This is a genomic window from Hoeflea sp. BAL378, from assembly GCF_000759435.1.
Lineage (GTDB): Bacteria > Pseudomonadota > Alphaproteobacteria > Rhizobiales > Rhizobiaceae > Hoeflea.
Map to the genome: position 1 here is coordinate 1 of NZ_JRJG01000014.1, position 55,655 is coordinate 55,655.

General features: G+C 66.5%; 54 protein-coding genes, 1 tRNA gene and 1 pseudogene (1 of these 56 running past the window's edge). 30 read left to right on the forward strand and 26 right to left on the reverse strand.

The annotated features are described in order from the left end of the window. A pseudogene (locus LL06_RS04340) lies at positions 1–436 on the reverse strand (hypothetical protein); the annotation flags it as partial. Between the two features lie 258 nt (positions 437–694). On the opposite strand from LL06_RS04340, the gene LL06_RS04345 reads away from it, so the two are divergent. Further along, entirely contained in the window at positions 695–1,654 is a 960-nt protein-coding gene (locus LL06_RS04345) for a nitronate monooxygenase family protein (RefSeq protein ID WP_035522739.1), read from the forward strand. Between the two features lie 113 nt (positions 1,655–1,767). Continuing rightward, a tRNA-Thr gene (locus LL06_RS04350) sits at positions 1,768–1,843 on the forward strand. A 144-nt stretch (positions 1,844–1,987) separates the two neighbouring features. Here LL06_RS04350 and LL06_RS04355 read toward each other — a convergent pair. The 6 genes from LL06_RS04355 to LL06_RS04380 form a co-directional block, all read right to left on the reverse strand. Next, entirely contained in the window at positions 1,988–3,709 is a 1,722-nt protein-coding gene (locus tag LL06_RS04355) for an ABC transporter substrate-binding protein (protein WP_035522741.1), read from the reverse strand. Positions 3,710–3,772: 63 nt separating this feature from the next. Further along, positions 3,773–4,054, reverse strand: coding sequence for a DUF2160 domain-containing protein (locus LL06_RS04360; protein ID WP_035522743.1), 282 nt, complete (start codon positions 4,052–4,054; stop codon positions 3,773–3,775). A gap of 11 nt (positions 4,055–4,065) precedes the next feature. Beyond that, positions 4,066–4,896, reverse strand: coding sequence for a carbohydrate ABC transporter permease (locus LL06_RS04365; protein WP_035522886.1), 831 nt, complete (start codon positions 4,894–4,896; stop codon positions 4,066–4,068). A 69-nt stretch (positions 4,897–4,965) separates the two neighbouring features. Then, positions 4,966–5,832 (reverse strand): sugar ABC transporter permease, encoded by an 867-nt coding sequence (locus tag LL06_RS04370; protein ID WP_035522746.1) that lies wholly within the window; start codon positions 5,830–5,832, stop codon positions 4,966–4,968. Position 5,833: 1 nt separating this feature from the next. Continuing rightward, complete coding sequence (locus tag LL06_RS04375) at positions 5,834–6,904, reverse strand: ABC transporter ATP-binding protein (RefSeq protein WP_035522749.1); 1,071 nt, start codon at positions 6,902–6,904, stop codon at positions 5,834–5,836. A gap of 9 nt (positions 6,905–6,913) precedes the next feature. Continuing rightward, on the reverse strand, positions 6,914–7,990 hold the full coding sequence (locus LL06_RS04380) for an ABC transporter ATP-binding protein (RefSeq protein WP_035522752.1): 1,077 nt from the start codon (positions 7,988–7,990) through the stop codon (positions 6,914–6,916). Positions 7,991–8,412: 422 nt separating this feature from the next. Here LL06_RS04380 and LL06_RS04385 point away from each other — a divergent pair, with 422 nt between their 5' ends. After that, a complete protein-coding gene (locus LL06_RS04385) occupies positions 8,413–8,757 on the forward strand; it encodes a DUF423 domain-containing protein (RefSeq protein ID WP_035522755.1) in 345 nt (114 codons plus the stop codon). 164 nt (positions 8,758–8,921) lie between these two features. Here LL06_RS04385 and LL06_RS04390 read toward each other — a convergent pair whose 3' ends face one another. The 3 genes from LL06_RS04390 to LL06_RS04400 all read right to left on the reverse strand — a co-directional run bounded on the left by LL06_RS04390 (position 8,922) and on the right by LL06_RS04400 (position 12,417). After that, complete coding sequence (locus LL06_RS04390) at positions 8,922–10,292, reverse strand: aspartate aminotransferase family protein (protein WP_035522758.1); 1,371 nt, start codon at positions 10,290–10,292, stop codon at positions 8,922–8,924. 24 nt (positions 10,293–10,316) lie between these two features. After that, positions 10,317–11,828 carry an NAD-dependent succinate-semialdehyde dehydrogenase gene (locus tag LL06_RS04395; RefSeq protein WP_081963650.1) on the reverse strand — a complete coding sequence of 504 codons (1,512 nt, stop codon included), beginning with the start codon at positions 11,826–11,828 and terminating at the stop codon, positions 10,317–10,319. Between the two features lie 88 nt (positions 11,829–11,916). Beyond that, on the reverse strand, positions 11,917–12,417 hold the full coding sequence (locus LL06_RS04400) for an Lrp/AsnC family transcriptional regulator (RefSeq protein ID WP_035522761.1): 501 nt from the start codon (positions 12,415–12,417) through the stop codon (positions 11,917–11,919). Positions 12,418–12,482: 65 nt separating this feature from the next. On the opposite strand from LL06_RS04400, the gene LL06_RS04405 reads away from it, so the two are divergent. The 15 genes from LL06_RS04405 (at position 12,483) to LL06_RS04475 (ending at position 26,424) form a co-directional block, all read left to right on the forward strand. Beyond that, a complete protein-coding gene (locus LL06_RS04405; protein ID WP_035522764.1) occupies positions 12,483–13,871 on the forward strand; it encodes a PLP-dependent aminotransferase family protein in 1,389 nt (462 codons plus the stop codon). 346 nt (positions 13,872–14,217) lie between these two features. Next, complete coding sequence (gene dctP / locus LL06_RS04410) at positions 14,218–15,237, forward strand: TRAP transporter substrate-binding protein DctP (RefSeq protein WP_035522767.1); 1,020 nt, start codon at positions 14,218–14,220, stop codon at positions 15,235–15,237. Positions 15,238–15,324: 87 nt separating this feature from the next. Beyond that, positions 15,325–15,903 (forward strand): TRAP transporter small permease, encoded by a 579-nt coding sequence (locus LL06_RS04415; protein WP_244447049.1) that lies wholly within the window; start codon positions 15,325–15,327, stop codon positions 15,901–15,903. A 12-nt stretch (positions 15,904–15,915) separates the two neighbouring features. Next, positions 15,916–17,199, forward strand: coding sequence for a TRAP transporter large permease (locus tag LL06_RS04420; protein ID WP_035522770.1), 1,284 nt, complete (start codon positions 15,916–15,918; stop codon positions 17,197–17,199). A 12-nt stretch (positions 17,200–17,211) separates the two neighbouring features. Then, positions 17,212–17,649: a universal stress protein gene (locus tag LL06_RS04425; protein WP_035522772.1), complete on the forward strand. Its 438-nt coding sequence runs from the start codon at positions 17,212–17,214 to the stop codon at positions 17,647–17,649. Between the two features lie 53 nt (positions 17,650–17,702). Next, positions 17,703–18,500 (forward strand): aspartate/glutamate racemase family protein, encoded by a 798-nt coding sequence (locus tag LL06_RS04430; protein ID WP_052161206.1) that lies wholly within the window; start codon positions 17,703–17,705, stop codon positions 18,498–18,500. Continuing rightward, positions 18,497–19,501, forward strand: a complete 1,005-nt coding sequence (gene eutB, locus LL06_RS04435) for a hydroxyectoine utilization dehydratase EutB (RefSeq protein ID WP_035522775.1) — start codon at positions 18,497–18,499, stop codon at positions 19,499–19,501. Before LL06_RS04430 ends, eutB begins: the two co-directional genes overlap by 4 nt. Position 19,502: 1 nt before the next feature. Continuing rightward, complete coding sequence (gene eutC / locus LL06_RS04440; protein WP_035522778.1) at positions 19,503–20,495, forward strand: ectoine utilization protein EutC; 993 nt, start codon at positions 19,503–19,505, stop codon at positions 20,493–20,495. Positions 20,496–20,525: 30 nt separating this feature from the next. Beyond that, positions 20,526–21,713 (forward strand): ectoine hydrolase DoeA, encoded by a 1,188-nt coding sequence (gene doeA / locus LL06_RS04445; protein WP_035522781.1) that lies wholly within the window; start codon positions 20,526–20,528, stop codon positions 21,711–21,713. A gap of 7 nt (positions 21,714–21,720) precedes the next feature. Then, positions 21,721–22,710, forward strand: a complete 990-nt coding sequence (doeB, locus tag LL06_RS04450) for a N(2)-acetyl-L-2,4-diaminobutanoate deacetylase DoeB (RefSeq protein ID WP_035522785.1) — start codon at positions 21,721–21,723, stop codon at positions 22,708–22,710. Positions 22,711–22,868: 158 nt separating this feature from the next. Continuing rightward, positions 22,869–23,459, forward strand: a complete 591-nt coding sequence (locus tag LL06_RS04455; protein ID WP_035522788.1) for a TetR/AcrR family transcriptional regulator — start codon at positions 22,869–22,871, stop codon at positions 23,457–23,459. After that, entirely contained in the window at positions 23,456–24,238 is a 783-nt protein-coding gene (locus LL06_RS04460; protein ID WP_052161207.1) for an enoyl-CoA hydratase/isomerase family protein, read from the forward strand. Before LL06_RS04455 ends, LL06_RS04460 begins: the two co-directional genes overlap by 4 nt. Further along, on the forward strand, positions 24,231–25,715 hold the full coding sequence (locus LL06_RS04465; protein WP_035522793.1) for an AMP-binding protein: 1,485 nt from the start codon (positions 24,231–24,233) through the stop codon (positions 25,713–25,715). The genes LL06_RS04460 and LL06_RS04465 overlap by 8 nt, the downstream gene beginning before the upstream one ends. Then, positions 25,712–26,068, forward strand: coding sequence for a MaoC/PaaZ C-terminal domain-containing protein (locus tag LL06_RS04470; protein WP_035522795.1), 357 nt, complete (start codon positions 25,712–25,714; stop codon positions 26,066–26,068). Before LL06_RS04465 ends, LL06_RS04470 begins: the two co-directional genes overlap by 4 nt. Then, positions 26,068–26,424 (forward strand): phosphate acetyltransferase, encoded by a 357-nt coding sequence (locus tag LL06_RS04475; protein WP_035522797.1) that lies wholly within the window; start codon positions 26,068–26,070, stop codon positions 26,422–26,424. Before LL06_RS04470 ends, LL06_RS04475 begins: the two co-directional genes overlap by 1 nt. A gap of 33 nt (positions 26,425–26,457) precedes the next feature. On the opposite strand, the gene LL06_RS04480 is transcribed toward LL06_RS04475, so the two are convergent. The 7 genes from LL06_RS04480 to LL06_RS04510 form a co-directional block, all read right to left on the reverse strand. After that, entirely contained in the window at positions 26,458–27,219 is a 762-nt protein-coding gene (locus tag LL06_RS04480; protein WP_152599493.1) for an alpha/beta fold hydrolase, read from the reverse strand. 14 nt (positions 27,220–27,233) lie between these two features. Continuing rightward, entirely contained in the window at positions 27,234–28,298 is a 1,065-nt protein-coding gene (locus LL06_RS04485) for a branched-chain amino acid ABC transporter permease (protein ID WP_035522799.1), read from the reverse strand. Position 28,299: 1 nt separating this feature from the next. Then, positions 28,300–29,286 carry a branched-chain amino acid ABC transporter permease gene (locus tag LL06_RS04490; protein WP_201772311.1) on the reverse strand — a complete coding sequence of 329 codons (987 nt, stop codon included), beginning with the start codon at positions 29,284–29,286 and terminating at the stop codon, positions 28,300–28,302. 46 nt (positions 29,287–29,332) lie between these two features. Beyond that, complete coding sequence (locus LL06_RS04495; protein WP_035522804.1) at positions 29,333–30,055, reverse strand: ABC transporter ATP-binding protein; 723 nt, start codon at positions 30,053–30,055, stop codon at positions 29,333–29,335. Then, positions 30,048–30,812, reverse strand: coding sequence for an ABC transporter ATP-binding protein (locus tag LL06_RS04500; RefSeq protein WP_035522806.1), 765 nt, complete (start codon positions 30,810–30,812; stop codon positions 30,048–30,050). The genes LL06_RS04495 and LL06_RS04500 overlap by 8 nt, the downstream gene beginning before the upstream one ends. A gap of 66 nt (positions 30,813–30,878) precedes the next feature. Further along, on the reverse strand, positions 30,879–32,048 hold the full coding sequence (locus LL06_RS04505) for a substrate-binding domain-containing protein (protein WP_201772312.1): 1,170 nt from the start codon (positions 32,046–32,048) through the stop codon (positions 30,879–30,881). 256 nt (positions 32,049–32,304) lie between these two features. After that, on the reverse strand, positions 32,305–33,189 hold the full coding sequence (locus LL06_RS04510; protein WP_035522813.1) for a DMT family transporter: 885 nt from the start codon (positions 33,187–33,189) through the stop codon (positions 32,305–32,307). A 294-nt stretch (positions 33,190–33,483) separates the two neighbouring features. Between LL06_RS04510 and denD the strand changes: the two genes are divergently transcribed. Then, positions 33,484–34,473 (forward strand): D-erythronate dehydrogenase, encoded by a 990-nt coding sequence (gene denD, locus LL06_RS04515; RefSeq protein WP_035522816.1) that lies wholly within the window; start codon positions 33,484–33,486, stop codon positions 34,471–34,473. Positions 34,474–34,485: 12 nt separating this feature from the next. On the opposite strand, the gene LL06_RS04520 is transcribed toward denD, so the two are convergent. Together LL06_RS04520 and LL06_RS04525 are read right to left on the reverse strand one after the other, a co-directional pair. Next, on the reverse strand, positions 34,486–34,878 hold the full coding sequence (locus tag LL06_RS04520; protein WP_035522819.1) for a RidA family protein: 393 nt from the start codon (positions 34,876–34,878) through the stop codon (positions 34,486–34,488). A gap of 24 nt (positions 34,879–34,902) precedes the next feature. Further along, on the reverse strand, positions 34,903–35,769 hold the full coding sequence (locus tag LL06_RS04525; RefSeq protein ID WP_035522821.1) for a branched-chain amino acid aminotransferase: 867 nt from the start codon (positions 35,767–35,769) through the stop codon (positions 34,903–34,905). A 264-nt stretch (positions 35,770–36,033) separates the two neighbouring features. On the opposite strand from LL06_RS04525, the gene LL06_RS04530 reads away from it, so the two are divergent. The 3 genes from LL06_RS04530 (at position 36,034) to LL06_RS04540 (ending at position 38,388) form a co-directional block, all read left to right on the forward strand. Continuing rightward, a complete protein-coding gene (locus tag LL06_RS04530; RefSeq protein ID WP_035522900.1) occupies positions 36,034–36,687 on the forward strand; it encodes a haloacid dehalogenase type II in 654 nt (217 codons plus the stop codon). A gap of 205 nt (positions 36,688–36,892) precedes the next feature. After that, positions 36,893–37,660 (forward strand): L,D-transpeptidase, encoded by a 768-nt coding sequence (locus LL06_RS04535; RefSeq protein ID WP_052161209.1) that lies wholly within the window; start codon positions 36,893–36,895, stop codon positions 37,658–37,660. 179 nt (positions 37,661–37,839) lie between these two features. Beyond that, positions 37,840–38,388 carry a M23 family metallopeptidase gene (locus tag LL06_RS04540; RefSeq protein ID WP_052161210.1) on the forward strand — a complete coding sequence of 183 codons (549 nt, stop codon included), beginning with the start codon at positions 37,840–37,842 and terminating at the stop codon, positions 38,386–38,388. A gap of 47 nt (positions 38,389–38,435) precedes the next feature. Here LL06_RS04540 and LL06_RS26280 read toward each other — a convergent pair whose 3' ends face one another. Further along, entirely contained in the window at positions 38,436–38,918 is a 483-nt protein-coding gene (locus LL06_RS26280; RefSeq protein WP_052161211.1) for a hypothetical protein, read from the reverse strand. 265 nt (positions 38,919–39,183) lie between these two features. Then, positions 39,184–40,767 (reverse strand): helicase HerA-like C-terminal domain-containing protein, encoded by a 1,584-nt coding sequence (locus LL06_RS04550; protein ID WP_035522826.1) that lies wholly within the window; start codon positions 40,765–40,767, stop codon positions 39,184–39,186. Positions 40,768–41,076: 309 nt separating this feature from the next. Here LL06_RS04550 and rfbF point away from each other — a divergent pair, with 309 nt between their 5' ends. The 4 genes from rfbF to LL06_RS04570 are packed head-to-tail and all read left to right on the forward strand — an operon-like array spanning position 41,077 to position 44,724. Then, positions 41,077–41,847, forward strand: a complete 771-nt coding sequence (rfbF, locus tag LL06_RS04555) for a glucose-1-phosphate cytidylyltransferase (protein ID WP_035522828.1) — start codon at positions 41,077–41,079, stop codon at positions 41,845–41,847. Further along, complete coding sequence (gene rfbG, locus LL06_RS04560) at positions 41,832–42,935, forward strand: CDP-glucose 4,6-dehydratase (RefSeq protein WP_035522831.1); 1,104 nt, start codon at positions 41,832–41,834, stop codon at positions 42,933–42,935. Before rfbF ends, rfbG begins: the two co-directional genes overlap by 16 nt. Next, complete coding sequence (gene rfbC, locus LL06_RS04565) at positions 42,932–43,495, forward strand: dTDP-4-dehydrorhamnose 3,5-epimerase (protein ID WP_244447050.1); 564 nt, start codon at positions 42,932–42,934, stop codon at positions 43,493–43,495. Before rfbG ends, rfbC begins: the two co-directional genes overlap by 4 nt. Next, positions 43,495–44,724 carry a class I SAM-dependent methyltransferase gene (locus tag LL06_RS04570; protein ID WP_035522908.1) on the forward strand — a complete coding sequence of 410 codons (1,230 nt, stop codon included), beginning with the start codon at positions 43,495–43,497 and terminating at the stop codon, positions 44,722–44,724. The genes rfbC and LL06_RS04570 overlap by 1 nt, the downstream gene beginning before the upstream one ends. 97 nt (positions 44,725–44,821) lie before the next feature. Here LL06_RS04570 and LL06_RS04575 read toward each other — a convergent pair whose 3' ends face one another. Further along, positions 44,822–45,931, reverse strand: a complete 1,110-nt coding sequence (locus LL06_RS04575) for a DegT/DnrJ/EryC1/StrS family aminotransferase (protein WP_035522834.1) — start codon at positions 45,929–45,931, stop codon at positions 44,822–44,824. A gap of 139 nt (positions 45,932–46,070) precedes the next feature. On the opposite strand from LL06_RS04575, the gene LL06_RS04580 reads away from it, so the two are divergent. Continuing rightward, entirely contained in the window at positions 46,071–46,925 is an 855-nt protein-coding gene (locus LL06_RS04580) for a D-amino-acid transaminase (protein WP_035522837.1), read from the forward strand. 471 nt (positions 46,926–47,396) lie between these two features. Here LL06_RS04580 and LL06_RS04585 read toward each other — a convergent pair whose 3' ends face one another. Further along, on the reverse strand, positions 47,397–48,185 hold the full coding sequence (locus tag LL06_RS04585) for an SDR family oxidoreductase (RefSeq protein WP_035522839.1): 789 nt from the start codon (positions 48,183–48,185) through the stop codon (positions 47,397–47,399). 115 nt (positions 48,186–48,300) lie between these two features. On the opposite strand from LL06_RS04585, the gene pyrC reads away from it, so the two are divergent. The 3 genes from pyrC to LL06_RS04600 all read left to right on the forward strand — a co-directional run bounded on the left by pyrC (position 48,301) and on the right by LL06_RS04600 (position 51,099). Beyond that, positions 48,301–49,338, forward strand: coding sequence for a dihydroorotase (gene pyrC / locus LL06_RS04590; RefSeq protein ID WP_035522841.1), 1,038 nt, complete (start codon positions 48,301–48,303; stop codon positions 49,336–49,338). Between the two features lie 100 nt (positions 49,339–49,438). Further along, positions 49,439–50,137, forward strand: a complete 699-nt coding sequence (locus tag LL06_RS04595) for an orotate phosphoribosyltransferase (protein ID WP_035522844.1) — start codon at positions 49,439–49,441, stop codon at positions 50,135–50,137. Between the two features lie 38 nt (positions 50,138–50,175). Next, positions 50,176–51,099 carry a carbohydrate kinase gene (locus LL06_RS04600; RefSeq protein WP_035522847.1) on the forward strand — a complete coding sequence of 308 codons (924 nt, stop codon included), beginning with the start codon at positions 50,176–50,178 and terminating at the stop codon, positions 51,097–51,099. Here the strand turns inward: LL06_RS04600 and pgi are convergent, their stop codons facing one another. From pgi to ppk2, 3 genes are all read right to left on the reverse strand, one after another. Next, on the reverse strand, positions 51,100–52,758 hold the full coding sequence (gene pgi / locus LL06_RS04605; protein ID WP_035522850.1) for a glucose-6-phosphate isomerase: 1,659 nt from the start codon (positions 52,756–52,758) through the stop codon (positions 51,100–51,102). It abuts the gene before it with no gap. A gap of 109 nt (positions 52,759–52,867) precedes the next feature. Then, positions 52,868–54,553: a long-chain fatty acid--CoA ligase gene (locus LL06_RS04610; protein WP_035522852.1), complete on the reverse strand. Its 1,686-nt coding sequence runs from the start codon at positions 54,551–54,553 to the stop codon at positions 52,868–52,870. Between the two features lie 246 nt (positions 54,554–54,799). Then, positions 54,800–55,655 carry the 3' portion of a polyphosphate kinase 2 gene (ppk2, locus tag LL06_RS04615; protein WP_035522855.1) on the reverse strand. It continues 29 nt past the right edge of the window, so the window shows 856 of its 885 coding nt (coding positions 30–885); its start codon lies off the right edge, out of view; its stop codon occupies positions 54,800–54,802.

A 55,655-nucleotide genomic window follows, 5' to 3' on the forward strand; every position in this document is an offset into this window, starting at 1 on the left:
GCGGCGCAGCCGCGTGGGGGTCCACCGAAGGAGCGGCCATGCCGGCGGCGCGCGCGCGGGGCGCCGCTTCGGGCCAGGCCGGTTCGGACCAGGAGGGGTCGGCTGGGCCGCGGGCGGCGACCGGTCCGGGCCCGCGCGGCTCCGGATCGACCGAGGGAGGGGCAACCACCGGAGCGGCTGGAGAGGGATCGGGTCGCTCTGCCGGGGACACCGCGTCGGCCTCATCCGGCGGCGTCCATTCCGCCTCGATGCCGGCGATCAGCACCTCCAGCCGGCGCCGGTGCTCGGCGATCTGCTGGGCATCGGCGATGCCCTGGCGCTCGAGGCTGCGGTCGAGCGCGCCGCGGGCCGAATCATAGATCCGTCGCCGCGCCTGCGCGCCGGGAATCCCCGCCTTCTCCAGTGCCCCGCGAATAGCCGCTTCCATGCCGGTCAAATGTCTGTCTCCATGCCCGCGCGGTCGGGCCCACGCCAACGGGCCAATCTCGCGCTCCGGCGGTCGGGCGCCGCCGGCCGCGGGTCGCCGCGGTTTTCATCTGCGTATCCGCTAACCCGGCAAAACTCAAGCACACAGCGCAGGCAGGCCCCAGGGCGGAGGCCGCCGGCGGCGCAGGACGCAGCCTTTTCAGCGCCGGCCGGCTCTGCTATGGGGATTGACGTTTGCGTAAACGTCATCCGAGACCTGCGAGGCCCCATGACCCTTCCCGCCATCCTCAAGGACAATTTCCGGCTTCCCGTGGTGGCCGCGCCCCTGTTCATCATCTCGCATCCGCCGCTGGTCCTGGCCCAGTGCAAGGCGGGCGTGATGGGCTCGTTCCCGGCGCTCAACGCACGGCCCGAGGCGCAGCTCGACGAATGGCTGGCGGAGATCACCGAAGGCCTCGCCGACCACAACGCCAAGAACCCGGACCGCCCGGCCGCCCCCTTCGCCGTCAACCAGATCGTCCACCGCTCCAACACGCGGCTCGAGCACGATCTCACCATGTGCGTCAAATACAAGGTGCCGGTGGTGATCTCCTCGCTCGGCGCGGTGCCCGAGGTCAATGCGGCGATCCATTCCTATGGCGGCATCGTGCTGCACGACATCATCAACAACCGCCACGCCCATTCGGCCATCAACAAGGGCGCCGACGGGCTGATCGCGGTCGCCGCCGGCGCCGGCGGCCATGCCGGCCCGCTCTCGCCCTTTGCGCTCATCCAGGAAATCCGCGAATGGTTCGACGGCCCGCTGCTCCTGTCCGGCTCGATCTCCACCGGCGGCGCGGTGCTGGCGGCCGAGGCGATGGGCGCCGATATGGCCTATATCGGCTCGCCCTTCATCGCCACCAATGAAGCCCGCGCGGTCGACGCCTACAAGCAGATGATCGTCGATTCGACCGCCAAGGACATCGTCTATTCGAACTATTTCACCGGCATTCCCGGCAATTACCTCAAGCCCTCGATCGCCGCCTCCGGCCTCGACCCCGACAATCTGCCCGAAGCCGATCCGTCGAAGATGAACTTCGACGGCGCCACCTCGGGCGCCAAGGCCTGGAAAGACATCTGGGGCTGCGGCCAGGGCATCGGCGCGGTCAAGAAGATCGGCCCGGTCTCCGATCTCGTCGATCGGCTGGAGAGCGAATACAAGGCGGCGCGGGCGCGTCTGGCGCTGTAGACCCAAAAAAACCGGGCGCGCGCGCATGGTCGCTTGAAATCGGCCGGCAATCAGGCTAATTGCCAGCATCCCGTGCGTGCGGCCTGGCTTTGAGCCCCCGCGCGAAACGGTACGCCGCTTTAGCTCAGGTGGTAGAGCACATCATTCGTAATGATGGGGTCGCAGGTTCGAGTCCTGCAAGCGGCACCACTTTTCCCTTCGAGAATTCCGGTTGAACCGGTGATCTGCGCCTCCGGGCGTGGGCCCGGTCGCGCCAATGCAGCCGTCGCCCAAACAGATCGGGGCCCGAAGGCCCCGATCCGTGTCGTGTTGTCGCGTGCGAACGGGGCAGGCCTACTGCCAGCTCTTGACCAGTTCGTCGTAGTTGACGGTCATCGGCTGCTCTTTCTCGTTCTCGATCTTGAGCTGCGGGGCGAGGTTGCCCTTGGCGACGGCGTCGGCGTTCCAGTATTCCAGATCGTGCTCTTCGGCCAGCTTCGGGCCGATGTCGCCCTGCACGCCGGCGCGTTCGAGCCGCTCGAGAACCTTTTCCTGCTCCTCGCAGAGCGAGTCCATGGCTTCCTGGGCGGTCTTGGCGCCCGAGGAGGCGTCGCCGATTGCCTGCCACCAGAGCTGCGCCAGCTTCGGATAGTCAGGCACGTTGGTGCCGGTCGGCGACCACTGGACGCGAGCCGGCGAGCGGTAGAACTCGATCAGGCCGCCGAGCTGGGGAGCCCGCTCGGTGAACGAATCGTGCTGGATCGAGCTTTCGCGGATCAGCGTCAGGCCGACATGGCTCTTCTTCACGTCCACGGTCTTCGAGGTGACGAACTGCGCGTAGAGCCAGGCGGCCTTGGCGCGGTCGTCGGGCGTCGACTTGAGCAGCGTCCAGGATCCCACGTCCTGGTAGCCGAGCTTCATGCCGTCCTTCCAGTAGACGCCGTGCGGGCTCGGGGCGAAGCGCCATTTCGGCGTCCCGTCCTCGTTCATCACCGGCAGGCCGGGCTTGACCATGTCGGCGGTGAACGCGGTGTACATGAACATCTGCTGGGCGATCTCGCCCTGCGCCGGCACCGGGCCGGATTCGCCGAAGGTCATGCCCTGGGCCGCGGCCGGGGCATAGGCGTTGAGCCAGTCGAGATATTTCTGGATAGAATAGACGGCGGCGGGGCCGTTGGTGTCGCCGCCGCGGGCCACGCAGGAGCCGACCGGACGCGAGTTCTCGTCGACCTTGATGCCCCATTCGTCGACCGGAAGGCCGTTGGGCAGGCCCTTGTCGCCATTGCCGGCCATCGACAGCCAGGCGTCGGTGAAGCGCCAGCCCAGCGACGGATCCTTCTTGCCGTAGTCCATGTGGCCATAGACCTTCTTGCCGTCGATCTCGCGGCCGGTGAAGAACTCGGCGATATCCTCGTAGGCCGACCAGTTCACCGGCACGCCAAGATCGTAGCCGTATTTGGCCTTGAAATCGGCCTTGTTGGTCTCGTCGTTGAACCAGTCGTACCGGAACCAGTAGAGATTGGCGAACTGCTGGTCGGGAAGCTGGTAGAGCTTGCCGTCGGGCGCGGTGGTGAATTTCAGGCCGATGAAGTCCTCGAGGTCGAGGCCCGGATTGGTGACGTCCTTGCCTTCATTGGCCATCCAGTCGGTCAGCGAGCGCGCCTGCTGGTAGCGCCAGTGGGTGCCGATCAGGTCGGAATCGTTGACATAGGCGTCATAGATGTTCTCGCCCGACTGCATCTGCGTCTGCAGCTTCTCGACCACGTCGCCTTCGCCGATCAGGTCGTGGGTGATCTTGATGCCGGTGATCGCGGTGAACGCCGGCGCCAGCACCTTGGATTCGTATTCATGCGTGGTGATGGTTTCCGATACCACCTTGATGTCCATGCCGGCGAACGGCTTGGCGGCGTCGACGAACCATTGCATTTCGGCCTCCTGGGCCGCCCGGTCGAGCACCGACATGTCGCCGATTTCGGCGTCGAGGAAGCTCTTGGCCTCGTCCATGCCGGCATGCGCGGCGCCCGCGCTGAAGACAAGCGCCAGTGCCGCCGTTGAGAGCAGTAGATGTTTCCGCATTGCAGTTTCCTCCCGACTTGCGAAAACGGTCGCGGCGGTATTGCCGCGGCCGGTAGTCAAGCCCTAGACGAAGCGGAACACGCCGATGGCGTAGACCACGGACAGGGCAAGAGCCCACCACAGGTTCGGACCGACAAGTCCGAGCCAGGCGAGATGGATGAACGCCGAACCGAGCAGCGAGACGAACAGACGGTCGCCGCGCGTGGTTTCAAAGCGCAGGATGCCGACCCGCGGCGAACCGCCGGGCGAAAAATACTCCCAGACCCCCATGCCGACGAGCAGCAGGAAGATGACGAGGAAGAAGATGGCGGTCGGGCCGGTCCAGGCCATCCAGGAAAGATCCATCACGCGCCTCCTCAGACCCGGCCCAGGGCAAAGCCCTTGGCGATGTAGTTGCGGACGAACCAGATGACCAGCGCGCCGGGGATGATGGTCAGCACGCCGGCGGCCGCCAGCACGCCCCAGTCGAGCCCCGACGCCGAGACCGTGCGGGTCATGGTGGCGGCGATCGGCTTGGCGTCGGTCACCGTCAGCGTGCGGGCGATCAAGAGCTCGACCCAGGAGAACATGAAGCAGAAGAACGCCGCCACGCCGATGCCGCTCGCGATCAGCGGCATGAAGATCTTGACGAAGAATTTGGGGAACGAGTAGCCGTCGATATAGGCGGTCTCGTCGATCTCCTTGGGTACGCCGGACATGAAGCCCTCGAGGATCCACACCGCCAGCGGAACGTTGAACAGGCAGTGGGCGATGGCGACCGCAATATGGGTGTCGATCAGCCCGAAGGCGGAATAGAGCTGGAAGAACGGCAGCGCGAACACCGCCGGCGGCGCCATGCGGTTGGTCAGCAGCCAGAAGAACAGGTGCTTGTCGCCCAGGAACCGGTAGCGCGAGAAGGCATAGGCCGCGGGCAGCGCTACGGCCACCGAGATCACCATGTTCATCACCACATAGATGATCGAATTGAGGTAGCCGTTGTACCAGGCCGGGTCGGTGAAGATGACCCGGTAATTGGCGATCGTCGGGTCGCGCGGCCACAGCGAGAAGGCGCCGAGGATCTCGGTGTTGGTCTTGAAGCTCATGTTGATGAGCCAGTAGATCGGCAGCATCAAGAGGATGATGTAGACCAGCGGTACCAGGAAGGAGAAGCGCGCGACCGCGTTGGAGCGGCGCGTGCGCCGCGCCATGGCCGCGGTGGCGCCTTCGGTGGTGAGCCCTGCGGCGGAGGGGGTGTCGGACTGGCTCATGGTTCCTCCTCAGCCCTTGGCGTCGTTGGTGATCATCACGGTGTAGAACACCCATGACAGCAGCAGGATGATGAGGAAGTAGATCAGGCTCATCGCCGCCGCCGGCCCGAGGTCGAACTGACCGATGGCGGTCTTGACGAGGTCGATCGACAGGAAGGTGGTGGCGTTGCCGGGTCCGCCGCCGGTGACGACGAAGGGCTCGGTGTAGATCATGAAGGAGTCCATGAAGCGCAGCAGCACGGCGATCAGCAGCACCCGGTTCATCTTCGGAAGCTGGATGTAGCGGAACACCGAGAACCGCGAGGCGCCGTCGATCTTGGCCGCCTGGTAATAGGCGTCGGGGATCGACACCAGACCGGCATAGCACAAAAGCACCACCAGGCTGGTCCAGTGCCAGACATCCATGACGAGGACCGTCACCCAGGCGTCGAAGGGGTCGTTGACGTAATTGTAGTCGACGCCGAGCCCGTTGAGCGTGTAGCCGAGCAGGCCGATGTCGACGCGGCCGAACACCTGCCAGATGGTGCCGACCACGTTCCACGGAATGAGCAGCGGCAGCGACATGAACACCAGGCAGAACGGCACGCCGATCCCCCGGCGCGGCATGTTGAGCGCGATGAAGATGCCGAGCGGCACCTCGATCAGCAGGATGATCCCGGAGAAGGCGAGGTTGCGCAACAGCGCGTCGTGAAAGCGCGACGAGGACAGCACGTCGGAAAACCAGGCGGTGCCGGCCCAGAAGAACTGGTTGTTGCCGAAAGTGTCCTGCACCGAATAATTGACCACCGTCATCAGCGGGATCACGGCCGAGAACGCCACCAGCAGCAGCATCGGCAGCACCATGAACCAGGCCTTGTTGTTCCAGCTCTTGTCCATTCTAGCCTCCCAGCTTCACGCGCCAGTCGTCGGCGTAGATGTTGATTCCGGCGGGATCGAAGGTGACATGCGGATCGGCGGGCACTGAGGAATCCTCGGCGAGCACGATCGCCAGCTCATGGCCCTCGATCACGGCGCGGACGATCTTGTGGCGGCCGATGTCCTCCACCGCGCGGATGCTGACCGGCATGCCCGCGGTTCCGAGCTGGATGAATTCGGGGCGGATGCCGAGCTCGGTGCGCTTGCCCTCCGTTGCGCCGGCCGCGCCCGGCAGCGCGATCGACTGCGCGCCCAGCCGCGCCCGCGCGCCGTCGAGGGCGACCGGCAGCACGTTCATGCCGGGCGAGCCGATGAAATAGCCGACGAAGGTGTGGCTCGGGCGTTCGAACAGCTCCTGCGGCGTGCCGATCTGGACGATCTCGCCGCCATACATCACCACCACCTTGTCGGCGAATGTCAGCGCCTCGGTCTGGTCGTGGGTGACATAGACCATGGTGTGGCCGAAGCGGCGGTGCAGGAGCTTGAGCTGCGAGCGCAACTGCCATTTCATGTGCGGATCGATCACCGTCAGCGGCTCGTCGAACAGGATGGCGTTGACATCGGCGCGCACCAGGCCGCGGCCGAGCGAGATCTTCTGCTTGAGATCGGCGGTCAGCCCGCGCGCCTTGCGGTGGGCGATTGCGCCGAGATCGATCATCTCCAGCACCTCGGCCACGCGGGCCTTGACATCGGCCTCCGCCATGCCGCGGTTCCTCAGCGGAAAGGCCAGATTGTCGGCCACCGTCATGGTGTCGTAGACGACGGGGAACTGGAACACCTGGGCGATGTTGCGCTCTTCCGGCTGCAGCCCGGTGACGTCGCGGCCATCGAACAGGATGCGGCCTTCGGACGGCGTGAGCAGGCCCGAAATGATGTTGAGCAGCGTGGTCTTGCCGCAGCCCGAGGGCCCGAGCAGCGCGTAGGCGCCGCCGTCCTCCCAGGAGTGATGCACCTCGCGCAGCGCGTAATCCTCGTCGCGGGACGGGTTGGGCAGGTAGGCGTGGCGGATGTGGTCGAGGTCAATGCGGGCCATGGCTGCTCCTCACGCTCCCGTGGTCCGGGCGCGGACCGTGCGCCCGTCGCGGTCGAACACCAGCAGATGCTGCGTGTCGAGATGGACCTCCAGCGCCTCGTCGGCGTCGATGTCGTGGATGCCCATGGTCAGCATCACCCACCGCTGATCCTCGTGGATGAGGTGGACATAGCTTTCCGAGCCGGTGATCTCGGTCACCATCACCCGGGCCGGGATCGGCGTCGTGCCCGGCGCCGGGCGGAGCGAGAGATTGTGCGGGCGAAAGCCCAGCGTGCAGGGGCCGTCGGCCAGCTCCGTCAGGCCCGCGGGCACGGCGATGTCGCGCATGCCTGGCTTGACGAAAAGGCCCTGCCGCTTCTCCATCGGCAGGAGGTTCATCGGCGGATCGGAGAAGGTCTGCGCCGTGACGAGGTCGACCGGCTCGCGGAAGACGTCGATGGTGGAGCCGAACTGGGTGACGCGGCCCTGGCTCAGCGTCGCCGTCCTGCCGCCCAGCAGCAGCGCCTCGGAGGGTTCGGTCGTGGCGTAAACGAAGATGGCGCCCGACTCCGAGAAGATCTTCGGCAGTTCGGCGCGCAGCTCCTCGCGCAGCTTGTAGTCGAGATTGGCCAGCGGCTCGTCGAGCAGCACCAGCCCGGCCTTCTTGACGATGGCGCGCGCCAGCGCCGTGCGCTGCTGCTGGCCGCCCGACAGGTTGAGCGGCGTGCGCTGCAGGTAGGGCCCGAGCCGGAGCAGCTCCGCGGCGCGGGCGACCTCCCGCTCGATCGTCGCTGTGTCGGCGCCGGCGATCCTGAGCGGCGAAGCGATGTTCTCGTACACCGTCATCGCCGGATAATTGATGAACTGCTGGTAGACCATGGCGACGTTGCGTTTCTGCACGGCCTCGCCGGTCACGTCTCGGCCGTCGCTCAGGACCCGTCCGCGAGTCGGGCGGTCGAGGCCCGCCATGATCCGCATCAGGCTGGTCTTGCCCGACAATGTCGGGCCCAGAAGCACGTTCAGCGACCCGCTTTCCAACCGCAGCGAAACATCACTGATGTGTGCTTCTCCGTTGGAAACCTTGGAGACAGTGTCCAGTTCCAGCATGTAGAAGAAGCCCTCCCAAGCCTCGCCTCCAGATTGCGGATCCGTCGCACCGGCCAGCCGTCGCGCGAACCCGCCGCAGGTAAGTCTATCACCTGCGTCCCCGATTTCGTTAAGAATTAAAAGGAACCTTAATTGAATGTCAAACGAATATAAACGAAACTCTAATATAGGGATCGCTTGGCGGATTTCCCTGCGCCCGGAAGTTGCGGCGCGGGGGAGGGGCGCGCAGCCGGCTTCGGCCCGGGAGGCCCGCTTCACGGCCGGACGGCCGCGGCCAGGAGGGCCGAGGTTGAAGCCATTGGGGCTCGATCCGGGTGGGACGATGGTCCCGCGGATGTTTTGTCGCGGAGAGGAGGAAAGGGCTCGCGGGATCCGGGAAGCGCTGATAGGCATGGCCGCGTGAAACCCGGAGACGATCCGCCATGACCCTTTTCATTCTTGCAGGTGGCCTGATCGGTGCTGCGGGCGTCGGCCTGTCCGCCTATGGCGCCCATGCAGGCGGCGACACCGTCGCCACCGCCGCGCAATTCCTGTTGTTCCATGCGCCGCTGTTCGTGGCCTTGGGCCTTCATGCAAACCCCAACCGGCTGCGCAGCGCGGGTGGCGGCATTCTGGGCCTGGGTCTCGCGCTGTTTTGCGGCGACCTGCTGCTCAGGCATTTTGCCGGCACGCGGCTGTTTCCGATGGCGGCGCCTGCCGGCGGCATCGCCATGATGCTCGGCTGGCTGGTGATCGCAGCCTCGGCATTCGGCGCGAGGTCCCGCTGAGAAGGTCAGCCTAGGGCGAGCCTTTGGGGCGGCAAGCACCGGGGTGCCAAGGTGCGCGGCAACCCGCCTTCGGGCTTCATCGCCGCCCAGAAACTCAAAGAGGCCCGGATCTCTCGACCCCGACCTCCATGGGTCTCTGACCTTGCGGCGCGCGGCGCCTGTCTTCAGCCCAGCACTTCCTTGACGGCCTCCGCCATGGCCGAGACCACGGTGTCGGCTTCCTCGCGGCTGAGGCACAGCGGCGGGGCGAAGCCGATGATGTCGCCCTGCGGCATGGCGCGGGCGATGACGCTGCGCTTGAGCAGGGCGGCGGCAATCGCCGGGCCGGTCTTTTTCGCCGGGTCGAAATACACCCGGTTGTCCCGGTCCTCGACCAGTTCGACGGCGCAGAGCATGCCTTCGCCGCGCACGTCGCCCACATGGGTGTGGCCGCCCACGGCGTCCTTCATGGACTTGTTGAGATAGGCGCCAATCTCGCCGGCATTCTTGACGAGGCCCAGGTCGTCAATGACCTTGAGATTGGCGACGCCGGCGGCGGCGCCGATTGGGTGGGCGGAATAGGTCCAGCCATGGCCGATCGCGCCATATTCGTCGGTGCCCTGTTCCAGAACCTTCCAGACATTCTTCGAGATGATCGATCCCGACAGCGGCGCATAGGCCGAGGTCAGGCCCTTGGCGATGGTGATGATGTCGGGTTCGATGCCGTAATGGGTCGAGCCCATCATGGTGCCGAGACGCCCGAAGCCGGTCACCACCTCGTCGGCGACCAGAAGGATGTCGTGCTTCTTGAGCACCTTCTGGATCGCCGCCCAGTAGCCCGCGGGCGGCGGCACGATGCCGCCGGTGCCCAGCACCGGCTCGCCGATGAAGGCGGCGATGGTATGGGCGCCCTCGCGCTCGATCATGGCTTCGAGCTCGCTCACGCAATGGTCGACGAATTGCGCTTCCGACTGCGCGAGATCAGCGCGGCGGTAGTAATAGGGCGCCTCGGTGTGCAGCACCTGGCTGAGCGGCAGGTCGAACTTCTTGTGGAACAGCTCGAGGCCGGTGAGCGAGCCGGTCATCAGGCCCGAGCCGTGATAGCCGCGCCAGCGCGAGATGATCTTCTTCTTCTCCGGCCGTCCCAGAATGTTGTTGTAGTACCAGATCAGCTTGACATTGGTCTCGTTGGCGTCCGAGCCCGAGAGGCCGAAATAGACCCGGCTCATGTTCTCCGGAGCCCGGTCGATGACCATCTTGGCGAGCGTCACCGAGGCTTCGGTGCCGTGGCCGACATAGGAGTGGTAATAGGCGAGCTCCTTCGCCTGGGCGGCGATGGCTTCCGCCACTTCCTGGCGGCCATAGCCGATATTGACGCAGTAGAGCCCGGCGAAGGCGTCAAGCAGGCGATTGCCCTCGCGGTCGGTGATGTGGACGCCGTCGCCGCCGGTGACGATGCGGTTCTTGATCTCGCCGCGGGCAAACTGGGCGAGATGGGTCGAGGGATGGAAAAAGTGATCGTGATCCCATTGGTCTAGCTGATCATTGCGCAACATTGGTCTGTCCTTTTTGAAAATTCGTCATGCCCAGTCGCGGCATACATATTTGACTTCGGTGAAGGCTTCCATGCCGAGGCGGGAGCCTTCGCGTTCGAGGCCCGATTGCTTCATGCCGCCGAAGGGGATCGGCGCGCCGGTGACCTTGGTGCGGTTGACCGCCACCATGCCAAACTGCAGCGCCCGGCTGGCGCGGTAGATGCGGCGCGGGTCCTGGGTGTGCAGATAGGCCACCAGCCCGTACTCGGTGTCGTTGGCGCGTGTCAGCGCTTCCTCTTCCGTGTCGAAGGCGGCGATCGCCGCCACCGGCCCGAAGGTCTCCTCATGCATGATCGCCGCATCGGCGGGCACGTCGGCGAGCGCGGTGGGCTCGAAGAACAGCGGGCCGGCCGCGTGCCGCTTGCCGCCGGTCAAGAGCCGTGCGCCCTTGGCGAGCGCGTCGCGCACATGTTCCTCCTGCTTGGCCACCGCCTTCTCGTTCATCAGCGGGCCGATGTCGGGGTCGTCCATGCCGACCCCGACCGACAGCTTCGCCGTGGCCTGGGTGAAGGCGGCGCAGAAGGCGTCATAGACGGAGCGCTCGACCAGGAACCGGTTGGCGCCGAGGCAGTCCTGTCCGGAGGTGGCGAACTTGGCCTTGACCGCCTCTTCGACGGCCTGGTCGAGATCGGCGTCGGCGAAGAGGATGAACGGCGCGTGGCCGCCCAGTTCCAGCACCAGCCGTTTCACCGTGTCGGCGCTCTGGCGATAGAGCAACCGACCGATCTCGGTGGAGCCGGTGAAGGAGACGGCGCGCACGCGCCGGTCTTCCATCCACGGCGCGACCACGGTCGCGGCCACGCCGGTGACGACGTTGAAGGCGCCCGCCGGAAATCCGGCGCGCTCGGCGAGTTCGGCCAACGCCAGCGCCGAATAGGGTGTCTCGGCGGAAGGGTGGGCGACGACGGTGCAGCCGGCGGCGAGCGCCGCGGCGGCCTTGCGGGTGAGCATGGCGGAGGGAAAGTTCCACGGCGTGATCAGGGCTGCGACGCCCACCGGCTCGCGCCAGACCTCGACCTCGGCGTCGGGCAGATGCGAGGTGACGCTCTCGATGTTGGGCCGCCGGGCCTCCTCGGCGAAGAACTCGATGAAGGAGGCGGCGTAGTCGATCTCGCCGCGCGCTTCGGAGACCGGCTTGCCCTGTTCCAGCACCATGATCCGCGCCAGGTCGTCCGCGTGCTCGAGCATCAGCTCGAACCAGCGCCTGAGGATCTTCGAGCGCTGCTGCGGCAGAAGCTTCGACCAGACGCCGAATGCCTGCTGCGCGGCATCGACGGCGAGCCGGCTGTCGTCCGCCGACAGGCTGGCGACATCGCCCAGATGGCTGCCGTCGGCCGGATTGGAGACGGCGAAGGTCTTCGATTTCGCGCCGGCCGTCCAGCGGCCGCCGATATAGGAGAATCCGCGAAACAGCGCCGGATCGGAAAGACCGAGCGGCGTCGCGGCGAAGCGGGAGGTCCCGGAGGAGCCTGGGGAGGGATTGATTGACTGTGCCATGCCCGATGCTAACCGACGGGAGGCAGAGGAATCCTCTGATGCGCCGCCGCCCCGGAGAGAGTTCCTCCGAATTTCTGGCGCCAGGGCGTCAGTCCGTCTCCGGATCCAGCCCCATCAGGATGTCGAAGGGCGGCGTCGCCGACTGTTTGACCGGCTTGGTGACGATATAGGTGAAATAGCGTGCGAGCCCGGCCCGGCGCGCCAGCAGGTCGTCGATCAGCCGCTGGTAGCTGTCGATGTCGCGGGTGACGATCTGCATGAGGTAGTCGAAGCCGCCGCCCAGCGCCCAGCAGGACAGGATCTCGTCGTAATGGGCGACCGCCTGCTCGAAGGCCTGGAAGGTCGCCGCCCGGTGGTTGTCGAGTTCCGCCATGACGAACACCGTCACCTGCGGGGCGATATGCCTGAGTTCGATCGAGGCCTGGTAGCCGGAGATGATGCCGGCCTTCTCCAGCCGGCTCAGCCGTTCCCAGCAGGGCGTGGCGCTCAGATTGACCCGCTTGGCGAGCTCGGATTTGGAGATCCGGCCCTCCCGCGACAGGATTGCCAGAATCTTGATATCGCGGTCGTCGAGCTTGATCGGGGCCATGCCGGCGACTTTTGAGCCAGCACGGGGGGGTTGTCAATTTCCCGGTTTGGGGTCATCAATAAATCATGACAATCTGGCCTCCCAAATCAGAAGACCTTCTCCGCCCCGCCTATAAATCCCTCGCCGACGCGCTGGTCCGGGCCGTCGAAGCGGGGGAGTTGCGCAGCGGCGACCGGCTGCCGACCCATCGCAATCTGGCGACCGACCTGGGGCTCAGCGTGCAGACGGTGAGCCGGGCCTATGAGGAGCTGATCCGGCGCGGCGTCATCGCCGGCGAGGTCGGGCGCGGCACCTTCGTGCGCGGCGGCCGCAGCGACACGCGGCCGCCCTATGTGCCCGACAGCCAGAACGAGGAGTTCATCGACTTCTCGATCCTGATGCCGGTGTTCGAGCCGCTGCACCTGAAGGAAATGCGGCGCGCGCTGACGCGGCTCGGCGCCGATCTGCCGGCCTCCACCGTGTCCGCCTTCCGGCCCTCCACCGCCTTGCGCAAATACAACGGCGCGGCAGTGAAATGGCTGGCGCTGTGCGGCCTGGTTCCCGGCACGCAGGGCCTGCTGATGACCAACGGCAACACCTCGGCGATGACCATCGCGCTGATGACGGCGGCGAGTTCCGGCGACCTGATCGTGACCGAGGAACTGGGGCACCACACGCTCAAGGCGCTGTCGCGCTATCTGGGCCTGCGGGTGCAGGGGCTCGAGGTCGACGCCGAGGGCATCGTGCCGGCGGCCTTCGCTGCCGCCTGCCGGAAGGCGTCGGTCAAGGCGATCTACCTGATGCCGGCGGGGCTCAACCCGAAAGCCCTGACGATGTCGGCGGAACGGCGCTCGGAACTGGTCGAGATCGCCCGGCGGCGCGAGGTGCTGATCATCGAGAACGACGCCTGGGGGCCGCTGCAGCCCGACAGGCCGGCGCCGATCGCGGCGATCGCGCCCGAGCGCACCTTCTATTTCACCAGCCTCACCAAATGCATCATGCCGGGCTTGCGCTTCGGCTACCTGACCATGCCGCTGGCCTTCGAATCGGCGGCCGCCAACCGGCACCTGGTCACCAACTGGATGGCCACGCCGCTGATGGCCGAGATCGGCAGCCGCTGGATCGAGGACGGCACGGCGGAGCGCCTGCTGGACTGGCAGAAGGCGGCGCTCGGCGAGCGCAACCGGCTCGCCGCCCGGGTCCTGGCCGGCCTGCCGTTCCTGGCGAGCGCGAACGGCATGCATGTCTGGCTGCCGATGCCGGGGTCCTGGACCGAGGAGGCCTTCGTCGCCCATGCAAGGCTCAACGGCGTGGCGATCGCCCCGGGCTCGGCCTTCGACATGTCCCAGACCGTGCGCAGCCAGGGCGTCCGCATCTGCCTGGGCGCCGAGTCCGTCCAGGCGCTGGAACGCGGCCTGACCATCATCGCGCGGCTCGCGCGCAGCAATCCCGAACCCGCCCTGCTGACCCTGTAGCCGCAGGCTCACTCCCGGTCATCCGCAAGCGCAGTCTCCGCCCGGGGGATATCGCCGCGCTGCCCCGCGCGACGGCGATCCTGTCCGTCCCTGAAAAGTGTCATGATTTAAATAAGCGCATTGACTCTTGATTGTCCTTGTTTCAATTTGAGTAAATCATAACAATAAAACAGGGGAAGGAACAAAAGTCACATCAAGGACGTTGGAAAGGCGCCGGCGGCAGAAACTGTGCCGGATGCATTGCGATGTGAGGGGCGGCCGCGCCTGAGCGGCCCGCGTCATTTTCCGCCGGCCGTCCGGCCGGACACCGAACACTTCAGACAAATAAAAACGAGAGGAACCAGATATGAAATCCATTACCCGCACGTTTTTCGCAGGCGCCGCCACCGCGGCGCTCCTGGCTGCCGGCACGATGGCCGCGCAGGCAGAGAGTTGGAAATACGCTTTTGAGGAATCGCTGACCGAGGTCCAGGGCGTCTACGCCACCAAGTTCAAGGAGGCCGTCGAGGCCAATTCCGACCACACGATCCAGCTCTTCCCCTATGGCACGCTCGGCGAATCGGCCGACATCATGGAGCAGGCCCAGGCCGGCATCCTGCAGTTCGTCGACCAGTCGCCCGGCTTCACCGGCGCGCTGATCCCGGAAGCCCAGGTCTTCTTCGTGCCCTATCTGCTGCCCACCGACCAGGAGCACCTCGCCCGCTTCTTCAAGGAGAGCAAGGCCATCAACGAGGATTTCGAGGGTCTCTACGCCGAGCAGGGCCTCGAGCTTCTGGTGATGTTCCCCGAAGGCGAGGTGGCGATGACCACCAAGGAGCCGGTCCGGAGCTGCGAGGATCTCAACGAGGTCAAGTTCCGCGTCATGACCAACCCGCTGCTGGTGGAATCCTACAAGGCCTTCGGCGCGACGCCGACGCCGCTGCCCTGGGGCGAGGTCTATGGCGGCCTGCAGACCAACATCATCCAGGGCCAGGAGAACCCGACCTTCTTCCTGTACTCGACCGGGCTCTACGAGGTGACCGACTACATCACCTACACCGGCCACAACAACTTCACGACCGCCGTGATGGCAAACAAGGACTTCTATGACGGCCTGTCCGACGCCGACAAGAAGGTGGTCGAGGACGCCGCGGCTTCCGCCTTCGACTACATCGTCGAATACCAGAAGGGCCTGGCCGACAGCGAGCTCAAGAAGATCATGGAAGCCAAGCCGGAAATGACCGTGACGGTGCTTTCGGAAGAAGAGCGCTCCTGCTTCAAGGAGGCTGCCGCCGACGTCGAGAAGACCTTCATCGAGATGACCGGCGACAGCGGCAAGGCCATTCTCGAACAGTTGAAGGCTGACCTCGAAGCCACCAAGAACTGATCCTGCCCTGCTTCGCAGGTCTTGAGACCGCCGGAGGCCATGGATCCATGGCCTCCGGTTCCCTCAGCCAACAGCCGGGAGGCGATCTTGGACGAGCCAAAGGCCAGTAATCCGCATGAATCGTCGCTTCCGGGACTGCTGGGGACGATCGACACCGCCGTGAGCCGGGTGGAATCGGTGCTGCTCGCCGCCGGCGTGCTGCTGATGGCGCTCAACACCATCGCCAATGTCGTCGGGCGGTTCGTGTTCCAGAACAGCCTGTTCTTTTCCGAGGAGCTCAACCGCATCCTCATCATCCTGATCACGTTCGCCGGCATCAGCTATGCCGCCCGCCAGGGCCGGCACATCCGCATGTCGGCGATCTACGACGCGATGCCGCCGCCCGCGCGCAAGGCCTTCATGGTGGTGATCGCCGCCGTGACCGCGCTGGCGATGTTCGGGCTGTGCTATTTCTCGATCGGCTACATCACCAAGGTGGCGACCTCGGGCCGCGTGCTGCCCTCGCTGCAGGTGCCTGTCTACTGGATCTTCCTGTGGGTGCCGATCGGCTTCTTCATGACCGGCCTTCAATACGCGCTCACCGCCATCAAGAACCTGGTCGAAAAGGACATCTACCTGTCGACGCGCGTTCTCGAGGGATACGACAACGACGAACTCGAGATCTGAGGGGCGACGACCATGGCGCTGACCATTTTCCTCATCATGATCGTTTTGCTGCTGCTCGGCTTCCCGATGATGATTCCGTTGCTTGTCGCCACCTTTGTCGGCTTTGTCTTCATGTTCGGCGACATCGGCAAGATGGACTTCATGGTCCAGCAGATGATGGCGGGTATCCGCCCGGCGTCGCTGATCGCGGTGCCGATGTTCATCCTCGCCGCCGACATCATGACCCGCGGCCAGTCGGCCGACCGGCTGATCGACATGGTGATGAAGTTCGTGGGCCACATCAAGGGCGGGCTCGCCGTCTCCACCGTGACGGCCTGCACCCTGTTCGGCGCGGTGTCCGGATCGACCCAGGCCACGGTGGTCGCCGTCGGCTCGCCGCTGAGGCCGCGGATGCTGAAGGCGGGCTACAAGGACTCCTTCATCATGGCGCTGATCATCAACGCCTCGGACATCGCCTTCCTGATCCCGCCCTCGATCGGCATGATCATCTACGGCGTGATTTCCAGCACCTCGATTTCGGAACTGTTCATTGCCGGCATCGGTCCCGGACTGCTGCTGATGGTGCTGTTTTCGGCCTACAGCATGATCTACGCCTCGGTCATGGGCGTGCCCACCGAACCCAAGGCAAGCTGGGCCGAGCGCGGCCAAGCCGTCAGGCAGGCGATCTGGCCGCTCGGCTTTCCGGTGATCATCGTCGGCGGCATCTATGGCGGCGTGTTCAGCCCGACCGAAGCCGCCGCGGCCTGCGTGCTCTACGCGATCATCCTGGAGTTCCTCGTCTTCCGCTCCCTCAACCTTCCCGATATCTACCGCATCGCCAAGTCGACCGGGCTGATCACCGCCGTGGTGTTCATTCTCGTCGCCGCGGGCGCGGCCTTTTCCTGGGTCATCTCCTTTGCCCAGATCCCCCAGGAAATCCTCGCCGCCGTCGGCGTCGCCGACATGGGGCCCAAGGGCGTGCTGGCGGTGATTTCGATCGCCTTCTTCATCGGCTGCATGTTCGTCGATCCGATCGTGGTCATCCTGATCCTGGTGCCGATCTTCGCGCCGGTGGTGGATTCGGTCGGGCTCGACCCGGTGCTGGTCGGCACCGTCATCACGCTGCAGGTGGCGATCGGCTCGGCGACGCCGCCCTTCGGCTGCGACATCTTCACGGCGATCGCCATCTTCAAGCGGCCCTATATCGAGGTCATCCGCGGCATCTTCCCGTTCACGGTGATCCTGCTGTGCGTCTCGGTCGCCCTCATCTACTTCCCGCAGATCGCCCTGTTCCTGCGCGATCTGGCGTTCCGGTAACGGAGGATAACCATGTTTGAACGAATCCTGGTCGCGGTCGACGGCTCCGAGGGCTCCAAGAAGGCGCTGATCCTGGCGTCCAGGCTGCAGCAGACCTGCGACGGCGAACTGCTGATCCTGACGGTGTTCCGGCACCATTCGCTGCTCGAGGCCTCGATGTCGATGGTGCGCCGGGACGAGCCGGACAACATCGACGACGCCATGCGCGGCTACGCCAAGGAAGTGGCCGAGGAGGCCAAGAAGATCGCGGCAGAGACCGGCGCTGCCAAGGTGCGCGCCTTCGTCAAGGGCGGCCAGCCGGCCCGCATGATCGTCAAGTTCGCCGAGGAGCACAAGGCGGACCTGATCGTCGTCGGCAGCCGCGGCCAGGGCGACGTGCAGGGCTTCCTGCTCGGCAGCGTCTCGCACAAGGTCACGAGCCTCGCCAAGATCCCGGTGATGGTCGTCTGACGGGATCGACAGGGCCGGATTGAAGAGAACCTCGAACACCAGGGAGTCGTCGCATGAACACAGACATGGTCTCGCTATCGGGGCAGCCGGTCCGCTTCAATGACAGGAGCGCCACCGCGCGGTTCGGGCTGATTGCGCTCGCCACCGACATGACCAGCGAGCGCGACCTTTACCGGCAGCTTCCCGAGGCCAATGTCGCCATCCATGTCACCCGCGTGGCCTTCGAGAACCCGACGACGCCGGACAATCTGCGCCTGATGACGCCGCGGCTGAGCGAGGCGGCAGGCCTGCTCGCGCCGCTCAGCCCGCTCAAGGCGATCTGCTACAGTTGCACCGCGGCCTCCGTGGTCATCGGCGACGCCGCGGTCACCGATGCGATCCAGCTCTCCGTCGGCCCGGTGCCGGTGGTCACGCCGGCCGGCGCCGCGCGCAGGGCGTTTTCGGCGCTGGGCGCGCGACGGATCGCGGTGCTGACGCCCTACACCATCGCCACCAGCCAGCCGATGGCCGAGTATTTCCTGGGCCACGGCCTGGAGATCACGAGCTTCGACTGCCTCGGCCTCGAGGATGACCGCGACATGGCGCGGGTCAGCGACGCGACCATCATCGACGCGGCGCTCGCGGTCGACAGGCCCGACGCCGAGGCGCTGTTCCTCTCCTGCACCGGCCTGCCGGCGATCAATGTCATCGCCGAGATCGAGCGGCGCGCCGGCAAGCCGGTGGTCACCTCCAACCAGGCCAGCGCCTGGGCGATGGCGCGGCTGGCCGGTTTTGATGATCACCGGCCCGCAGCCTTCGGGCGGTTGTTCGACTGCGCGCTGCCCGCCGAGACGGTCGGGGAGGCGGCATGAGCAGGACGGATCCCTTCGTCGGGCTTGACGAGATCGAGCAGGCGCGGGCCGCGATCGCCGGCACCGTGAGGGTGACGCCGGTTGCGGAGTCGCCGCAGCTCTCGGAGATGCTCGGCCAGCCGGTGCATCTCAAGCTCGAGCACACCCAGGTGACCGGCAGCTTCAAGCTGCGCGGCGCGAGCAATGCGGTGGCGAACCTGTCCGGGGAAGAATGCAGCCGCGGCGTCGTCGCCGCCTCGACCGGCAATCACGGCCGAGGCCTCGCCTATGCCGCCAGGGCCGCGGGCGCGCGGTGCATCATCTGCATGTCGAAGCTGGTGCCCCAGGCCAAGATCGACGGCATCCGGGCGCAGGGCGCCGAGGTGCGCATCATCGGCCGGTCCCAGGACGAGGCGCAGGAGGAGGTCGACCGGCTGGTGTCCGAGGAAGGACTGACCATGATCCCGCCCTTCGACCACCGCGCCGTCATCGCCGGCCAGGGCACGCTCGGCCTCGAACTCCTCGAGCAGGTTCCCGATGTGGCGACCGTTTTGGTGCCGCTATCGGGCGGCGGGCTGATCTCCGGCGTCGCCGCCGCGCTCAAGGCGCGCCGCCCCGACATAAGGGTGATCGGCGTCTCGATGGAGCGCGGGGCGGCGATGCATGAGTGTCTCAAGGCCGGCAGGCCGGTTCCTGTCGAAGAACTGGCGACGCTGGCGGATTCGCTCGGCGGCGGTATCGGGCTCAACAACAGGCTCACCTTCGCCATGACCCGCGACCTGGTCGACGAGGTGGTGCTGGTGAGCGAGGCGGAGATCGCCCAGGCCATCCGCCACCTCTACTGGCAGGAGCGCCAGATCGTCGAGGGATCAGGCGCGGTCGGCGTCGCCGCCCTGCTTGCGGGCCGGATCACGAGCGCCGGTCCGGTCGTCTCCGTCCTCAGCGGCGGCAACATCGACATGACCCAGCACTTCCGCATCATCTCCGGCGAAGACGTCGACGTGACGAAAGAGGCGGCCTGACATGGCGAAGATCAGGATTCTGACAGAAGCAGATCTGCGCCGCGCGGTGGCGCTCGATCTCGACGCGATCGCCTGCGTCGAGGACGCCTTCGCGGCGCTCGCCACCGGCGATGTGGTGATGCCGCCGATTCTGTCGATGGCGATCAAGCCGTTCAACGGCGAGGTCGACGTCAAGACCGCCTTCGTCCCCGGCATCGACAGTTTCGCCATCAAGATCTCGCCGGGCTTCTTCGACAATCCGAAGCTGGGCCTGCCCAGCACCTCGGGGCTGATGGTGCTGTTCTCGGCCAGGACCGGGATGCTCGAGGCGCTGCTGCTCGACAATGGCTACCTCACCGATGTGCGCACGGCGGCCGCCGGCGCGGTGGCCGCCCGCCATCTCGCCCGCGCAGATGCGTCGAGCGCCTGCATCCTGGGCGCGGGCTGCCAGGCCCGGCTGCAGCTCAAGGCGTTGAGCCTGGTGCGTCCGCTCGAGCGCGCCACCATCTGGGCGCGCGACGCCGACAAGGCCGCGGCCGCCGCCACCGAGATGACCGGCGACCTCGGCATCGAGGTGCGCGTGGCAGACGATCTGGCGGCAGCCGTGACTGAAGCCGACATCATCGTCACCACCACGCCCGCGACCAGCCCGGTGCTGCGTGCCGAGTGGCTGAGGCCCGGTCAGCACATCACCGCCATGGGATCGGACCAGGAGCACAAGAACGAGATCGACCCGGCCTGCGTCGCGCGCGCCGATCCCTATGTCCCCGACAGGCTGTCGCAGACGAGGCTGCTCGGCGAACTGCGGGCGGCGATCGCCAGCGGCGCGGTTTCGGCCGAAACCCGCTTCGCCGAGCTCGGCGACATCGTCGCCGGCAAGGCCAACGGCCGCATCTCCGACGAGGCCATCACGTTAGCCGACCTGACCGGCACCGGCGTCCAGGACACCGCAATCGCGACCTTCGCGCTCGGCCGCGCCTTCATGCTCGGCGCCGGCGCCGACTTCGCCAACTGATCCCATACCCAGAAAGGAAGACCTTCCCCGATGCCCGCGCCAGTCCTCAATTTCAGCCGCGACGAATATGCCGGTCGCCTCGCCAAGACGCGCAAGGCCATGGAGGAAGCCGGGGTCGATGTCATCATCGTCTCGGATCCGTCCAACATGGCCTGGCTCACCGGCTATGACGGCTGGTCGTTCTATGTCCATCAATGCGTGGTGGTGGGCCCCGACGGCGATCCGGTCTGGTTCGGCCGCGGCCAGGACGCCAATGGCGCGCGGCGGACCTGCTATCTCGCCGAGGACCGCATCATCGGCTATCCCGACCATTACGTTCAGTCGGCGGTGCGCCATCCGATGGACTATCTCTCGGGCAAGCTCGAGGAACGCGGCTGGGCTGGCAAGCGCATCGGCGTCGAGATGGACAATTACTGGTTCTCGGCCGCAGCCTTCGCCTCGCTGCAGAAGCACCTGCCGAACGCGAAGTTTTCCGACGTCACTGCGCTGGTCAACTGGCAGCGCGCCGTCAAGTCGGCCCAGGAGCTCGACTACATGCGCAAGGCCGCCCGCCTGGTCGAACGCATGCACAAGACCATCACGGATAAATGCGAGGTCGGCTACCGCAAATGCGATCTCGTCGCCGACATCTACGAGGCGGCGCTGCGCTATGACGACGGGCTCGGCTTCGGCGGCGACTATCCGGCGATCGTGCCGCTGCTGCCCTCGGGCCCGGACGCCTCGGCGCCGCACCTGACCTGGGACGACCAGCCGATGAAATCGGGCGAGGGCACCTTCTTCGAGATCGCCGGCGTCTACAAGCGCTACCACTGCCCGCTGTCGCGCACCCTGTTCCTGGGCAAGCCGACCGAAACCTTCATCGAAGCCGAGAAGGCCGTGCTCGAGGGCATGGAGGCGGGGCTCGAAGCCGCCAAGGCCGGCAACCTGTGCGAGGACATCGCGCACGCCTTCTTCAAGGTTCTGAACAAATACGGGATCACCAAGGACAACCGCACCGGCTACCCGATCGGCATTTCCTATCCGCCGGACTGGGGCGAGCGCACCATGTCGCTGAGGCCCGGCGACAAGACCGTGCTCGAGGAGAACATGACCTTCCACTTCATGACCGGGCTGTGGATGGACGACTGGGGCTTCGAGATCACCGAAAGCATCGTCATCGGCAAGACCGGACCGGAGTGCCTCGCCAATGTGCCCCGCCGGCTGTTCGTGAAGGACTAAGTGCAACATGCCCGCCAACCCGATCGTACCCACCATTCCGCTGCACGAGGACGGCGCCCATCACGGCTTCCTGAGGCTGCCCTACAGCCGCGACGATTCCGCCTGGGGCTCGGTGATGATCCCGATCACGGTGATCAAGAACGGCGTCGGCCCGACGGCGCTGCTCACCGGCGCCAATCACGGCGACGAATATGAAGGCCCCATCGCGCTGATGGAGCTTTCGGTGACGCTCAGGCCCGAGGACATCGAGGGTCGCGTGATCATCGTGCCGGCGATGAACTATCCGGCCTTCCGCGCCGGCACCCGCACCTCGCCGATCGACCGGGGCAACATGAACCGATCCTTCCCGGGCTCGCCGAGCGGCACGGTGACGGAGAAGATCGCCGATTATTTCCAGACCGTGCTGCTGCCGGAGGCGAGCATCGTGCTCGATTTCCATTCGGGCGGCCGGACGCTGGATTTCATTCCCTTCGCCTCCGCCCATGTGCTCGAAAACAAGGAGCAGCAGGCAGCCTGCGTCGCCGCGGTGGAAGCCTTCAACGCACCCTACTCGATGATCATGCTCGAGATCGACACGGTCGGCATGTACGACACCAGCGTAGAGGACCAGGGCAAGGTCTTCGTCACCACCGAGCTCGGCGGCGGCGGCACCTCGACGGCGCGCTCGAACGCGATCGCCAAGAAGGGCGTGCGCAACGTCTTGAAGCATGCCGGCATCCTGAAGGGCGAGCTCGAGACCGGGCCGTCGGTGATGCTCGACATGCCCGACGACGACTGCTTCGTGTTCGGCCGGGACGACGGCCTGTTCGAATCGATGAAGAACCTCGGCGATCCGGTCGAGAAGGGCGAGATCATCGCCCGGGTCTGGCCGCTCGACCGCACCGGCCGGCCGCCGATCGACTACCGCGCCAACCGGTCGGGCATCCTGGTGTCGCGCCATTGCCCCGGCCTGGTCAAGTCGGGCGACTGCATGGCGGTGGTCGCGGTCACGGTCTGAGCCTCTTTCCCGAAACGATGCCCTGCGTGCCTCCCGGCGCGCGGGGCTTTTGCCGTGACCGGTCGGCAGGATCGATCCGCCGATCCGCGGCGTCGGTGCTGTGGGCGAAGCGTGAGGACGCTCTTGCAAATTGAAACATGAATCAGTATTCATGTTGAATGTCGACCAATGCTTACCCGAGAACCAAGAGAGGCGTCGCCCGTCGCGAGCAGATCCTGCGCGCCGCGGAAGCGATGATCGGGGCGCAGGGCTTCTCCGCGGCCTCGATCGCCGACATCACCCGCCATGCGAAGACGGCGCTCGGAACCTTCTACATCTATTTTTCCGGCAAGGAAGACGTGTTCCGCGAGCTGGTCCTGGAGATGGGGCAACTGACCCGCGCCGTCATCACCAAGGCGGTGGCCGGCGCGCCGAACCGGCTCGAAGCCGAGCGCGCCGGGCTCAAGGCGTTCCTGCAATTCGTCATCGAGCGGCCGTCGCTTTACCGCATCGTGGAAGAAGCCCGCTTCATCGACGCCGACGCCTACAAGGCCTATTTCACCAGCTTCGCCCGGGCCTATGCCGCGCAATTGAGCGAAGCCGCCGCGGCGGGCGAGCTCAGGCCCGGCGACGCCGAGGTCCGCGCCTGGGCGCTGATGGGCATCGCCAAGACTTTGGGCGAGCGCTACGTGCTGTGGGACGACACTTCCGACATCGACCACGTGGTCGACGAGGCCTTCTCGATGATAAGGGACGGTCTGGCGCCATGACAGGGCTTGTGAGGGCGGAGATGACCGGCCTGCCCGACGGCGGAACCTGCGCCCGGTTGACCATGCGCGCGCCCCGCGCCAATGCGCTGGAGCCGGGACTGCTCGCCGACCTCGCCCGCGCGCTCGACGACGCCGAAGCAGCCGACGCCAAGGTGATCCTGCTCTGCGGCGGGCCGAATTTCTCGAGCGGCGGCGATGTCCGCGCCTTCCAGGCGGCATGCCTGAGCGGCGAGGCCACGGCCTATGCAGCCGAGGTGGTGCCGGCGCTGCAGGCGCTCGTCCTCCGCCTGATCGCCATGAAGCGGCTTGTCGTGGTGGCGGCGCGCGGGGCGATCACCGGCGGATCGGCCGGGCTGCTGTTTGCGGCCGACCTCGCGGTGCTGGCGCCCGACGCCTTTGTGCAGCCCTATTATTCCCGGGTCGGATTTGCGCCCGATGGCGGCTGGACCGCGCTGCTGCCCGAGCGCATCGGCGCCGGCCGCGCGCTCGAATGGCTGCAGTCGGACCGGCGGCTGTCGGCGGAAGGCCTGCGCGCCATGAGCCTGGCGACCGCCGTCTCGGACACGCCGGAGGCGGACGCGGAGGCTCTCGCATCGCACGGCGCGCTCGGCGTGCGTCTCGCCGCCAAGGCGCTGATCTGGGATGAGGCGCGCCGGGAAAGCATCCATGCGCGGCTCGAGGCAGAAACCGCTTCCTTCCTCGACCGGATCGCGCGCCCCGAAACGCTGCGCGGCATGGAGCGGTTTCTCGTGGGCCTGGGAGGCAGGAGCGATGTTTGACGACATTCCGGACATGGCGGCCAAGCGCGCCGAGATATCGCCCGACAGCGTAGCCTTCGTCGATGCGGAGAGCGGCCGGCAGTGGCGCTTCGACGAGATAGACCGGGCCGCCAACGGCGTCGCCGCCGGTCTCAAGAAAGCCGGCCTGGGCGAGGGCGACCGGCTGGCGATGCTCTGCCTCAACCGCGTCGAATTCTTCGTCACGCTGTTTGCCTGCCAGAAGACCGGCATCATCCTCTGCCCGCTCAACTGGCGCCAGCCGGCGCCGGAACTGGTGGAAACGCTGGAGCCCGTGGGCGCCGGCGCGCTGATCCACGACGCGACCCATGCGAGGCTCGCCGCCGACGTGGCGCAGGCCTGCGCGCTGCCGCTTTTCGGCATGGAAACCGATCTGGCGGGATGGATCGCGGCCCCGGCCCCCGCGATCGCCGCAGACGTTCCCGCCACGAGGCCCTGGTACCTCCTGTTCACCTCGGGCACGACGGGCCGGCCCAAAGCCGTGATCCAGACCGCGCGGATGGCCTGGGCCAATGCGGTGAACATCTCCCAGGCGACGCGGATGACCGGCGACGACCGTTCGGTCAATTTCCTGCCGCTGTTTCACACCGCAGGCATCAATCTCTACACATTGCCGCTGTTCCTGATGGGCGGATGCTCGACGGTGCTGCCGAAATTCGAGCCGGGCCAGATCTTCGATCTTCTCAGGCAGGGCCGGATCAGCCAGTTCTTCGGCGTCCCGGCGATCTACCAGGCCTTCAGCCTGCTCCCAGACGTGGGCGAAATCGACTGGAGCACGGTGCGGTGCGGCTGCGGCGGCGCGCCTTTGCCCGAGCCGCTGATCCGTTTCTTCGCCGGCCACGGCGCCAAGGTCTTGAACGGCTTCGGCATGACCGAGACCGGGCCGACCGTGTTCCTGATGGATCCGGACAATGCCGAGACCAGGATCGGCTCCGTCGGCCGGGCGCAGATGCTGACCCAAATGCGGCTCGACGGCGTCGCCGCCGGCGAGCCCGGCGCGGGCGAGATCCAGCTCAAGGGCCCCAACATCACGCCGGGCTATTACCGCAATGACAAGGCCACGCGCGAGGCCTTCACCGACGACGGCTGGCTGAGGACCGGCGATGTCGGCCGCCGCGACCCCGACGGCTACATCTTCATCATCGACCGGATCAAGGACATGTATATTTCCGGCGGCGAGAACGTCTACCCGGCCGAGGTCGAGCGGGTGCTCAACGAACATGCCGACGTGCTTGAGGCCGCCGTCATCAGCATGCCCGACACGCGATGGGGCGAGGTCGGCGCGGCCTTCATCATCGCCCGGCCCGGCGCCAGCCTCGATCCCGAGGAACTGCGGCGCTGGAGCCGGGAACGGATGGCCGCCTACAAGGTGCCCGTCCGGGTGACGCTGGTCGAGGACCTGCCGCGCACCGCGGCGGGCAAGGTGCGCAAACCCGACCTGAGGAGCCTGCTGCCATGATCATCGATCTGTCCTCCGCCTGGACGCCGACCCAGGCGGAATTCGACCTGTTTGCTAGGATTTCGGGCGACGACAACCCGATCCATGTCGATCCGGCGTTTTCGGCCCGGACCGCCTTCGGCCGCACGGTGAGCCACGGCATGCTGATCTACACGAAATTGTGGGGCATGCTCACCGCCGCCCATCCCGAAATCACCCAGGTGAGCCAGACGATGATGTTTCCCAATCCCTGCTACACCGGGGAGCAGGTCGAGCTCACCGTCAGCGGCGTGTGCCCGGGGACGCTCACGGTGCGGGCGCTGAGGGCCGAGGACGGGGCGGAGCTGCTGGTCGGCGAAACGGAGGTGGCGTGATGGAACTCGGACAGGCGGCGGAAACAAGCCGCAGCTACAGCCGCGCGGATCTCGAAGGCTTCGCGTCACTCGGCGGGTCCGCGGTTCCCGCCACCGTGCCCGAACCGCTGATCGCGGCGCTGTTTTCCTACCTGCTCGGCGTCCACCTGCCGGGTCCGGGCACCAATTACCTCAAGCAGGACCTGAAGTTCCTCGCCAAGGCCGCCCCGGACACGGAACTGACCGCCAGGGTCGAGATCACCCGGCTTCGCCCCGACAAGCACCTGGTCGATCTCTGGGCCACCTGCACCGACGCCAGGGGCGTGCTGATCTGCGAGGGCCGGTCACTGGTCAAGGCGAAGGACGTGACGGCATAATTATATATGCCTGAACGGGATTGGCCGCGCCGGTCAGAGGCTGCCGGCGAACTCCACCAACCGGTCGGCAAAGGCCTGCGGCTCTTCCAGATGCGGCGAATGGCCTGACTCCGCGAAGACATGCATCTCGCCGCGCGAGGCCGTGGCTGCCAGCCATTGGGCGGCCGAGGCCGGATAGACCCGGCTCCGGGCGCCACAGGCGGCGAGGAGCGGGCATCCGATCCGCCCGATCAGCGGCCTGTAGTCCATGGCGGTCATCGCCTGCCACATGGCGATCATCCGCTCAGGGTCATTCGCCAGTATCTGCTCAAGCGCCGCCTGCCGGCTGTAACCGGCAGCACCCTCGCGACTGCCGAACATGGTGGTGGCGATCGCCTCGCTCATGCCGCGCCAGTCGGCGATCATCCGCTCGGTGGTGGCGGCGAGATCGGCCTCGCTTTGCCCGATCAGCCCATGCGGCCAGTCGGGCCCGGAGCCGAGCTTCGGGCTCATGTCCACCGTCACCAGGCCCGCGATCCTGTCCGCGCCGAACTCGGCGAGGAACCGCCAGGCCACCGCGGCGCCCATCGACCAGCCGACCAGCAGCACGTCGTCGAGATCATGGGTCTCGATGAGATCGGCCACCGATTGCGCGCACGCTGCCAGCGACGGCTCCCGGTCGGCGAGGGCGCCGTGGCCTGGAAGGTCCGGCGCGTGGCACACGAGCGAGGCGGGCAGCCGGGCGATGAGATCGTCGAAGATCGCGCCGCGCATGGTCCAGCCATGCAGCAGCACCAGCGGGCGCGGCCGGGGCATGTCCAGCGCCACCCTCAATCCCCGGACCTGAGCCGTCCGACAATGCCGGTGGGGAAGAAATAGACGCTCAGGATGAACAGCACGCCGAGCCACAACAGCCAGCGGTCGGGATCGAGCAACTGCGGGATCAGCGGCAAGCCTTCGGTGGCGCCCGAGGCCATGCCCATCAGGTTCTGCAGATAGTTCTGCGCCAGCACGAACAGCGTCGCGCCGATCACCGCGCCATACATCGTGCCCATGCCGCCGATCACCACCATCAGGAGGATGTCGAGCATGATCTCGAAGGACAGCGTCGTGTCGGGCCCGACATAGCGCAGCCAGATGGCGAACAGGCTGCCCGCAAGTGCTGCCACCGCCGCCGACAGGCAGGTGGCGAGCGTCCGGTAGAACACCACCCGGTAGCCGATGGCCTCCGCGCGGAAATCATTCTCGCGGATCGCCTGCAGCACCCGCCCGAAGGGCGAGTTCACCACCCGGAGCAGGAGCAGGAACAGCAGGAGCGAGGCGAAGAAGACGAGATAGTAGTTGAGGATCTTGCCGGAGATGTTGACCCCGAACAGTTCCCCGAGCTTGAAGGCCGGGGTGAGCTCGCGCGGGATCTGGTAATTGAGCCCGTCCTCGCCGCCGGTCAGCCCCGAGAGCTGGCTTACCAGCACCGCCACGGCGGAGGCGACGGCGAGCGTGATCATCGCGAAGAAGATCGCCCGGACGCGGAGCGAGAACAGCCCGATCATCAGCGCCAGCACGGCCGCGGCCGCGGCGCCGGCGAGCGTGCCGACGAGGAGCGCATCGTAGCCGCGCCCCATATGGGTCGAGGCCAGCGCCACCCCATAGGCGCCGAGGCCGAAGAACATGGTGTGGGCGAAGCTGACGATGCCGGAATAGCCCAGGAGAAGGTCGTAGCTCGCCACCAGCACGATGAAGATGCATATCCGCGCCGCCGTCTCGAGCGAGCGCACGCCCGGAAACAGGAACGGCGCGAAGGCGAGCCCAATGAGGATGGCCAGTAGGACGATCGTAAGGATCAGCGAGCGTGGACGGTCGCCCGACAGGGTCCGGTTGAGGAATTGTGCCGCCATCTTACTTCGCCTTCACGACTGGCATCATGCCCTGCGGCCGCCACATCAGGATGGCGGTCATCAGCGCGATGTTGGAAATCAGCGCCAGCTTGGGTTCGAGGAACGCCACGTAGTTCTGCAGCAGTCCGACAAGAAGCGCGCCGATGAAGGCGCCCTCGACCGAGCCGAGCCCGCCGATGATGACGACGATGAACACCAGGATCATCATCTCCTCGCCCATGCCGGCGGTGATCACCTCCTGGTAGAGCCCCCACATCACGCCGCCCAGCCCGGCAAGCGCGGAGCCCGCGACGAACACCCCGATGAAGACGAGCTTCAGCCGGTAGCCGAGCGCCTCGACCATCTCGCCGTTCTGCACGCCGGCGCGGACGATCAGCCCGATCTTGGTGCGCTTGAGCACCAGCCGCATCGCCACGAACAGGGCGAGGCCGAAGACCACGGCGAGCAGCCGGTATTTCTCGATCGCGGCCCCCGCGAAGGTCACCGCGCCCTTGAGCATCTCCGGCCGGGTAAGGAAGATCTCGTCGGGTCCCCAGACCACCTGGATCAGCTGCTCGATGACGATGAGGCCGCCGACGGTGACCAGGATCTGCTTCAAATGCGCGCCATAGACCGGGCGCACGATCACCCGCTCGAAGCCCCAGCCGAGGAGGCCGGTGACGCACATGGCGGCGACCACCGCGGCGAGCACCGCCGCCACGTTGAGCACCAGCGAAGGAGCGCCGGTCCAGCCCTCGAGCGCCAGCAGTGCCGAGATGCCGACATAGGCGCCCACCGAGATGAAGGCGCCGTGGCCGAAATTGATCACGTCCATCAGCCCGAACACCAAGGTCAACCCCGAGGCCATGATGAAGATCATCATCCCCATGGCCAGCCCCGAGACGGTGAGCGTGAGCCAGCTCGAGGTCGATCCGATCGACAGGAAGCCCAGCACCACCAGGATCGGCACCAGCAGCAGCGGCATCATCTTGCCGATCGACTGGGTCATGGACAGGGCCGAGATCTTGGGCGCGTGCCCGGGTGCTGCGGTCATCTCAGTGCGCCTCCATGCTCAGGCCCATCAGCCGTTCCTGCAGCGCCGCGTCGCCGGCGAGTTCGGCCATCGTTCCGGCCCAGACGATGCGGCCGTCATCCATCACCGCCGCCGTGTCGCCGAGCGCTTTGGCCACGGCGAAATTCTGTTCCACCAGCAGGATCGACGCGCCCCTGGTCTTGAGGTCGCGCAGCGCGCCGGCCATGGTCGAGACGATCGCCGGCGCCAGGCCCTTGGTCGGCTCGTCGATCAAATAGAGCTGACGCTCCTCGGCCATGACGCGGGCGATCGACAGCATCTGCTTCTGCCCGCCCGACAGGTTGCCGGCTTCCGACTTCCAGAAAGTCCTGAGCGGCGGGAAGGCGGAAAAGATCCACTCGAGCCGCGCTTGCTCGAGCGGGCCGGAGGCCGCGGCCAGCACCATGTTCTCCTCGACCGTGAGGTCGGAGAAGATGCCCATGTCCTCGGGCACGAAGCCGATCCCCAGGCGCGCGCGCGCCGGCGTCGGCATGGCGGTGATGTGCGTGCCGTTGAAGCGGAGGCTGCCCGATTTCGCCTGCCAGTGGCCGATGATGGTGCGCAGCGTCGTGGTCTTGCCGACGCCGTTGCGGCCCAAAAGCATGGTCACGCCGCCGCGCGGCACGACCAGGTCGACGCCCTGCAGGATGTGGTACTGGGCGATGTCGGTGTGGACGCCGGAGAGTTCGAGGATCGGATCAGACATCGGCCAGGTCCCGTCCCATATAGGCTTCCTGCACCACGTCCGAGGCCATCACCGTGGCCGGGTCGCCGTCGGCGGCGAGCGCGCCGTTGTGCAGCACGATGATGCGGTCGGCGAGCGAGCGGATCACGTCCATCTTGTGTTCGACCAGCAGGATGGTGCGGTCGGTGTCGGCCTTGAGCTCGGCGATCAGGTCGAGCACCACCGGCGCCTCGTCGACGCTCATGCCGGCGGTCGGCTCGTCGAACATGTAGACCACCGGATCGAGCGCGATCAGGATGGCGACCTCGAGCTTGCGCTGGTTGCCGTGGCTGAGCGCGCCGACCTTCTGGTCGCGCAGGGGCTCAAGCCGCACCCGCTCCAGCACCGCCATTGCCGCGACCGTGAGCTCGGTATGCGCGCTCGCCATGGAGAAAAGATTGAAGCCCATGCGGCGACGCGCCTGGATCACCAGCCGCACATTCTCGAGCACGGTGAGATCTGGAAACAGGTTGGTCAACTGAAAGGCGCGCCCCAGGCCCTTGCGGCAGCGCACCGCCACCGGGTCGCGCGTCACATCCTCGCCCATCAGCCGGACGCTGCCGGCGGAAGCGGTGACCTGTCCGGAGATGAGATTGAAATAGGTTGTCTTGCCGGCGCCGTTGGGACCGACGATCGCGGTCAGCTCTCCGGCCCGGAAGCTGCAGGTGACGGCATCGACCGCCACATGGCCGCCGAAGCGGACGGTCAGGCTGTCCGTTTCCAGAAGCGTCTGTGTCATGGCGCACCCATCGGAAGAAGAAGATGCCGCGGGCGCGCCATAGCGGGCGCCCGCGGTTTTCGGGCCTCAGTTGCGGACCGGGATGTCCATGTCGTCGATGCCGATCTCGCGCACCAGCACCGGGACGCCGTAGTCCTTGCCGTCCTGCACCTCGGTGCGGAAGTGATACATCGCCTGCAGCGCCTGGTGGTCTTCCTTGCGGAAGCGCATCGTGCCCTTGGGCGTTTCCCACTCCATGCCTTCCATTGCCGAGATCAGCGCCTCGGTGTCGGTGGAGCCTGCCTTCTTGATCGCCTCGACCACGGCGATGCCGGCCGCCATGCCGCCGGCGGTGAAGAAGTCCGGCGGCGAGCCGAAGCGGGCCATGTGCTCCTTGACCAGCCAGTCGTTGACCGGGTTCTTCGGGATCTCGTAGTAGTAATAGGTGGCGCCTTCCATGCCCGGAAGTTCCTTGTAGGCCGTCAGCGCCGCCAGGATGTTGCCGCCGGTGGCGATCTCGATGCCGAAGCGCTTGGGATCCATGGCGTTGATCTTGCCCATCGGATTGCCGCCGCCGGCCCAGATGATGAACAGCTTCTTCTTGCCTTCGACGCCCTCCATGGCGTTGAAGATGCGCTCCGCCGCGGCGGTGAAGTCGGTGGTGTCGGTGGGCACGTATTCCTCGTGCGCGATCTTGGCGCCGGTGGGGGCGAGCGCCTCGCGGAAGGCGGCGACGCCGTCGCGGCCGAAGGCGTAGTCCTGCGCCAGCGTGGCGATGGTCACGCCTTCGCCGCCCAGGGCCACGGCGTTGGAGATGGCGTCCTGCGAGGAATTGCGGCCGGTGCGGAAGATGTAGCGGTTCCAGTCCGCGCCGGTGATCGAGTCGGCCACGGCCGGCTCGACGACGAGGATCTTCTCGTATTCCTGGGCGACCGGCAGCATCGCCAGGGCGACGCCCGAGCTGACCGGCCCGACGGCGATGTCGGCCTCGTCGTCGCCATAGGCTTCGGCGAGCACAGCCTTGCCGATGTCGGGCTTGAGCTGGGTGTCCTTCTCGATGACGACGATCTTCTCGCCGTTGATCTCCATGGTGCCGTCGGTAGCGTATTCGAGGCCGAGCATCAGCCCGGCATGCGACTGCGCCGCATAGGCCTCGAGCGCGCCGGTCTTGCCGTAGACATGCGCAATCTTGATGTCGGCGAGCGCCGGGACCGTCAGCAGCACGGCTGCGGCGCCGCTTGCCAGTAGCGTTCTCATCTTCATTTGGGTCTCCTCCCCTGAGCGAACAATGGTGAAAACATGAAACATGAATCAATATTCATGTCAAGGTTCAACCGAAGCCGCGAACGCCGTGCGACAGGGCGCGGGAGGGGACTGGGCCGAAGGCGGGAAGGGCGTGGGCCGGGGTCCGGGCACACGGGCGCGGGGCAGTCCGCCGCTCGCCTGGCGCTGCTGCGGATGCAGTGCTGCGGAGCCCGGATGGCCGCCGGATCCCCCGGCGATGCGCCGCGGCTCAGGCCGCGGGACGCCGTCGGGCGCGGTTCTCGCCGCTTATGTTGATCCAGTTGGCGAGAATGATGACGCCGCCGCCGATGAGGATCAGCAGGTCGGCGCTTTCGCCGAACAGCACCATGCCCACCACCGCGATCAGCGGCAGCCGTGTGAAGTCGATCGGCATGACGAAGCTCGCCGGCGCCAGGGACAGCGCCGTGGTCAGGCAGTAATGCGCCATCAGCCCGGAGACGCCGATCACCACCAGCCAGGGGAAGGTCGAAAGCGTCGGCAAGGTCACCGACCCCTGCAGCGCGAGACAGATGAGGCCGAAGCCCATCTGCAGGCTCGTCAGCCAGAACAGGATCGAGACGATGCTCTCATGCCGCGTCAGCGCCTTGGTCATGATGATGGTGGCGGCGAAGAACACCGCCGAAGCCGCCGCCGTCAGCAGGCCGGGCTCGAGCGCGCCGAAATCCGGCCGCGCCACGATGAGAATGCCGGCGAAGCCCAGCCCGGCCGCGACCACCCGGTATCCGGTCAGCCGCTCGCCCAGGAACAGAAGGCCCAGCACGATCACCCAGATCGGCGTGGTGAATTCGAGCGCGAACACCTGCGCCAGCGGAATCGAGGCGAGCGCGAAGAACCACAGGTTCTGTCCGGTGAAATGGAACAGGTTGCGGAAGGCATGCTGCCTGATCCGCTCGGTCCGGATCTCCCACAGCCGGCGGTTGGCCGCGGCCAGCGCCAGCACGATGACGAGGCCGACGAGCGAGCGGAAGGTCATGATCTCGAAGGTCGAGTGCACCGCCGACACATAGCGGCCGGCGACCGCCATGGTCGAGAACGCCACGATCGATCCGATCATCCAGAGGGCGGCAAGGCCGGGCCGGTGGGTTTGGGGCATGCGTCTTGTCTTCCCGTGGAACCGGCGCCTGGCGCGGAGTGCGATTGAAGGCGGGCGGCTGAAGGTCCGGACAAAGCACTGGTCCGGCTGCCACCCGCGCCCACTCAAACGGATTCGGACCGGCAATGCAATCGGCCGCGCGGCCTCACCGAGAGAAGGCGTGCACGGGCGCGTGGTTCTCGCGCCAGAGCACCAGCGGTGGGGAAGAGCATTCCCCGGACACCGTTGCTTGCGGCTGATTGTGCGGCGCGGCCCATCCGGCTATCGTCGCGCAAAACCGGAGGAAGCGCAGCCATGCATGTCTTGATCATCGGCGCGGCGGGCATGATCGGCCGCAAACTCGTGGGCGCCATCGCCCGCACCGGCAGCCTGGGCGCATTCCGCGTCGACAGGCTGACCCTGGCGGACGCGATCAGGCCAGAGGCGCCCGAAGGGTTTTCAGGCGAGGTCGCCACCCTGGCGCGCGACATTTCCGATCCCCACACGGCGCCTGAGCTGCTGATCGGCCTGCCCGACGTGATCATCCACCTGGCGGCCATCGTCTCGGGCGAGGCGGAGCAGGATTTCGACAAGGGCTACCGGATCAATCTCGATGGCACCCGTTATCTGTTCGACGCGGTCCGCTCTCTGTCCGAGACCGACGGCTATTGCCCGCGGCTCGTCTTCGCCTCCTCGATCGCCGTCTACGGCGCGCCGCTGCCCGACGAGATCGACGACACCTTCCTGCTGGCGCCGCTCACCAGCTACGGCACGCAGAAGGCGATCGGCGAATTGCTGCTGCAGGATTATTCGCGCCGCGGCTTCTTCGACGGGCTGGCGATCCGGCTGCCCACCATCTGCATCCGCCCCGGCCTGCCCAACAAGGCGGCTTCGGGCTTCTTCTCCGGCATCCTGCGCGAGCCGCTGGCGGGCAAGCCCGCGATCCTGCCGGTTCCCGACACGGTGCGCCACTGGCATGCGAGCCCGCGGGCGGCGGTGGGCTTTCTCACCCACGCCGCGACCATGGAGACGGGCGTCGTCGGCCATCGCCGGGTGCTCAATATGCCGGGCATCTCGGCCACGGTCGCCGAGCAGATCGAGGCGCTGCGCCGGGTGGCCGGCGACAAGGCGGTGGCGCTGATCCGGCAGGAACCCGATCCGGCGATCCTGCGCATCGTCTCCACTTGGCCGCGCGGCTTCACCGCCGAGCGCGCCAAGGGCCTCGGCTTCAAGGCGGAAAGCTCGTTCGACGAGATCATCCGCATCCACATCGAGGACGAGATGGGCGGGTCGCTCCCGGGCTGAGACCGGGAGCGGTCAGTCCGCCTGGGAAACCTGGGCGGTGACCTCGATCTCGATCAGCATTTCCGGGCGGATCAACTGGCAGACGATCATCGTCGCCGCCGGGTCGATGCCGCCCAGATGCTCGGCCAGCACCGGCGCCACGGCGTCGAAATGCTCGGGGCTGGTCACGTAATAGCGCACCCGGACGATGTCGCTCAGGCTCGCATCCAGCGCCTTGAGCGACGCGGCGATGGTCGAGAAACAGTTGCGCGCCTGGGCGGCCACGTCGGCCGGCATTTCCATCGCGGCATAATCATAGCCGGTGGTGCCGGAGACATGCACGAACGGCCCCTGCCGCACCGCGCGGGAATAGGCAGCGGTCTTCTCGAAGGGCGAGCCGGTGGAATGCTTGCGTCGTTCGCTCATGCCGCGTGCTCCCTCAACCGCGCCTCAGCCATGCGCCCAGTCCATGTAGAGTTCGCGCGCATTGCGCGCCACGGGGCCGGCCTGCAGTTCGCGGCCCTCGATGCGGATGACCGGCACCACCTTGGAGTGGTTGCCGGTCGAGAAGATCTCGTCGGCATCCATGAAGTCGCCGACCGAGAGCGATTTTTCCACCACTTCGGTTCCCGCCTCGCGCAACAGCCTGATCGTGCGCGACCGTGTGATGCCCGACAGGAACGTGCCGTTCGGCGCCGGCGTGAACACCACCCCGTCCTTGACCATGAAGATGTTGGAGGTACCGGTCTCGGCGACATTGCCGAGCATGTCGAGCACCAGCGCATTGTCGAAGCCGCGCGACTTGGCCTCCATGATCGCCCGGCCGTTGTTGGGATAGAGGCAGCCGGCCTTGGCATTGGTCGGCGCGGTCTCGTAGGTCGGACGCCGGAACGGCGAGACGCTCACGGAGAATCCGGACGATGCGATCATCGGGCTTTCGAACAGGCACAGGCAGAAGCGCGTCGAATCCGGGTCGGCCGGCACCGACATGTAGCCGCCATGCTCGGCCCAGTACATCGGCTTGATGTAGACCGCGGTCTTGCCGTCGAACTTCTTCAGGCCCTCGCGCGCCAGATCCTCGATGGCCGCGGCCTCCATGGTGGCGCGAAGCCCCAGCGCATTGGCCGAGCGGTTGACCCGCTGGCAGTGCAGGTCAAGATCCGGCGCCACGCCGTCGAACCAGCGCGCGCCGTCGAACACGGTCGATCCCAGCCACATGGCGTGGCTGACCGGACCGATCAGCGGCGGATTGCCCTCCAGCCACTCTCCGTCCACATAGGTCCAGGTCTTTGTGCGCGCTTGGGTGTTGACGGCCATGGGGGTCTCCTGAAGGGTGTCATCGCAAAGACTGAACATTCGGACGGGGCAGCCACCGCCGTCAAGTCATGGCCGGCGCCGCCCGCCGGGAAATATCGCAATTGCACGATCCTTGCGCGGAGGTGCCCCGTCGGGACACAAATGGGCGTGTGGGACGCCCCCACCTCATGGTCCGGCCGTCCGGAGGGACCCTGGAAGTGCGCCGCGCGGCTTGACTGTTGCACTGCAACATGAGCATCGTGGCGAGGAATGGAGATTTTGCCGATGGCCTACGCCGCCTATGTGTTCGATGCTTACGGAACCCTGTTCGACGTGCATGCGGCGGTGCGCCGCCATGCCGATGCGATCGGCCCCGACGGGCAGCAGTTTTCGGACATCTGGCGCGCCAAGCAGCTCGAATATTCCTGGACGCGGGCGCTGATGCGCGAGTGGAAGGATTTCTGGGCGCTCACCGAAGACGCGCTCGACCACGCCTTCGAACGGATCCCCAGCGCCGACAAGAGCCTGCGCGCCGACCTGCTCGACGCCTATTTCAAGCTCGACTGCTACCGCGAGGTGCCGTCCGTTCTCAAGGCGCTCAAGGCCACCGGCGCGCGCGTGGCGATCCTGTCCAACGGCTCGGTGCCGATGCTGGAATCCGCCGTCAGGAACGCGGCGCTCGACACGGTGATCGACGACGTCTTCTCGGTGGACGAGCTCAGGACCTTCAAGACCGATCCGGCGGTCTACGACATGGTCACCACCGCCTACCGCCTCTATCCCGACGCGGTGTCGTTCCAGTCCTCCAACCGCTGGGATGTGGCGGGCGCAACGAAGTTCGGCTTCCGCACGGTGTGGATCAACCGCGCCAGGATGCCCGACGAATACCGCGATCTGTCCCCGTCGCTGATCCTGCCGGATCTCAACGGCGTCGAATAGGCCGCGCAATCACACCGGCTTCACGGCGATATCATCGGGAATGACCCCACTGTGGCAAGTTCACCACAAGCCTGGCGTGGGATGGACACAATCGGAACTCAATTGTGAACCGCGCGTTGATCGGAACCGGAGCATCTCCGGCAGGTGTCGGCGCCGCCCTGTTTTCTCGACCGCCTGTTTCTCGACCGAAGGACCTTCCCGCGACATGACCGGACCCAAACAAAAAGACGCGAACTTCTCCGGAGTTCCCGGATTCCCCGCTGACGCCCGCGCCCTGTCGCGGCGCGGCTTCCTGGCGCTGGGCACGGCTGCCACCGCCGTGCTCGCCGGCTGCACGGGAACGACAACCAGGCGGTTCGCCGAAGAAACCGCGCCGATCTACCGCACGCCGGACAACCGCGTGTCGGGCCTCGGCCGGGGATCACCCTATTACGACGCCATGTACGGGCCGAAGCTCGACGAGCCGTTTCCCTTGCCCGCCATTCCCTACACCGAGATCGACCCGGCCTATCTGCGCCAGGAAGTGGCCGATCCGACCGGAGAGCGTCCGGGCACGATCGTGGTCGACACGGCGCAGCGCTTCCTGTTCCTGGTCCGGGAAAACGGCCGCGCCATGCGCTACGGCGTCGGCATCGGCCGCGACGGCTTCTCCTGGTCGGGCCGCGCCGTCGTGCAGTGGAAGCAGAAATGGCCGAAATGGACGCCGCCGGGCGAGATGATCGCGCGGCAGCCGGAACTGGCCAAGTGGTCGGCCGAGAACGGCGGCATGCCGCCCGGCCTCGACAACCCGCTCGGCGCCCGCGCCCTCTACATCTTCCAGAACGGCGAAGACACGCTCTACCGCCTGCATGGCAGCCCGGAATACCAGTCCATCGGCAAGGCCGTGTCGTCAGGCTGCGTGCGGCTGATCAACCAGGATATCTGCGACCTCTACGACCGGGTTCCGACGCGCACGCCGATCGTCGTGATCTAGGCTGTTCATGGCGGGGATCGCCCGCTTGAGAGCACGCCCCGGATCATGCTACCGGATTCGGGGTTGCCGGAGGTGGACTGGGTGCTCCGGCGGGTCGCGGGGGCGAGCGCATGACCGGTTCGGGGTCCTTATCCGCGTGTCTGGCCGGGGCGGCGTCGGCACTGCTGGCCGCAAGCTGCGTGCCGCAGGATCACGGATGGGCGTCGCGGTACCGGCCGGCGCAGGAACTCAAGATCGCGGTGGTGATGCCGCCCAACGCGCCGTCGATCTCGCAGCAGTTCCTGTTCACCACCAATGACGCCAAGCACATCGGCATCGATGTCATCGGCCGGGTCGGAACCCCGGTCATCGCCGCCGCGGACGGCCGGGTCCGGGGCTCGTTCTACGAGCCGGCCTACGGCCACCGCATCGAGATCGAGCATGGTCCGGACTCCGCCGGCAGGCGCGCGGTGACCGTCTACAAGCATCTGAGGGAGCGGCTGGTGGGCGAGGGCGCGCTGGTCAGGCGCGGCGAGCAGATCGCCACGCTCGGGACCACTGGCATGCTCGGCGGCGGCATCCCGCACCTGCATTTCGAACTGTTCCGCCAGGCAGGTGATGAGAGCGAGGTCTCCGCCGATCCGCACCTGTTCTGGGCCGGCGGCGTCGGCCGGGTCACCTGCTTCGATCCGGCTGCCCATTATGACGCAACCCTTTTCCGCACCACCTATCCGGTGCCATGCCGCTGACAGACGGTGAAGGCCCGCGGACATGCCGCGGGCCTTGCAAGGGGCGTCTATTCGCAGATCTGCAGCGGGCCGAACTGAACGCAAGTGCCGCTGCGGCCGAGCCTGCGGCCGGTGACCTGCCTGCAGAGCTGGCGATTGTCGTGGCGGAACCGATTGGATTGACGGCACTCCCGTTCAACGTCGCGCCGGCTCATGCGCCGCGGGCCCCGGTCATCGCGCCAGCGTCTGCGGTTATCATCGCGGCGGAAGCCATTGTCGTCGCGACGGCGGAAGCCGTTGTCGTCTCGCCGGCGCTGCAGGTCGTCCCTGTACTGGGCCAGTTCGACCCCGGCGTCGCCGGCTTCCGGCGTGGAAAGCGGAGCGAGGCCTGCGGCCGACGCCGCGCTGACGCCGATCTTCGACGCCACGTAGACGGCGCCGATGGCGGCGCAGCCGCCGAACAGGAATGCGCGACGCGACAGCGCTTCCGGCGTGGCCGGTGAGGGACTTTTTAGGGACCCGGTGAGTGTCTTCAGGAGCTTGCTGATCATGACGGGAAGTCCACTTCGTGTGAGAGGGCGGGGACAGCAGCGACAGGCGAGCGGCGGGACCGCGAAGGCGGACCCCGGCACGTTCGCACCCCACTATCTCCCCAATTGAGTCAATACGTTGTCCACCCCCGCTCCGCCCGGTGCTGCTGCGAGGCAGATGTCGACGGGCGCACGGGATCGCGCAGCCGAACGGCCCGACGTCGGGCGTCGGCACCTGGGCAAGGATCGGGGTCTTGGCCCCGCCGGGCGCGTCTGGGCGGGGAGCCTAGAACCCCTTTTTCAGCGATCCGAGGATGCCGCGCACCAGCGCCCGGCCGAGCGAGCTTGCCGCCGACCGCGCCACCGACTTGATCACCGCTTCGGTGACCGTCTGGCGCTGGTAACCGGGCCGCGAGCGGCTCGAGGTCTTGCGCGGCGTCGGACTTCTGTCCTCGCGCTCCCCGGCGTCGTCGCCATAGCCGGGCAAGGTCCAGCGGCGGCTTTCGGGGCGTTTTTCCTCGGTTTCCTCCTCGCGGGCGCGCTCCTGCTCCTCGGCCTTGGCGGCGTCCGCGGCGCGGCGCTGAAGCATCTCGAAGGCGCTGTCGCGGTCGAGATCGGTGTCGTACTGCCCGGCCACGGGACTGACCGCCATGACCTTCTGCCGCTCGGGTTCGGTGACCGGCCCGAGCCGCGACGAGGGCGGCCGCACCAGCGTGCGCTCGACCATCGAGGGCACGCCCTTGGCCCCGAGCGTCGAGACCAGCGCCTCGCCCACGCCCAACTGGGTGATGGCCTCGAAACAGTCGAAGGCCGGGTTCGGCCGGAAGGTTTCGGCCGCCACCTTCACCGCCTTCTGCTCACGCGGCGTATAGGCCCGGAGCGCATGCTGGATGCGGTTGCCGAGCTGCGACAGCACGCTCTCGGGCACGTCGAGCGGGTTCTGGGTGACGAAATAGACGCCCACGCCCTTCGACCGGATCAGCCGCACCACCTGCTCGACCCGGTCGATCAGGATCTTCGGCGCCTCGTCGAACAGCAGATGCGCCTCGTCGAAGAAGAACACCAGACGCGGCTTGTCGGGATCGCCGACCTCGGGCAGTTCCTCGAACAGTTCGGACAGGAGCCACAGCAGGAAGGTGGCGTAGAGCCGCGGGTTCATCATCAACCTGTCGGCCGCCAGCACCGAGATCGCGCCGCGGCCGTCATTGGTGGTGCGCATGATGTCGGCGATCCTGAGCGCCGGCTCGCCGAAGAAGTTCTCCGCGCCCTGCTGCTCGAGCACCAGCAGGCCGCGCTGGATCGTGGCCAGCGACTGCTTGGTGATGTTGCCGTACATCGCCGACAATTTCTCGGTCTCGCCCGACATGTAGCTGAGCAGCGACTGCAGGTCCTTGAGGTCGAGCAGCGGCAGGCCGTTCTCGTCGGCCAACTTGAAGGCGATGTTGAGCACGCCCTCCTGGGCCTCCGACATGTCCATCAGCCGCGCCAGCAGCAGCGGGCCCATCTCGGTGATGGTGGTGCGGACCCGGTGGCCCTTCTCGCCGAACAGGTCCCAGAAGATCACCGGGAATTCCTGGAACTCGTAGGGATCGAGACCGATCGCCTTGGCGCGCTTTTCGAGGAAATCCTTGTATTCGCCGATCGCGGCGATGCCCGAGAGGTCGCCCTTGACGTCGGCGCAGAACACCGGGACGCCGGCGTTGGAGAAGCTCTCGGCCAGGATCTGCAGCGTCACCGTCTTGCCGGTGCCGGTGGCGCCGGTGATCAGCCCGTGCCGGTTGGCGTATTTGAGATCGAGATACTCGCCCTTGTTGATGCTGTCGTCGGGATTGCGGCTGGTGCCGATGTAGAGCTTGCCTTCTTCGAGCATGTCGTCCTCTTGCTGCGCCGGTCGCGGCTTCCTTCGCATGCGCCGAGCGCAGGCTTCGTCGGATACTTATAGCAAGCCCGGCTGCCGGAACAATGCTTGTTGCCTCGCCGCCGCGGCCGGCTTCCGCCGCCGCGCCAGCCTGGGGAAAGCTTGTCTGCCTAGGGTCGGCGATCAGAGCGCCAGGGGATTATCGGGCATCATGGAGCACGGGGCGACGCCAAAGCCTGAAAACGCCTGCCGGCTGACACGCCCGGCGGGTCGGTCCGCCAATGTGCGAGCGCCGGTCCGGCAGGTTCCGGGAGCCCTGGCATGAAGGTCGTCATTCTTGCCGGCGGCCTGGGCTCGCGCCTGTCCGAGGAGACCCATCTCAAGCCCAAGCCCATGGTGGAGATCGGCGGCCGCCCGATCCTGTGGCACATCATGAAGCTCTATCACGGCCACGGCCTCAGGGATTTCATCATCTGCTGCGGCTTCCGCGGCTATGTCATCAAGGAATATTTCGCCAATTACGCGCTGCACATGTCGGACATGACCTTCGACATGTCGGAGAACACCGTGCATTTCCACCGCCAGAGCGCCGAGGACTGGCGGGTCACGCTGGTCGACACCGGCGAGACCACCCTGACCGGCGGACGATTGAAGCGCGTCGCGCCCTATCTCGAGGGCGAGGAGAGCTTCTGCTTCACCTATGGCGACGGCCTGTCGGATGTCGACATCTCCGCCACCATCGGCTTTCACAAAAGCCATGGCCGCCTGGCGACGGTGACCGCCGTGCGCCCGCCCGCCCGCTTCGGCGCGCTCAAGCTCAAGGGCGACGAGGTCCAGGGGTTCATCGAGAAGCCCGAAGGCGAGGGCGGCTTCATCAATGGCGGCTTCTTCGTGCTGTCCCATCCGGTTCTCGAGCGGATCGAGGGCGACCGCACCAGCTTCGAGGGCGAACCGCTGGCGGATCTCGCCGGCGAGGGGGAGCTGCGGGCGTTCTTCCACCGCGGCTTCTGGCAGCCAATGGACACGCTGCGCGACAAGACCATGCTGGAAACGCTCTGGACGGAGGGCAATCCGCCATGGAAAAGCTGGTGACATCGCAAAGCCTGCCCGATCCGGATTTCTGGCGCGGCCGCAGGGTGCTGTTGACCGGGCATACCGGCTTCAAGGGATCGTGGCTCTTGTTCTGGCTTGAGGCCATGGGCGCCAAGGTCACCGGCTGCGCCCTGCCTCCCGAAGCGCCCGCCGCATTGTTCCCGCTGCTGCATGCCCAGGACCGACTGTCGGGCGAGATCGCCGACATCCGCGATGCCCATGAACTCAGCAACCTCGTCGAGCGCGCCCGGCCTGAGATCGTGCTCCATCTCGCCGCCCAGTCGCTGGTGAGGCGCAGCTACGCCGATCCGGTGGGCACCTTCGCCACCAATGTGACCGGCACCGACAATCTGATGCAGGCGCTGGCGCGGACCGGAACGGCGCGCGCCATCGTGGTGACCACGACCGACAAGGTCTACCGTAATTCCGGCGACGGCCGCCGGTTCCGCGAAACCGATCCGCTCGGCGGCGAGGATCCCTATTCCGCGAGCAAGGCCGCCTGCGAAATGGTGGTGGCCGGATGGCGCGCCCATTTCGAGAATGCCGGCTGCGGCATCGCCACGGCGCGGGCCGGAAACGTCATCGGCGGCGGCGACTGGGCCGAGGACCGGCTGTTTCCCGATGCGATCCGGGCCTGGTCGAAGGGGGAGGTTCTCGCGGTGCGCCGGCCCTTCGCGACGCGGCCCTGGCAGCATGTGCTCGAGCCGCTGCGCGGCTATCTGGTGCTGGCCGAACGATTGGCCTCCGGCGCCGAGCTTGCGCCGGCCTACAATTTCGGCCCCGTCGAGGACAGCGCCGCCGTGCGTGACGTGCTGACGCTCGCCGCCAGCCATTTCGGCAGCGCCGGGATCGAGTATGACGAAATGCCCGAGGGCCCGGCGGAAGCCCACGCGCTGGCGCTCGACCCGTCGCTCGCGGCCGCCGATCTCGCCGTCTCGGGGCTGTGGAAGCTCGACCAGACCGTGGCCCTGACCGCGCGCTGGTACCGCGACCATCTGGACGGCCGCTCCGTCAGGGATCTGTGCGAGGAAGATTGCAGCGCCTATGTCCATGCGGCGCGGCCCGCATCCGCGGGAAACGGACGGTGAGCGCCTCTCCCTTCACATTCACGCCGCTGATGCCGGGCGCGTCCGGCGGGCCGGTGCTAGTGACCCGCACGCCGCGCGTCGACGACCGCGGCGCCTTCGCCCGGATCTTCTGCGCCGAGGCCCTCGCCGGAATCGGCTGGCCCGGGCCGGTGGCCCAGATCAATCACAGCCGCACCGCGCGCCGCGGCACCGTGCGCGGCCTGCATTACCAGATCCCGCCGCATGCCGAGGCCAAGCTCGTGGTCTGCATCCGCGGCGCGGTGCTCGATGTTGCCGTCGATATCCGCGCGGACAGCCCGACGCGCCACGCCCATGGCGCCGCGGAACTGTCGGCCGAAACCGCGACCGCGATGTATGTGCCGGAGGGCTTCGCCCACGGGTTCCAGGCGCTCACCGACGAGGTAGAGCTGATCTATGTCCATTCGGCGCCCTATGCGGCCGCGGCGGAGGCCGGGCTTCGCCATGACGATCCCGCGCTCGCGATCGCCTGGCCGTTGTCCGTCAGCGGGCTTTCGGAGCGCGACGCCGCGTTTCCGCTGATCGAAGGTGGTGGCCAATGATGCGCTGCCGGCATTGCGGCGGCGGCGATGTCATCCCGTTCCTCGACCTGGGGCTGGCGCCGCCCTCAAATTCCTATCTCCGCGCCGAGGATCTCTCCCGGCCGGAAAAGCACTATCCGCTGGTCATCCGCACCTGCACCGCCTGCTGGCTGACCCAGACCGAGGATTTCGCCGACCGGGAGGAGTTCTTCTCGGGCGATTACGCCTATTTCTCCTCCTTCTCCCGCACCTGGCTCGACCACGCCAGCGCCTATGTCGCCGCCATGCGCGACCGCTTCGGCCTCGGGCCTGACAGCCTGGTGGCGGAGGTGGCCGCCAATGACGGCTATCTTCTGCAATATGTCCAGGCGCTCGGCATTCCCTGCTACGGCGTCGAGCCGACCCATGGCACGGCCGAAGCCGCCCGGGCCAAGGGCATCGAGATCGTCGAGGCGTTCTTCGGGCGCGATCTCGCCGCCACGCTCGCGGGCGAAGGCCGGCAGGCCGACCTCATCGCCGCCAACAACGTGCTGGCCCATGTGCCCGACATCAATGATTTCGTGGCGGGCTTCGCCCTGCTGCTCAAGCCCGCGGGCGTCGCCACCTTCGAGTTTCCGCATATCCTGGAGATGGTGCGCGGCAACCAGTTCGACACCGCTTATCACGAGCACTACTCCTACCTGTCGCTTCTGGCGGTCGAGCGCATCTTCCGTAAGAATGGGCTTACCGTATTCGATGTCGGCACCACGCCGCACCACGGCGGCAGCCTGAGGGTCTATGCCTGCCGCGCCGATCACTCGGCCCATGCGGTTGCGCCGGCGGTCGCCGGAATGCTTGAGACTGAGCGCAAGGCGGGGCTCGACGGCGAGACGTTCTATGCCGGCTTCCAGGCGAGCGCCGAATCGGCACGCGACGCGTTTCGCGAATTTCTCACGGACATGCGGGCCGCGGGTCAGAAGGTCGCCGCCTACGGCGCCGCGGCCAAGGGCAACACGCTTCTCAATTTCGCGGGCGCGACCGCCCGCGATATCGCCTTCGTCGTCGACCGGAACCCCGCCAAGCAGGGCCGCTACCTGCCCGGCTCGCATATTCCGATCGTGGGCGAGGACACATTGCTCTCCGAGCGACCAGACAAGGTGGTGATATTGCCATGGAATATCGAGACAGAAATCAGGAGCCAGCTTTCCTGTATCAAAGACTGGGGTGGACAGTTCGTGACGGCCATCCCGAGCCTCGCGATCCGGGAGTAAGCACGCCTGTCATCGTCGAACTGACGGAAACGCCGACCGAGCCGATCGCGCCGCAGCCCGCCAAGCCCGACGCCTGAGGGCGGACCGGACCGGCCGGTCAGGCCTCGAGCAACCCGGTGAGGACGGCTGCGACGCGGGCCTGCGCGGCCTCGTCCATGCCGTGATAGCTCGGCAGGTTGATGGCGCGGCCGGCAATGTCGTGCGCGTTGACATTGTCCGGGCGGGCGTCGAACATCGGCAGCTCCGACAGCGGCCAGAAGAACACCCTTGCGTCGATATTGGCGGCCGCGAACGCGGCGGCGAGCCGCTCCCGGGTGACGCCGGTCTCGGGCGAAAATACCGCGGTGGGCATCCAGTAGCCATTGGTGACGCCCTCGGGCTCGGCGTTGAGGGCGATGCCGTCGTGGCCCGACAGCAGCGCGCGGTAGCGCGCCATGATCTGACGCTTACCCTCGATCAGCTCGCTTATCCGCTCGACCTGGGCACAGCCGATGGCGGCCGAGACATTGGCCATCTTGAACTTGTAGCCGGTGACGGTGGGGAAGAACTGGCGCGGTTCGCTCGCGTCGCGGCCGTGATTGGCGAGCGTCGCCACCCGCGCGTAAAGCGCCGGGTCGTTGGTGACGAACATGCCGCCCTCGCCGGTGGTCATGGTCTTGGTGCCGTGGAACGAGAACGTGCCGAACGCGCCCATGGAGCCCGCCCGCCGGTTTCCCCAGGCCGAGCCGATGGCCTCGGCCGCGTCCTCGATCACCGGGATGCCGTGGCGCGCGCCGAGGGCGAGAAGCCGGTCCATGTCGCCCATCGAGCCGTAGAGATGGACCGCGATGATTGCCTTCGTGCGCGGCGTGATCGCGGCTTCGACCAGCGCCGGGTCGAGGCACCAGGTGTCTTTCAGAATATCCACGAAGACCGGCGTGGCGCCGAGATGGACGACCGGGGCGACGGAGGCGATCCAGTTGCTTTCGGCGAGGATCACCTCGTCGCCGGGCCCTATGCCGAGCGCCGCCAGCCCCAGATGCAGCGCGCCGGTGCAGCTCGAGGTGGCAATGGTGTGGGCGACGCCCAGATGGGCGGCGAAATCGCGCTCCAGCCGGTGGATGTAGTCGTAGCACTGCGCGCCCCAGCCATTGCGCGCCGCATCGGTGGCGTAGGTCACCTCGAGCTCGGTGATCGACGGCTTGGTATAGGCGATGCGCTCGGTCATGGAGGCGTTCCTGCGGCGGGTCCGGGCCTGTCTAGCGCTTCGAGCCTGCGCGGAGATTGCGCCGGTTCGTGAAAAATCCCGTTGGCGGGCGGCCGCGTTTTCTGGCAAGAGAAAAACGGCCGGAAACAAGGGGACCCACATGCGCACGGTTTATGTCAACGGAGACTATTTGCCGGAAAACGAGGCCAAGGTCTCGGTCTTCGATCGCGGCTTCCTGTTCGGCGACGGGATCTACGAAGTGGCCTCCGTGCTCGGCGGCAAGCTCATCGATTTCCCCGCCCACATGGCGCGGCTGCACCGCTCGGCGGGCGAGCTCGGCATGCGGTTTGCCGTGAGCGACGACGACCTGCTGGCGATCCACCGCGAACTGGTGCGCCGCAACGGCGTCGAGGAAGGCGTCGTCTACCTGCAGATGACCCGTGGCGCCACCGACCGCGATTTCACCTTCGACACCGAAAAGCTGACGCCGACGCTGGTTCTGTTCACCCAGTCGCGGCCGCTGATCGACACCAAGGTCGCCCGCGACGGCATGAAAATCGTCTCGATCCCCGACCTGCGCTGGGGCCGCTGCGACATCAAGACCGTGCAACTGCTCTACCCCTCGCTCGGCAAGATGGAAGCCAAGGCCCGCGGCGCCGACGACGCCTGGATGGTCCGCGACGGCGTGGTGACCGAAGGCACCTCCAACAACGCCTTCATCGTCACGAAGGCCGGCGCCATCGTCACCCGGCCGCTGTCGCATTCGATCCTGCCCGGCATCACAAGGGCGACGCTGATGCAGTATTCCCGCGAGAACGGAACGGCGGTCGAGGAGCGCGAATTCACGCTCGAGGAAGCCAAGGACGCCGCCGAGGCCTTCATCACCTCGGCCTCGGTCTTCGTCGGCCCGGTGATCTCCATCGACGGCGTCGAGCTGTCGGGCGGCAACCCCGGGCCGGTGACGCTGGGGCTGCGAAAGACCTATCTCGAGGAAAGCCTCAAGCGCGCGCTCTGAGGATCAGGACGCCGCACCACACAAACTTTTGAACCAAAAAGCCCTGCTGATACAGCAGGGCCTTAAGGCGTTTAGCTAAACCAGTCTAAGATGGTGATCAGCCAATTAAAAATGCGAATGAGAGCTTCCAGCGCGCGCTCCCAGCGCGAAATTGGTATCTTCATACCTATCTCCCGTGAGCTGCGAAGGCAGCCCGACCGGAAGTTCACGGTTCATTGCCACCTTCATCAAAACAATATCTAGTTTCAATGAGGTGGCTTGTTTTGCATTCGGCATAGGAATCTCCATCGCCAACGAAACAAACTCATCCTTCTTAACCGGTTGTAGCTACATCTTAGCCTCCATGTCGTTTCAAATTTTCCACCTAATGATGTGGGGATGAGATTTTCTCTTTTCAATATTTTTTTTAAACAACTATGTTCGTTCCATGTATGGATGGTTTGCGAGCCGTTGCGGCGGGTCGCGCCCGCCTCAGACCGACTTGATCGCGCCGCCATCGCAGCGGATCATCGAGCCGTTGATGTAGCTCGCCCGGGCGCTGACCAGGAAGGCGGCAACGGCCGCGAACTCCTCGACCTCGCCATAGCGCCCCACCGGAATCTGCGCCCGCGCCGCATCGGCCACCGCGTCGAGGCTCCTGCCCGTGCGCTTGGCGTTGGCGGCGTCGAGCTGCTTGAGCCGGTCCGTCTCGATCCGGCCGGGCAGCAGCATGTTGAAGGTCACGCCGTCCTGCGCCGTCTCGTTGGCCATGGATTTCGACCAGCCAGCGAGCGAGGCGCGCAGCGCGTTGGAAAGACCGAGATTCGGGATCGGCTGGATCACGCCGGACGACGCGATGGTCAGCACCCGGCCCCAGCCGCGCTCCCGCATGCCTGGCAGGAAGCGGGCGGTCACGTCCATCACGCTCAGCACCATGATCTCGAACTGGCGGTGGACCACCGAAAGGTCGGCCTCGCTCATCGCGCCGGGCGGCGGGCCGCCGGTGTTGTTGACCAGGATGTCGAGCTGGCCGAATTCCCTGGCGACGCTCTCCTCAAGAAGCGCCGGTGTGGCCTTGTCGGACAGATCCGAGACGACATGGCGTGCCTTGCCGGCGCCGCGTCCGTTGATGGCGTTGGCGGCGGCCTCGAGCCGGGCGCCGTCGCGTCCGGTGATCATCACGTCGCAGCCTTCGGCGGCGATCGCTTCGGCCACGCCGAGACCCAGCCCGCGTGACGACGCCAGCACCAGCGCCCGTTTTCCTGTCAGTCCGAGATCCATGATGTCTTTCCTTGCTTGCCGGTTGCCTGCTAAAGGCTTGCCCATACGTCGCCGCAGAGGCGGCAAAGGTCAACCCGTCCGGTCGTCATTCGGGGCGGAACGCGAGGAACCCACCGTGGTCGAGATCACCATCCCCAAGCCCGATGACTGGCACCTGCACCTGCGCGACGGCGCCATGCTCGAGGGCGTGCTGCCGTTTTCGGCCCGCCATTTCGCCCGCGCCATCATCATGCCCAACCTGGTGCCGCCGGTGGTGACAAGCGCGGATGCGCAAGCCTATCGCGACCGGATCCTCGCGGCGCTGCCCGCGGATCTCGAGTTCACGCCGCTGATGACGCTCTACCTGACCGAGGGCACCGACCCGGCCGATGTGGCGAGCGCCCATGCTTCGGGCCTGGTGACGGCGGTCAAGCTCTACCCGGCCGGCGCCACCACCAATTCCCATTCCGGCGTGCGCGACCTTTCCAAAGTCATGCCGGTTCTCGAAAAGATGGCCGAGATCGGCATGCCGCTCTGCATCCATGGCGAGGTCACGGATCCCTCGGTCGATATCTTCGACCGCGAGGCGGTGTTCATCGAGACCGTGCTCGATCCGCTGCGCGCCCGCGTGCCGGACCTGAAGATCACGCTCGAGCACGTGACCACGTCGCAGGGCGTCGATTACGTCATGGGAGCGGACGCCAATCTGGCGGCCAGCATCACCACCCATCACCTGATGATCAACCGCAACGCCATCCTCGCCGGCGGCATCCGGCCGCATTACTACTGCCTGCCGGTGGCCAAGCGCGAAAGCCATCGCCTGGCGCTGCGCAAGGCAGCGACCTCGGGCGACGCGCGGTTTTTCCTCGGCACCGATTCCGCGCCCCATGTCGATCCGCTCAAGGAATGCGGGTGCGGCTGCGCCGGCATCTTCACGGCGATCAACACGCTCTCATGCCTCGCCCATGTGTTCGAGGAGGAGGGCGCGCTCGACCATCTGGCCGCGTTCGCGAGCCGCAACGGGCCGGCCTGGTACGGGCTCCCGGTCAATGACGAGACCGTCACGCTGGTCAAGCGCGACCAGCCGGTCCACTGGCCCGACAAGATCTTCACCGGCGACGGGCCGGTCACCGTGTTCGATCCGCTTTTGCCCATCCACTGGGAAGTTGCCTGAGCAGCCTTTCAAGGCTCGAGCGAAGCTGGTATTCGGATCGCCGAGACAAGGGGGCGGCGATTGCAGGCCGGCCCGATCCTTTGAGCCGGGAGCGCCGCCGATGTTTTCCAACACCTTCCCCGACAAGGCCAAGATCGCCGAGATCGTCTCCGGCCAGCTCCTGGAAATCAAGGCGGTGCATTTCAACGCCGCCGAGCCCTACAAGCTGGCGTCCGGCATGATGAGCCCGGTCTATATCGACTGCCGCAAGCTCATCTCCTATCCGCGCATCCGCTCGGCGGTGATGGATTTCGCCGCCGCCACCATCCTCACGGAAGCCGGCTTCGAGCAGTTCGACTGCGTCGCCGGCGGTGAGACGGCGGGCATCCCCTTCGCCGCCTTCCTGGCCGAGCGCCTGGGCCTGCCGATGATCTATGTCCGCAAGAAGCCCAAGGGCCATGGCCGCAACGCCCAGATCGAGGGCGACCTGCCCGAAGGCTCGCGCGTGCTGGTGATCGAGGACCTGACCACCGCCGGCGGCTCGATGTTCACCTTCATCGACGCGATCCGTGCGGCCGGCTGCACGGTCGACCACGGCATCGCCCTGTTCTACTACGGCATTTTCGCCGAAGCCGAGAGCCGCTTCGCAAAGGGCGGGATCACCCTGCACCATCTCGCCACCTGGCGCGACGTGCTGGCTGCGGCGACCAGGAAACAGGCCTTCGAGCCGGCGACGCTCAGGTCGGTGGAAGCGTTCCTCGATGCGCCGCTCAAATGGTCGGGCGAGCATGGCGGCGTTTCCGAACTGCCGGGTCAATAGCAGCAGGCCGGCCGGGCCGGCCAGGGGAGGAGACGGAGATGATCATCTGTTGCGGGGAAGCCCTGATCGACATGCTGCCGCGCACGACGGCTGAGGGCGAGGACGCGTTCGCGCCCTATGCCGGCGGCTCGGTGTTCAACACGGCAATCGCGCTCGGACGGCTGGGCGTCGACACCGGCTTTTTCACCGGCCTGTCGTCCGACATGTTCGGCGACATCCTGCGCAAGGTGCTCACCGACAGCGGTGTCGATCACAGCCCCTGCGCCACGCTCGATCTGCACACCACGCTGGCTTTCGTCCGGCTGGTGAACGGCCAGGCGAGCTACGCCTTCTTCGACGAGAACACCGCCGGGCGGATGATCACCGAGGCGCATCTGCCGGAGCTCGGCGACGATGTGGAAGCCATGCATTTCGGCGGGATCTGCCTCATTCCCAATCCGTGCGGCGCGACTTACGAACTCTTGATGGCGCGCGAGAAGGACAGGCGGGTGATGTGGCTCGACCCCAATATCCGCCGCGGCTTCATCACCGATGCTGCGGCGCACCGCGCCCGCATCGACCGCATGATCGGCATGAGCGACATCCTCAAGCTCTCCGACGAGGACCTGGAGTGGTTCGACATCGGCGGCATCGACGAGGCCGCGGCCTATTGGCTGGATCGCGGACCGAAACTGGTGATGATGACCCGGGGCGCCAGGGGCGCCATCGGCATCACCGCCCATCATCGGGTTGAGGTCTCCGGCGAGAAGGTCACCGTGGCCGACACCGTCGGCGCCGGCGACACCTTCAACGCCGGAGTGCTGACGTCGCTCAAGCGGGATGGCTGCCTGAGCAAGAATGGTATCTCCGCGCTTACCGAAGCGCAGATCCGCGGCGCGCTCGCCCTCGGCGCCAGGGCCGCCGCCGTCACCGTGTCGCGGCCCGGCGCCAATCCGCCCTGGGCCCGTGAAATAGGCCTCTGATCAGCCTTTGGCGCGCATGCCGCGGATCGTTTCGGCCAGCATCAGCGTCGAGGCATCATGGCTTTCGCCCCGGCTCTCGCCCTTGACCACCGGCAGCAGCGCCGTCGCCAGTTCCTTGCCGAGCTCCACGCCCCACTGGTCGAAGGCGTTGATGCCGAAGATCTGCGCCTCGACGAAGACCCGGTGCTCGTAGAGCGCGATCAGCCGCCCGAGCGCGAAAGGCGTCAGCCGATCCTGCACCAGCGTGATCGACGGCCGGTTGCCCGGGAAGGTCTTGTGCGACGCGAGCCGGTCGGCCTCGGCGTCCGAAGCGCCGCCGGCGATGAGCTGCGCATGGGCCTCCGCGCGGCTGCGGCCGCGCATCAGCGCCTCCGATTGCGCCAGGCAATTGGCGATCAGCAGCTCGTGCTGATGGCCGAGATGCGGCTCGTGGCCGTTGGCCGAAATGATGAACTCGACCGGGATCACGTCGGTGCCCTGGTGCAAAAGCTGGAAGAAGGCATGCTGCCCGTTGGTGCCCGGCTCGCCCCAGACGATGGGCCCCGACGCCGTCGACAGCGGCTCGCCGTCGAGGCCGACGGACTTGCCGTTCGATTCCATGTCGAGCTGCTGCAGATAGGCCGGGAACCGCGACAGCCGCTGCTCATAGGGAATGATCGCCCGGCTCGGATAGCCGCAGGCGAGCCGGTGCCAGATCCCCAGCAGTCCCAGCATCATCGGCAGGTTCTCGGTGACCGGAGCGGCCTTGAAATGCGCGTCCATGGCGCGCGCGCCGGCCAGGAACTTGCCGAAGGCGCTTTTCCCGATGGCGATCATCAGCGGCAGGCCGATGGCCGACCAGAGCGAATAGCGCCCGCCGACCCAGTCCCAGAAGCCGAAGACGCGGGCCGGGTCGAGGCCGAATGTCGAGACCTTGTCGAGCGCGGTGGAGACGGCAGCGAAATGCTGCGCCACGGCGCTTTCGCCGAGCCTCGAGACGATGAAGGCCCGCGCGGTGGCGGCGTTGGTCATGGTCTCGATGGTGGTGAAGGTTTTTGAGGCGACGATGATCAGCGTCGTCTCCGGATCGAGCCCCGAGAGCGTGTCGGCGATATGGGCGCCGTCGACATTGGAGACGAAATGCGTGCGCGGCCCGTCATGATAGGGCGCCAGCGCCAGCGTCGCCATCACCGGGCCGAGGTCGGAGCCGCCGATGCCGATATTGACGACATCGGTGAAGGCCTTGCCGGTGGCGCCGCGGATCGAGCCGTCGCGGATCCCGTCCGAGAAGGCGCCCATGGCGTTCAGAACCGTGTGAACGCCCGGCACCACGTTCTCTCCGTCGACCCTGATGTCGGCGTCCGCTGCGGCGCGCAGCGCGGTGTGCAGCACGGCGCGGCCCTCGGTCGCATTGATCGCTTCGCCCGCGAACATGCGGTCGCGCCTCGCCTCGACATCGGCGGCGGCGGCCAGCGCGCCGAGCAAGCCGAGCGTCTCCTGGGTGACGGCGCATTTGGAAAAATCCATCCGCAGGTCGTCGAGCCCGATGGTGAAGCGCCGGGCGCGATCGGGATCGGCCTGGAACGCCGCGCGCAAGGTGCCCGTGGCGGAGCTGTCACGATGGGATTTCAGGCGGGACAAAGCCAGTTCGACGGATTTCGGCAAGGGACGGGCCTCCATGTTGGGTTGCCCACCTATGCGGCGGGGGCCGCGGAAAATCAAGTTTCCGCGGCCCCCTGAGTGGCTTAGAGGCTGGCTGGCCCGTCAAACGCGACGGAACGCGGGCCGTCTAGAGATCGCGCAGTTCGCGGCGCAGGATCTTGCCGACATTGGTCTTGGGCAGGTCGTCCTTGAAGACGATGACCTTGGGCCGCTTGTAGTTGGTGAGCCCCGTGGCGCAGTGCGCCTTGACGTCGGCCTCGGTGAGGTTCGGATCCTTGCGGACGATGAACAGCTTCACCGCCTCGCCGGAATTCTCGTCGGGAATGGCGATCGCGGCGGCTTCGGCGATGCCGGGATGGGACACCGCCACCTCCTCGACCTCGTTGGGATAGACGTTGAAGCCCGAGACCAGGATCATGTCCTTCTTGCGGTCGACGATCTTGGTGTAGCCCGCCTCGTCCATGAAGCCCATGTCGCCCGAGCGGAAATAGCCGTCGGCGGTCATCACCTTCACGGTCTCGTCGGGCCGGTTCCAGTAGCCCGCCATCACCTGCGGACCCTTGATGCAGATCTCGCCCACCTCGCCCAGCGCCACGGCGTTGCCGTCCTCGTCGCGGATGTCGATGGAGGTCGAGGGCAGCGGAAGGCCGATGGTGCCGGTGAACTCGGTGGCGTCGAACCGGTTGGCGGTCGCCACCGGCGAGGTTTCCGACAGGCCGTAGCCTTCCGAGATCACGCAGCCGGTCAGCTTCTTCCAGCGCTCGGCCACCGGCCGCTGCACCGCCATGCCGCCGCCCAGCGTCAGAAGCAGCGGCTTGAAGTTGAGGCTCTGGAAATCGTCGTTGTTCAGCAGCGCGTTGAACAGCGTGTTGAGGCCGGGGAAGACGTTGAACTCGATCTTCTTGAGTTCCTTGACGAAGCCCGGAATGTCGCGCGGATTGGGGATGAGGATATTGTGCGCGCCCTGCTGCATGCCCATCAGCGCGTTCACCGTGAGCGCGAAGATGTGATAGAGCGGCAGCGCGCAGACATAGACCAGGACCTCGGGCTTGGGCTTGTTGATGAAGGCCGCCTTGAGCCAGAGATCGTTCTGCGCCGCGTTCGACAGCACGTTGGAATGCGACAGCGTCGCGCCCTTGGAGACGCCGGTGGTGCCGCCGGTATATTGCAGGAAGGCCACGTCGTCGGGCTTCGTGTCGGCCGGCTTGAGCGTCTTGCCCTGGCCCGCCGCCAGCGCCGCCTTGAAGCTCACATGGCCGGGAAGCTGCCAGTCCGGCACCATCTTCTTGACCTTGCGGACGACGAAATTGACGATATGGCCCTTGAGCCCGAGCAGGTCGCCCATGGTCGCCACGCAGACATGCTTGACGTCGGTCCTGGCGATGACCTGCTCCAGGGTGACGGCGAAGTTCTCGAGGATGATGATCGCCTTGGCGCCCGAATCCTTGAGCTGGTGCTCGAGCTCGCGCGGCGTGTAAAGCGGGTTGACATTGACCACCGCATAGCCGGCGCGCAGCACGGCGGCCATCGCCACCGGCATCTGCAGCACATTGGGCATCATCAGCGCCACCCGGTCGCCCTTCTGCAGCCCGAGCGACTGCAGCCAGGCGCCCAGCGTGGTCGAGAGCTTTTCCATCTCGCCGTAACTGATGGTCTTGCCCATGCAGGTGAAGGCCGGACGGCTGGCGTAGCGCTTGAACGAATCCTCGATCAGCGCCGCGACCGACGGATGGGCCAGCGGCGCGATCTCGGCCGGCGTGTTGGGCGGATAGGACTTGAGCCAGATGCGGTCGGCGGCAGCGGTGTTGGTCATGGATGTCTCTCCCTCATTATGTGCCGGACGCGCCTATGATTCTGCGGCTTGCCGCGGGGCTCCTCTCCCGGCGTCCGTGCTGACAGAAGATTTAAAGTGCCCCCGGTCCCGTTGCAATGCCTTCCCTTGACGTAAACGTCACTAATTGCGCGAAAAAACGCGCTCCGGCCCGGCCCGTCGCCGAATTGGGCCGCGCCGGCCGGCGTCGGCCGCAACCGGACCGCTCCGCCGCGGCCGCCCGGGCTGTCAGCCGGTCAGTTCCTCCGGCCCGGTGCTGACAATGGCCTCGTCCAGGTCCCCGATCGCCCCCTTGTCCTTGCCCGTATAGGGAAGCTCGATCAGCATCGTGCGGATGACGTTGAGACGGGCCCGGCGCTTGTCATTGGCGCGCACCACGGTCCAGGGGGCGTGGCTGGAATGGGTTTCCTTGAGCATCAGGTCGCGCTTCTCGGTGTAGTCGTCCCATTTGTTGAGACTGGCGATATCCATCGGCGACAGTTTCCAGGACTTGAGCTTCGAGTGGCGGCGGTCGTGGAACCGCTTGAGCTGCATCTCGCGGCCGATATTGAGCCAGAACTTGAACAGATGGATCCCCTCCTTCACCGGCATGCGCTCGAAATTGGGCGTCTCCTCGAGAAAATGAACGTGCTGTTCGGGCGTGCAGAACCCCATCACCGGCTCGACGCCGGCCCGGTTGTACCAGGAGCGGTCGAACAGCACCATTTCGCCCGACGTGGGGAAGTGGTCGATGTAGCGCTGGTAGTACCATTGTCCCCGCTCGGTGTCGGTGGGCTTGGGCAAGGCGACGATGCGCGCCGAGCGCGGGTTCATATAGGCCCGGGTGGCGCCGATCGCGCCGCCCTTGCCGGCGGCGTCGCGGCCCTCGAACACGGCGATGACGCGCTTGCCGGTATCGCCGAGCCAGGCCTGCACCTTGACCAGTTCGATCTGCAGCGCTTCCAGCGCGTCCTCGTACTCGTCCCAGTCGAGCTTCTTCTTGTAGGGATAGTCGCCGGAGGAAAATGCCTCGTCCTCGACCCAGTCCGGCAGCTTGGGATCGTCGATGTCAAAGACCCGCTCTTTGCCGTTGATGGTCAGTTCC

Bases quoted from the DNA above. Each gene is read 5' to 3' on its own strand.
- LL06_RS04345 (WP_035522739.1), top strand. From the start codon at position 695: ATGACCCTTCCCGCCATCCTCAAGGACAATTTCCGGCTTCCCGTGGTG.
- LL06_RS04355 (WP_035522741.1), bottom strand. From the start codon at position 3,709: ATGCGGAAACATCTACTGCTCTCAACGGCGGCACTGGCGCTTGTCTTC.
- LL06_RS04360 (WP_035522743.1), bottom strand. From the start codon at position 4,054: ATGGATCTTTCCTGGATGGCCTGGACCGGCCCGACCGCCATCTTCTTC.
- LL06_RS04365 (WP_035522886.1), bottom strand. From the start codon at position 4,896: ATGGCGCGGCGCACGCGCCGCTCCAACGCGGTCGCGCGCTTCTCCTTC.
- LL06_RS04370 (WP_035522746.1), bottom strand. From the start codon at position 5,832: ATGGACAAGAGCTGGAACAACAAGGCCTGGTTCATGGTGCTGCCGATG.
- LL06_RS04375 (WP_035522749.1), bottom strand. From the start codon at position 6,904: ATGGCCCGCATTGACCTCGACCACATCCGCCACGCCTACCTGCCCAAC.
- LL06_RS04380 (WP_035522752.1), bottom strand. From the start codon at position 7,990: ATGCTGGAACTGGACACTGTCTCCAAGGTTTCCAACGGAGAAGCACAC.
- LL06_RS04385 (WP_035522755.1), top strand. From the start codon at position 8,413: ATGACCCTTTTCATTCTTGCAGGTGGCCTGATCGGTGCTGCGGGCGTC.
- LL06_RS04390 (WP_035522758.1), bottom strand. From the start codon at position 10,292: ATGTTGCGCAATGATCAGCTAGACCAATGGGATCACGATCACTTTTTC.
- LL06_RS04395 (WP_081963650.1), bottom strand. From the start codon at position 11,828: ATGGCACAGTCAATCAATCCCTCCCCAGGCTCCTCCGGGACCTCCCGC.
- LL06_RS04400 (WP_035522761.1), bottom strand. From the start codon at position 12,417: ATGGCCCCGATCAAGCTCGACGACCGCGATATCAAGATTCTGGCAATC.
- LL06_RS04405 (WP_035522764.1), top strand. From the start codon at position 12,483: ATGACAATCTGGCCTCCCAAATCAGAAGACCTTCTCCGCCCCGCCTAT.
- dctP (WP_035522767.1), top strand. From the start codon at position 14,218: ATGAAATCCATTACCCGCACGTTTTTCGCAGGCGCCGCCACCGCGGCG.
- LL06_RS04420 (WP_035522770.1), top strand. From the start codon at position 15,916: ATGGCGCTGACCATTTTCCTCATCATGATCGTTTTGCTGCTGCTCGGC.
- LL06_RS04425 (WP_035522772.1), top strand. From the start codon at position 17,212: ATGTTTGAACGAATCCTGGTCGCGGTCGACGGCTCCGAGGGCTCCAAG.
- LL06_RS04430 (WP_052161206.1), top strand. From the start codon at position 17,703: ATGAACACAGACATGGTCTCGCTATCGGGGCAGCCGGTCCGCTTCAAT.
- eutB (WP_035522775.1), top strand. From the start codon at position 18,497: ATGAGCAGGACGGATCCCTTCGTCGGGCTTGACGAGATCGAGCAGGCG.
- eutC (WP_035522778.1), top strand. From the start codon at position 19,503: ATGGCGAAGATCAGGATTCTGACAGAAGCAGATCTGCGCCGCGCGGTG.
- doeA (WP_035522781.1), top strand. From the start codon at position 20,526: ATGCCCGCGCCAGTCCTCAATTTCAGCCGCGACGAATATGCCGGTCGC.
- doeB (WP_035522785.1), top strand. From the start codon at position 21,721: ATGCCCGCCAACCCGATCGTACCCACCATTCCGCTGCACGAGGACGGC.
- LL06_RS04455 (WP_035522788.1), top strand. From the start codon at position 22,869: ATGTCGACCAATGCTTACCCGAGAACCAAGAGAGGCGTCGCCCGTCGC.
- LL06_RS04460 (WP_052161207.1), top strand. From the start codon at position 23,456: ATGACAGGGCTTGTGAGGGCGGAGATGACCGGCCTGCCCGACGGCGGA.
- LL06_RS04465 (WP_035522793.1), top strand. From the start codon at position 24,231: ATGTTTGACGACATTCCGGACATGGCGGCCAAGCGCGCCGAGATATCG.
- LL06_RS04470 (WP_035522795.1), top strand. From the start codon at position 25,712: ATGATCATCGATCTGTCCTCCGCCTGGACGCCGACCCAGGCGGAATTC.
- LL06_RS04475 (WP_035522797.1), top strand. From the start codon at position 26,068: ATGGAACTCGGACAGGCGGCGGAAACAAGCCGCAGCTACAGCCGCGCG.
- LL06_RS04480 (WP_152599493.1), bottom strand. From the start codon at position 27,219: ATGCCCCGGCCGCGCCCGCTGGTGCTGCTGCATGGCTGGACCATGCGC.
- LL06_RS04485 (WP_035522799.1), bottom strand. From the start codon at position 28,298: ATGGCGGCACAATTCCTCAACCGGACCCTGTCGGGCGACCGTCCACGC.
- LL06_RS04490 (WP_201772311.1), bottom strand. From the start codon at position 29,286: ATGACCCAGTCGATCGGCAAGATGATGCCGCTGCTGCTGGTGCCGATC.
- LL06_RS04495 (WP_035522804.1), bottom strand. From the start codon at position 30,055: ATGTCTGATCCGATCCTCGAACTCTCCGGCGTCCACACCGACATCGCC.
- LL06_RS04500 (WP_035522806.1), bottom strand. From the start codon at position 30,812: ATGACACAGACGCTTCTGGAAACGGACAGCCTGACCGTCCGCTTCGGC.
- LL06_RS04505 (WP_201772312.1), bottom strand. From the start codon at position 32,048: ATGAGAACGCTACTGGCAAGCGGCGCCGCAGCCGTGCTGCTGACGGTC.
- LL06_RS04510 (WP_035522813.1), bottom strand. From the start codon at position 33,189: ATGCCCCAAACCCACCGGCCCGGCCTTGCCGCCCTCTGGATGATCGGA.
- denD (WP_035522816.1), top strand. From the start codon at position 33,484: ATGCATGTCTTGATCATCGGCGCGGCGGGCATGATCGGCCGCAAACTC.
- LL06_RS04520 (WP_035522819.1), bottom strand. From the start codon at position 34,878: ATGAGCGAACGACGCAAGCATTCCACCGGCTCGCCCTTCGAGAAGACC.
- LL06_RS04525 (WP_035522821.1), bottom strand. From the start codon at position 35,769: ATGGCCGTCAACACCCAAGCGCGCACAAAGACCTGGACCTATGTGGAC.
- LL06_RS04530 (WP_035522900.1), top strand. From the start codon at position 36,034: ATGGCCTACGCCGCCTATGTGTTCGATGCTTACGGAACCCTGTTCGAC.
- LL06_RS04535 (WP_052161209.1), top strand. From the start codon at position 36,893: ATGACCGGACCCAAACAAAAAGACGCGAACTTCTCCGGAGTTCCCGGA.
- LL06_RS26280 (WP_052161211.1), bottom strand. From the start codon at position 38,918: ATGATCAGCAAGCTCCTGAAGACACTCACCGGGTCCCTAAAAAGTCCC.
- LL06_RS04550 (WP_035522826.1), bottom strand. From the start codon at position 40,767: ATGCTCGAAGAAGGCAAGCTCTACATCGGCACCAGCCGCAATCCCGAC.
- rfbF (WP_035522828.1), top strand. From the start codon at position 41,077: ATGAAGGTCGTCATTCTTGCCGGCGGCCTGGGCTCGCGCCTGTCCGAG.
- rfbG (WP_035522831.1), top strand. From the start codon at position 41,832: ATGGAAAAGCTGGTGACATCGCAAAGCCTGCCCGATCCGGATTTCTGG.
- LL06_RS04570 (WP_035522908.1), top strand. From the start codon at position 43,495: ATGCGCTGCCGGCATTGCGGCGGCGGCGATGTCATCCCGTTCCTCGAC.
- LL06_RS04575 (WP_035522834.1), bottom strand. From the start codon at position 45,931: ATGACCGAGCGCATCGCCTATACCAAGCCGTCGATCACCGAGCTCGAG.
- LL06_RS04580 (WP_035522837.1), top strand. From the start codon at position 46,071: ATGCGCACGGTTTATGTCAACGGAGACTATTTGCCGGAAAACGAGGCC.
- LL06_RS04585 (WP_035522839.1), bottom strand. From the start codon at position 48,185: ATGGATCTCGGACTGACAGGAAAACGGGCGCTGGTGCTGGCGTCGTCA.
- LL06_RS04595 (WP_035522844.1), top strand. From the start codon at position 49,439: ATGTTTTCCAACACCTTCCCCGACAAGGCCAAGATCGCCGAGATCGTC.
- LL06_RS04600 (WP_035522847.1), top strand. From the start codon at position 50,176: ATGATCATCTGTTGCGGGGAAGCCCTGATCGACATGCTGCCGCGCACG.
- pgi (WP_035522850.1), bottom strand. From the start codon at position 52,758: ATGGAGGCCCGTCCCTTGCCGAAATCCGTCGAACTGGCTTTGTCCCGC.
- LL06_RS04610 (WP_035522852.1), bottom strand. From the start codon at position 54,553: ATGACCAACACCGCTGCCGCCGACCGCATCTGGCTCAAGTCCTATCCG.